Annotated in this window: 55 protein-coding genes (1 of these 55 running past the window's edge); 40 read left to right on the forward strand and 15 right to left on the reverse strand. The window is 38.6% G+C overall.

Annotated features, from left to right (window positions below; translation table 11 throughout):
• Positions 1-78: 78 nt before the first annotated feature.
• A complete protein-coding gene (locus RM549_RS07425; protein WP_311683321.1) occupies positions 79-1,092 on the reverse strand; it encodes an SPFH domain-containing protein in 1,014 nt (337 codons plus the stop codon).
• A gap of 138 nt (positions 1,093-1,230) precedes the next feature.
• Positions 1,231-2,745, reverse strand: coding sequence for a glutamate--tRNA ligase (gltX, locus tag RM549_RS07430; protein ID WP_311683323.1), 1,515 nt, complete (start codon positions 2,743-2,745; stop codon positions 1,231-1,233).
• A gap of 153 nt (positions 2,746-2,898) precedes the next feature.
• Between gltX and RM549_RS07435 the strand changes: the two genes are divergently transcribed.
• The 5 genes from RM549_RS07435 to RM549_RS07455 all read left to right on the forward strand — a co-directional run bounded on the left by RM549_RS07435 (position 2,899) and on the right by RM549_RS07455 (position 10,117).
• Positions 2,899-6,156 carry a coiled-coil domain-containing protein gene (locus tag RM549_RS07435; RefSeq protein WP_311683325.1) on the forward strand — a complete coding sequence of 1,086 codons (3,258 nt, stop codon included), beginning with the start codon at positions 2,899-2,901 and terminating at the stop codon, positions 6,154-6,156.
• Positions 6,149-6,568, forward strand: coding sequence for an rRNA maturation RNase YbeY (gene ybeY / locus RM549_RS07440; RefSeq protein WP_311683617.1), 420 nt, complete (start codon positions 6,149-6,151; stop codon positions 6,566-6,568). Before RM549_RS07435 ends, ybeY begins: the two co-directional genes overlap by 8 nt.
• A 20-nt stretch (positions 6,569-6,588) precedes the next feature.
• Positions 6,589-8,460, forward strand: coding sequence for a tRNA uridine-5-carboxymethylaminomethyl(34) synthesis enzyme MnmG (mnmG, locus tag RM549_RS07445; protein WP_311683327.1), 1,872 nt, complete (start codon positions 6,589-6,591; stop codon positions 8,458-8,460).
• Between the two features lie 60 nt (positions 8,461-8,520).
• Positions 8,521-9,360, forward strand: a complete 840-nt coding sequence (locus RM549_RS07450; protein ID WP_311683329.1) for a class I SAM-dependent methyltransferase — start codon at positions 8,521-8,523, stop codon at positions 9,358-9,360.
• 241 nt (positions 9,361-9,601) lie between these two features.
• Entirely contained in the window at positions 9,602-10,117 is a 516-nt protein-coding gene (locus RM549_RS07455; protein ID WP_311683331.1) for an OmpH/Skp family outer membrane protein, read from the forward strand.
• A 102-nt stretch (positions 10,118-10,219) separates the two neighbouring features.
• On the opposite strand, the gene RM549_RS07460 is transcribed toward RM549_RS07455, so the two are convergent.
• Positions 10,220-11,374, reverse strand: coding sequence for a DNA polymerase III subunit (locus RM549_RS07460; RefSeq protein ID WP_311683333.1), 1,155 nt, complete (start codon positions 11,372-11,374; stop codon positions 10,220-10,222).
• Positions 11,375-11,515: 141 nt separating this feature from the next.
• On the opposite strand from RM549_RS07460, the gene RM549_RS07465 reads away from it, so the two are divergent.
• From RM549_RS07465 to RM549_RS07475, 3 genes are read left to right on the forward strand one after another with little or no spacing between them, the layout of a single operon-like run.
• On the forward strand, positions 11,516-12,700 hold the full coding sequence (locus RM549_RS07465; protein WP_311683335.1) for a phosphoglycerate kinase: 1,185 nt from the start codon (positions 11,516-11,518) through the stop codon (positions 12,698-12,700).
• 40 nt (positions 12,701-12,740) lie between these two features.
• Positions 12,741-14,324: a lytic transglycosylase domain-containing protein gene (locus tag RM549_RS07470; RefSeq protein ID WP_432264706.1), complete on the forward strand. Its 1,584-nt coding sequence runs from the start codon at positions 12,741-12,743 to the stop codon at positions 14,322-14,324.
• A 23-nt stretch (positions 14,325-14,347) separates the two neighbouring features.
• Positions 14,348-15,325, forward strand: a complete 978-nt coding sequence (locus RM549_RS07475) for a DUF4837 family protein (protein WP_311683337.1) — start codon at positions 14,348-14,350, stop codon at positions 15,323-15,325.
• A 51-nt stretch (positions 15,326-15,376) separates the two neighbouring features.
• Here RM549_RS07475 and RM549_RS07480 read toward each other — a convergent pair whose 3' ends face one another.
• Positions 15,377-15,586 carry a twin-arginine translocase TatA/TatE family subunit gene (locus tag RM549_RS07480; protein ID WP_311683338.1) on the reverse strand — a complete coding sequence of 70 codons (210 nt, stop codon included), beginning with the start codon at positions 15,584-15,586 and terminating at the stop codon, positions 15,377-15,379.
• Positions 15,587-15,802: 216 nt separating this feature from the next.
• Between RM549_RS07480 and RM549_RS07485 the strand changes: the two genes are divergently transcribed.
• From RM549_RS07485 to RM549_RS07510, 6 genes are read left to right on the forward strand one after another with little or no spacing between them, the layout of a single operon-like run.
• A complete protein-coding gene (locus tag RM549_RS07485; protein WP_311683340.1) occupies positions 15,803-16,672 on the forward strand; it encodes a M23 family metallopeptidase in 870 nt (289 codons plus the stop codon).
• Positions 16,673-16,674: 2 nt separating this feature from the next.
• Complete coding sequence (locus RM549_RS07490) at positions 16,675-18,156, forward strand: GH3 auxin-responsive promoter family protein (RefSeq protein ID WP_311683341.1); 1,482 nt, start codon at positions 16,675-16,677, stop codon at positions 18,154-18,156.
• Between the two features lie 26 nt (positions 18,157-18,182).
• Positions 18,183-19,871: a DUF6909 family protein gene (locus RM549_RS07495; RefSeq protein WP_311683342.1), complete on the forward strand. Its 1,689-nt coding sequence runs from the start codon at positions 18,183-18,185 to the stop codon at positions 19,869-19,871.
• A gap of 9 nt (positions 19,872-19,880) precedes the next feature.
• Positions 19,881-20,426 (forward strand): dTDP-4-dehydrorhamnose 3,5-epimerase, encoded by a 546-nt coding sequence (gene rfbC / locus RM549_RS07500; RefSeq protein WP_311683344.1) that lies wholly within the window; start codon positions 19,881-19,883, stop codon positions 20,424-20,426.
• Positions 20,423-21,292, forward strand: a complete 870-nt coding sequence (rfbD, locus tag RM549_RS07505) for a dTDP-4-dehydrorhamnose reductase (protein WP_311683346.1) — start codon at positions 20,423-20,425, stop codon at positions 21,290-21,292. The genes rfbC and rfbD overlap by 4 nt, the downstream gene beginning before the upstream one ends.
• Positions 21,292-22,107 carry a glycosyltransferase family 2 protein gene (locus tag RM549_RS07510; RefSeq protein WP_311683348.1) on the forward strand — a complete coding sequence of 272 codons (816 nt, stop codon included), beginning with the start codon at positions 21,292-21,294 and terminating at the stop codon, positions 22,105-22,107. The genes rfbD and RM549_RS07510 overlap by 1 nt, the downstream gene beginning before the upstream one ends.
• On the opposite strand, the gene RM549_RS07515 is transcribed toward RM549_RS07510, so the two are convergent.
• Complete coding sequence (locus tag RM549_RS07515) at positions 22,100-23,410, reverse strand: phenylacetate--CoA ligase family protein (RefSeq protein WP_311683350.1); 1,311 nt, start codon at positions 23,408-23,410, stop codon at positions 22,100-22,102. The genes RM549_RS07510 and RM549_RS07515 overlap by 8 nt on opposite strands.
• Before the next feature lie 87 nt (positions 23,411-23,497).
• On the opposite strand from RM549_RS07515, the gene purD reads away from it, so the two are divergent.
• On the forward strand, positions 23,498-24,772 hold the full coding sequence (purD, locus tag RM549_RS07520) for a phosphoribosylamine--glycine ligase (RefSeq protein WP_311683352.1): 1,275 nt from the start codon (positions 23,498-23,500) through the stop codon (positions 24,770-24,772).
• Here the strand turns inward: purD and RM549_RS07525 are convergent.
• Complete coding sequence (locus RM549_RS07525; RefSeq protein WP_311683354.1) at positions 24,764-24,994, reverse strand: DUF6341 family protein; 231 nt, start codon at positions 24,992-24,994, stop codon at positions 24,764-24,766. The two genes, purD and RM549_RS07525, sit on opposite strands and share 9 nt — an antisense overlap.
• 47 nt (positions 24,995-25,041) lie before the next feature.
• Between RM549_RS07525 and RM549_RS07530 the strand changes: the two genes are divergently transcribed.
• From RM549_RS07530 to RM549_RS07540, 3 genes are all read left to right on the forward strand, one after another.
• Positions 25,042-25,965 carry a DUF6427 family protein gene (locus RM549_RS07530; protein WP_311683356.1) on the forward strand — a complete coding sequence of 308 codons (924 nt, stop codon included), beginning with the start codon at positions 25,042-25,044 and terminating at the stop codon, positions 25,963-25,965.
• A 132-nt stretch (positions 25,966-26,097) separates the two neighbouring features.
• Complete coding sequence (locus RM549_RS07535; RefSeq protein ID WP_311683358.1) at positions 26,098-26,706, forward strand: DUF4254 domain-containing protein; 609 nt, start codon at positions 26,098-26,100, stop codon at positions 26,704-26,706.
• Between the two features lie 6 nt (positions 26,707-26,712).
• The gene (locus RM549_RS07540) at positions 26,713-27,795 is read left to right on the forward strand and encodes a glycosyltransferase family 9 protein (protein WP_311683360.1); all 1,083 of its coding nucleotides are present in this window, start codon (positions 26,713-26,715) and stop codon (positions 27,793-27,795) included.
• Positions 27,796-27,867: 72 nt separating this feature from the next.
• On the opposite strand, the gene RM549_RS07545 is transcribed toward RM549_RS07540, so the two are convergent.
• Complete coding sequence (locus RM549_RS07545) at positions 27,868-28,914, reverse strand: 2Fe-2S iron-sulfur cluster-binding protein (RefSeq protein WP_311683362.1); 1,047 nt, start codon at positions 28,912-28,914, stop codon at positions 27,868-27,870.
• Between the two features lie 96 nt (positions 28,915-29,010).
• Between RM549_RS07545 and RM549_RS07550 the strand changes: the two genes are divergently transcribed.
• The 18 genes from RM549_RS07550 (at position 29,011) to RM549_RS07635 (ending at position 46,672) form a co-directional block, all read left to right on the forward strand.
• Complete coding sequence (locus tag RM549_RS07550) at positions 29,011-30,492, forward strand: DUF5687 family protein (RefSeq protein ID WP_311683364.1); 1,482 nt, start codon at positions 29,011-29,013, stop codon at positions 30,490-30,492.
• Between the two features lie 11 nt (positions 30,493-30,503).
• On the forward strand, positions 30,504-31,235 hold the full coding sequence (locus RM549_RS07555) for an ABC transporter ATP-binding protein (protein ID WP_311683366.1): 732 nt from the start codon (positions 30,504-30,506) through the stop codon (positions 31,233-31,235).
• A gap of 93 nt (positions 31,236-31,328) precedes the next feature.
• Positions 31,329-33,863 carry a type IX secretion system periplasmic lipoprotein PorW/SprE gene (porW, locus tag RM549_RS07560; protein WP_311683368.1) on the forward strand — a complete coding sequence of 845 codons (2,535 nt, stop codon included), beginning with the start codon at positions 31,329-31,331 and terminating at the stop codon, positions 33,861-33,863.
• A gap of 7 nt (positions 33,864-33,870) precedes the next feature.
• Positions 33,871-34,086 carry an AtpZ/AtpI family protein gene (locus tag RM549_RS07565; RefSeq protein WP_311683369.1) on the forward strand — a complete coding sequence of 72 codons (216 nt, stop codon included), beginning with the start codon at positions 33,871-33,873 and terminating at the stop codon, positions 34,084-34,086.
• Entirely contained in the window at positions 34,086-34,469 is a 384-nt protein-coding gene (locus RM549_RS07570; RefSeq protein ID WP_311683371.1) for a hypothetical protein, read from the forward strand. Before RM549_RS07565 ends, RM549_RS07570 begins: the two co-directional genes overlap by 1 nt.
• Positions 34,470-34,606: 137 nt before the next feature.
• Positions 34,607-35,695, forward strand: a complete 1,089-nt coding sequence (atpB, locus tag RM549_RS07575) for a F0F1 ATP synthase subunit A (RefSeq protein WP_311683373.1) — start codon at positions 34,607-34,609, stop codon at positions 35,693-35,695.
• 26 nt (positions 35,696-35,721) lie between these two features.
• Positions 35,722-35,943 carry an ATP synthase F0 subunit C gene (atpE, locus tag RM549_RS07580; protein WP_311483444.1) on the forward strand — a complete coding sequence of 74 codons (222 nt, stop codon included), beginning with the start codon at positions 35,722-35,724 and terminating at the stop codon, positions 35,941-35,943.
• An 84-nt stretch (positions 35,944-36,027) separates the two neighbouring features.
• Positions 36,028-36,522, forward strand: coding sequence for a F0F1 ATP synthase subunit B (locus RM549_RS07585; protein WP_311683375.1), 495 nt, complete (start codon positions 36,028-36,030; stop codon positions 36,520-36,522).
• 5 nt (positions 36,523-36,527) lie between these two features.
• Positions 36,528-37,082 (forward strand): ATP synthase F1 subunit delta, encoded by a 555-nt coding sequence (atpH, locus tag RM549_RS07590; RefSeq protein WP_311683376.1) that lies wholly within the window; start codon positions 36,528-36,530, stop codon positions 37,080-37,082.
• 41 nt (positions 37,083-37,123) lie between these two features.
• The gene (gene atpA / locus RM549_RS07595) at positions 37,124-38,710 is read left to right on the forward strand and encodes a F0F1 ATP synthase subunit alpha (RefSeq protein WP_311683377.1); all 1,587 of its coding nucleotides are present in this window, start codon (positions 37,124-37,126) and stop codon (positions 38,708-38,710) included.
• Positions 38,711-38,799: 89 nt separating this feature from the next.
• On the forward strand, positions 38,800-39,660 hold the full coding sequence (atpG, locus tag RM549_RS07600; RefSeq protein ID WP_311683379.1) for an ATP synthase F1 subunit gamma: 861 nt from the start codon (positions 38,800-38,802) through the stop codon (positions 39,658-39,660).
• 119 nt (positions 39,661-39,779) lie between these two features.
• Positions 39,780-40,223 carry a hypothetical protein gene (locus tag RM549_RS07605; RefSeq protein ID WP_311683381.1) on the forward strand — a complete coding sequence of 148 codons (444 nt, stop codon included), beginning with the start codon at positions 39,780-39,782 and terminating at the stop codon, positions 40,221-40,223.
• A 49-nt stretch (positions 40,224-40,272) separates the two neighbouring features.
• Complete coding sequence (locus RM549_RS07610; RefSeq protein ID WP_311683383.1) at positions 40,273-41,715, forward strand: lipopolysaccharide biosynthesis protein; 1,443 nt, start codon at positions 40,273-40,275, stop codon at positions 41,713-41,715.
• Positions 41,712-42,146 carry a dUTP diphosphatase gene (gene dut / locus RM549_RS07615; RefSeq protein WP_311683388.1) on the forward strand — a complete coding sequence of 145 codons (435 nt, stop codon included), beginning with the start codon at positions 41,712-41,714 and terminating at the stop codon, positions 42,144-42,146. The genes RM549_RS07610 and dut overlap by 4 nt, the downstream gene beginning before the upstream one ends.
• A 70-nt stretch (positions 42,147-42,216) precedes the next feature.
• Positions 42,217-43,227, forward strand: coding sequence for a sugar phosphate nucleotidyltransferase (locus RM549_RS07620; protein ID WP_311683390.1), 1,011 nt, complete (start codon positions 42,217-42,219; stop codon positions 43,225-43,227).
• A gap of 86 nt (positions 43,228-43,313) precedes the next feature.
• Positions 43,314-44,684: a tetratricopeptide repeat protein gene (locus RM549_RS07625; protein WP_311683392.1), complete on the forward strand. Its 1,371-nt coding sequence runs from the start codon at positions 43,314-43,316 to the stop codon at positions 44,682-44,684.
• The gene (gene lolB1 / locus RM549_RS07630; protein ID WP_311683393.1) at positions 44,685-45,455 is read left to right on the forward strand and encodes a lipoprotein insertase outer membrane protein LolB1; all 771 of its coding nucleotides are present in this window, start codon (positions 44,685-44,687) and stop codon (positions 45,453-45,455) included.
• Entirely contained in the window at positions 45,452-46,672 is a 1,221-nt protein-coding gene (locus tag RM549_RS07635) for a murein hydrolase activator EnvC family protein (RefSeq protein ID WP_311683394.1), read from the forward strand. The genes lolB1 and RM549_RS07635 overlap by 4 nt, the downstream gene beginning before the upstream one ends.
• Positions 46,673-46,787: 115 nt before the next feature.
• Here RM549_RS07635 and RM549_RS07640 read toward each other — a convergent pair whose 3' ends face one another.
• Both RM549_RS07640 and RM549_RS07645 read right to left on the reverse strand, forming a co-directional pair.
• The gene (locus RM549_RS07640; RefSeq protein ID WP_311683395.1) at positions 46,788-47,297 is read right to left on the reverse strand and encodes an acyl-CoA thioesterase; all 510 of its coding nucleotides are present in this window, start codon (positions 47,295-47,297) and stop codon (positions 46,788-46,790) included.
• Positions 47,298-47,361: 64 nt separating this feature from the next.
• A complete protein-coding gene (locus tag RM549_RS07645) occupies positions 47,362-48,291 on the reverse strand; it encodes an HU domain-containing protein (RefSeq protein WP_311683397.1) in 930 nt (309 codons plus the stop codon).
• Between the two features lie 96 nt (positions 48,292-48,387).
• Between RM549_RS07645 and dprA the strand changes: the two genes are divergently transcribed.
• Positions 48,388-49,488 (forward strand): DNA-processing protein DprA, encoded by a 1,101-nt coding sequence (gene dprA, locus RM549_RS07650; protein ID WP_311683399.1) that lies wholly within the window; start codon positions 48,388-48,390, stop codon positions 49,486-49,488.
• 18 nt (positions 49,489-49,506) lie between these two features.
• Here dprA and RM549_RS07655 read toward each other — a convergent pair whose 3' ends face one another.
• Both RM549_RS07655 and trpS read right to left on the reverse strand, forming a co-directional pair.
• Entirely contained in the window at positions 49,507-49,923 is a 417-nt protein-coding gene (locus RM549_RS07655) for a hypothetical protein (protein WP_311683400.1), read from the reverse strand.
• A gap of 50 nt (positions 49,924-49,973) precedes the next feature.
• Positions 49,974-50,942, reverse strand: a complete 969-nt coding sequence (trpS, locus tag RM549_RS07660; RefSeq protein WP_311683402.1) for a tryptophan--tRNA ligase — start codon at positions 50,940-50,942, stop codon at positions 49,974-49,976.
• Positions 50,943-51,017: 75 nt separating this feature from the next.
• Between trpS and RM549_RS07665 the strand changes: the two genes are divergently transcribed.
• The gene (locus RM549_RS07665) at positions 51,018-51,761 is read left to right on the forward strand and encodes a lysophospholipid acyltransferase family protein (protein WP_311683404.1); all 744 of its coding nucleotides are present in this window, start codon (positions 51,018-51,020) and stop codon (positions 51,759-51,761) included.
• Here the strand turns inward: RM549_RS07665 and RM549_RS07670 are convergent.
• The 4 genes from RM549_RS07670 to recA all read right to left on the reverse strand — a co-directional run bounded on the left by RM549_RS07670 (position 51,758) and on the right by recA (position 55,465).
• Positions 51,758-53,227, reverse strand: coding sequence for a porin family protein (locus RM549_RS07670; RefSeq protein WP_311683406.1), 1,470 nt, complete (start codon positions 53,225-53,227; stop codon positions 51,758-51,760). The genes RM549_RS07665 and RM549_RS07670 overlap by 4 nt on opposite strands.
• 31 nt (positions 53,228-53,258) lie before the next feature.
• Positions 53,259-53,801: an RNA polymerase sigma factor gene (locus RM549_RS07675; RefSeq protein WP_311683408.1), complete on the reverse strand. Its 543-nt coding sequence runs from the start codon at positions 53,799-53,801 to the stop codon at positions 53,259-53,261.
• An 11-nt stretch (positions 53,802-53,812) separates the two neighbouring features.
• Positions 53,813-54,331, reverse strand: coding sequence for a hypothetical protein (locus RM549_RS07680; RefSeq protein WP_311683410.1), 519 nt, complete (start codon positions 54,329-54,331; stop codon positions 53,813-53,815).
• A 114-nt stretch (positions 54,332-54,445) separates the two neighbouring features.
• Positions 54,446-55,465: a recombinase RecA gene (gene recA, locus RM549_RS07685; RefSeq protein WP_311683412.1), complete on the reverse strand. Its 1,020-nt coding sequence runs from the start codon at positions 55,463-55,465 to the stop codon at positions 54,446-54,448.
• A gap of 205 nt (positions 55,466-55,670) precedes the next feature.
• On the opposite strand from recA, the gene trhO reads away from it, so the two are divergent.
• Positions 55,671-56,702: an oxygen-dependent tRNA uridine(34) hydroxylase TrhO gene (gene trhO / locus RM549_RS07690; RefSeq protein ID WP_311683414.1), complete on the forward strand. Its 1,032-nt coding sequence runs from the start codon at positions 55,671-55,673 to the stop codon at positions 56,700-56,702.
• 210 nt (positions 56,703-56,912) lie between these two features.
• Positions 56,913-57,671 carry the 5' portion of a PSP1 domain-containing protein gene (locus RM549_RS07695; protein WP_311683620.1) on the forward strand. Its footprint extends 411 nt past the window's final position, so the window shows 759 of its 1,170 coding nt (coding positions 1-759); the start codon lies at positions 56,913-56,915; the stop codon falls past the right edge of the window.

The raw sequence follows: 57,671 nt of genomic DNA on the forward strand, positions 1-57,671 counted from the left end.
ATTATATATATATAAAAGCCTTTGAATTAATTTTCAAAGGTTTTTTTTATTTGATGTTGGATTCTATGTTTCAGAAAACTATGAAGTACCTTCTTCTTCGTCATTTTCTGATTCCTGGGTTGGTTTATTTCTTATATATTTCTCTTTAATTCTACCTTTGTTTTTTTCCTTAATCGCTTCATTCTTTTCTTTCATTGCCTCCCCAATCTGATTGGAGGCGGTAAAAGAAGCAACCATGTTATTCAGCATTTCACTACCGGCCTGTGGGGAATTTGGTAATAAGATCAGGTTACTGTTGGTTTCCTCTCCAATGGCCTGTAACGTATCATAATGCTGGGTTACCACGATAAGGGCAGAAGCTTCCTGGGAGTTAATTCCCACGTTATTCAGTACATCTACGCTTTCTTCCAGTCCACGTGCAATTTCACGGCGTTGGTCGGCAATTCCCTGTCCCTGCAGACGTTTACTTTCTGCTTCTGCACGGGCTTTGGCAACGATTTTTATTCTGTCTGCTTCAGCAACAAATTCCGCAGCTACTTTTTCCCTTTCCGCAGCATTTATACGATTCATTGCGGCTTTAACCTGAACATCGGGATCTATATCTGTTACCAAAGTTTTGATAATATCATAACCATAGTCCTGCATAGCCTGATTTAATTCACGGTTTACCGCTACTGCAATGTCGTCTTTGCGTTCAAAAACATCATCCAGCTTCATTTTAGGCACTTCTGCGCGCACAACGTCAAAAACATATGCTGTAATCTGGTCATGTGGACTTTCGAGCTTGTAAAAGGCGTCATATACGTTTGACTTTACTACCTGGAATTGTACAGAAATCTTCAGCTTGACGAAAACATTATCTTTTGTTTTTGTTTCAACGAGCACGTCCAGTTGTTGCACCTTCAGATTTATCCTTCCCGCTATACGGTCGATAATTGGGATTTTGAAGTGCAGACCGGAATTTCTTATGCTTAAGAACCTTCCGAAGCGTTCCAGAATTGCTGCAGATTGCTGTTTGACGGTAAAAACTCCGGAAAAGATGATTACAAGAGCAATTAGTCCAAGTAAAGGTAATAATATGTAGCCTGCCATTATTTTGTGAGAATTAAGAAATTATCTCTGAAAGATAGCAAAATAAAGGCTGATTGTGCAGCGGCAAAAAAGGTGAATAAAAAACCCGGATTATCAATCCGGGTTTAAAATAGTTGCGTCGAGCGGAGTCGGAACGCTTTATAATGTAGATATTGCTTTTTGAATTCTGATAATCGTTTCTTCTTTTCCAATAAATTCGGCGATCACGTAAAGATCAGGTCCCTGCATGGCACCCACCAAAGCGAGACGGAAAGGCTGCATAACTTTTCCAAATCCAACTTCTTTTTGTCCAATCCATTCCTTTACAGTTTCCTGAATATTTTCAGATGTCCAGTCTTCAGTATTTTCCAGTACAGGAATAAGTTCTCCCATTAAAGCACCGGTATCTTGTTTCCAGGCTTTTTTAGAATTCTTTGGATCGTAGGAAGTAGGGGAGGTAAAAAAGAAATGTCCCTGCTCCCATAAATCTTCAACAAAAACCGCGCGTTCCTTTATAAGATCCACCACATTTTTCACATAATCTTGTTCCGGAGAAAACCCTTTTTCCTTGAGTAATTTCTGAAATTTTGAAGCTAGAAAGGAATTATCTGCCTCCTGAAGATAATGTTGCTGGAACCATTTTGTCTTTTCAGGATCAAATTTTGCACCTCCTTTATGCACCCGGGAAAGCTCAAAAGCCTCCACAAGCTCATTGATCTTGAAAAATTCTCTTTCTGTACCCGGATTCCAACCTAAAAAGGCGAGCATATTGGTAACAGCTTCGGGAAAATAACCTTCTTCACGATATCCTGAAGAAATTTCTCCAGACTTAGGATCTTTCCATTCCAGTGGAAATACGGGGAATCCCATTTTATCACCATCACGTTTGCTTAGTTTTCCTTTGCCCTGTGGTTTTAAAATAAGCGGTAAATGTGCAAAAACCGGAGCCTGCCAGTCAAAAGCGCGATATAACAACACATGTAAAGCCAGGGACGGTAACCATTCTTCACCTCTAATTACATGCGTAATTTCCATTAAATGATCGTCCACAATATTTGCGAGGTGATACGTAGGCATGCCATCACTTTTATACAAAACCTTGTCATCAAGAATGCTGGTGTCAATTTCCATTGCACCACGAATCTCATCCTTTATATGCAGGGTTTCACTTGCAGGAGACTTGAAACGTACCACATAAGGTTCGTCCGCATCCAGCTTTTCCTGTACTTCTTTTTCTGAAAGAGAGATGGAATTTGACAGTTTTTCCCTGTTATGCCAGTTGTAAATAAAGGTTTTTCCTTTGGCTTCATGGTCTTTTCTATGCTCATCAAGCGCTTCAGCAGTATCAAAAGCATAATATGCATTTCCTGATGCTATTAGCTTTTCAGCATATTCTTTATAGATTTCTTTGCGCTCGCTCTGGCGGTAAGGACCAAAATCTCCTTCTTTTCCGGGACCTTCATCAAACGGAATTCCGCACCAGTTTAGAGCTTCAACAATATAATCTTCAGCACCTTCTACATAACGGTTTTGATCTGTATCTTCAATGCGAAGCAGAAAATCACCTTTATGTTTTTTGGCAAATAAATAATTAAATAAAGCCGTTCTCACCCCGCCTATATGTAGAGGTCCTGTTGGACTGGGAGCAAAACGTACACGCACTTTAGTGGCCATAGAATTAAATTTTAACAGCAAAGATACAACCTTAATTATGCAATCCTAAATCATTTGGAAGTTGAGTTTTTCTCTAAAATTCATAAGATATTCAGGTTGAATTAATTGATGGATATTTATTGTAATTTTGCTTTTTAAACAGAAGGAAGGAAGATGGATCATTTTAAGAAGATACAGGAAAAGCTGGAGGCCTTTATACGCAAGTATTATTTAAATTTATTACTGAAGGGTGCTATTCTTTTTGTTACGGTTGGTCTTCTGTATTTTCTGCTTATCCTTGGGATAGAATATTTTTTCTGGCTCAATAGCTTCGGAAGAGCACTTTTATTCTGGCTTTTTATTGCAGTTGAAATGCTGTTGCTACTGAAGTTTATCCTTATTCCGCTTTTTAAATTGCTCAAACTTTCTGAAGGTTTAAATAAAGTTGAAGCATCCAGGCTTATAGGCCGGCACTTTCCTGAAGTGAGTGATAAACTTCTGAATGTGCTTCAGCTTAAAGAAAATTCCAGCCAGTCCGATCTTCTTTTGGCGAGTATAGATCAAAAGGCTAAAGATCTTCAGCCTGTTCCGTTTACTTCGGCAGTAAATTATAGAACCAGTTTGAGGTATTCGAAATTTGCCATTTTTCCCATTGTAATTGTGCTTGCATTAATCTTTACCGGGAATTCTTCCTTTTTTTCTGAAAGCTATGCGCGGGTAAGTAATTACAATACTGCTTATGAACCGCCGGCACCATTTTTATTTCATATTCAGAATGAAAACCTGAAGGTGGAAGAGGATAAGGATTTGCGTTTGGTGGTGGAAACTACCGGGAAAATAATACCCGAAAATGTTTCCATTCATTTTAATGATCAAACCTATTTTCTGAAATCTGAAGCGCCAGGAGTTTTCGAATTTACTTTTAAGAGACTGAATGAAAATGTAAATTTTCATATTTCCAGTAATGAAGTTAAATCTCTAACCTACGAAGTTGAAGTAGTAGAAGTGCCAAAGTTGCTGAATTTTGATATGGCGATGGATTATCCTGCTTATACAGGAAAACAGGATGAAATAATTTCCGGAACCGGGAATGCTAGGATTCCGGAAGGAACAAAAGTCAGTTGGACATTTAATACCAGAAACACAAAGCTGGTTAACCTGAAATACGCAGATACGGTTGTTACTGTTTCTTCAAAGGAACCAATCTTTGATTATAATCAGCAGGTTTTTTATCAGTTTCCTTACGAGCTGAGTACTTCTAATGAAGAAATAAATGATTACCAAAAACTTCAGTATAGAATTGAAGTTATTAAAGATGAATATCCAGAAATTGAGGTTGAGCAGAAAATCGACAGCCTGGACAATACCACCCGTTATTTACGCGGAAGAATTTCTGACGATTACGGACTCTCCGGACTGGAACTTGTTTACTACAAAGAAGGAAAAGAAGAGGATGCCGAAAATTGGCAAATTTCGACCTCCTCTCAGAACTTCGAGGAGTTCCTACTCACTTTTCCGGGAGAGATAAACCTGGAAAAAGGCAATAACTACCAGTATTTCTTCAGGGTTTACGATAATGACGCAATAAATGGTGGTAAAAGCACTAAAAGCGAAGTTTTTTCCTACAGAGAACGCTCTTTAGAGGAAATTGAAGCGGAAAAACTTCAGAATCAGGGTAGATCCATAGAAAACTTATCTGAAGGACTGGAGAAAATGGAAAATTCTGAGAAAGAACTTGAAGAAATCTCGAGACTTCAGAAAGAGAGTGAAAAGCTGGATTATAATCAGCGAAAGAAAATCGAGGATTTCATCAACAGGCAAAAAAGGCAATCGGAATTAATGCAAAATTATTCCGAGAAATTAAAAAGGAGCCTGAAAAAGACAAATGATAAAAATGACAGTTTTCGGGAGGAACTGGAGCGAAGAACAGATAAAAATGAAGAACGGCTTCAGAAGAATGAGGAGCTCTTAAAAGAGCTTGAGGAAATTGCAGATAAGATTAATAGAGAAGAATTGGGACAAAAGCTGGAGCAATTATCGAAGCAAAATCAGAATCAAAAGCGAAACCTGGAGCAATTGCTTGAGCTTACCAAACAATATTATGTAGAGGAAAAGAAGCAAAAGTTGAGCATGGATTTGGAAAAACTTGCCGAAGACCAGGAAACTCTGGCAGAGAGTGAGGATAATAGTGCTGAGGCGCAGGACGAAATTTCTAAAGAGTTTGAAGAGTTCCGGGAAGAAATGGACCAATTAGAAAAGGACAATGAAGCTTTAAAATCGCCTAAAGAATTAGGAAGGGAAGAAGTGGATGAAGAAAGCATCGAAAAGGAACAGAAGGAAGCTTCTGAAGAATTAGAACAGGGAAATAAAAAAGAGGCCAGGGAAAAACAGAAGAATGCGGCTAAAAAAATGCAGAAAATGAGCCAAACAATGCAGGCGCAAAGTATGCAACAGCAAGGCGAACAACTGGATGCTGATATTAAAACTTTACGGCAGATTCTGGATAACCTGGTTACTTTTTCTTTTGAACAGGAGAACCTCCTGGAGGTTTTCAAGGACATTAATCAGGACAATCCTTTATACGCCTCCAAACTAAAAAGGCAGAGTATTCTCAGGGAACATTTTGAACATGTAGATGACAGCCTCTATACACTTGCTCTGCGAAATCCGATGATAGATGAGGAAATTACTTCCAACTTAACAGATATAGATTATGATATAGAGAAAGCTTTGGAACGCTTGTCTGATAATCAACTTCCGCAGGGAATTGCAAGTCAGCAATATGTTGTTACAAGATCCAACGACCTTGCTTATTTGCTTAGTCAGATGCTTTCTGGGATGCAGCAAATGGCCAATCCGCAAATGGGAAAAGGTAAAGGCGGTGAGGAAGTTCAGCTCATGGATATCATTAAAAAACAGGAGGAATTATCTGGTAAGATGAAGGATGGAATGAAGAAGGGAGAACAAAAAGGTGAGCAGAATGGAGAAGGGGAGAAGAGAGATGGACAAGACGGCGAGGGTATGAATGGTAAGCTTTTTGAGATTTACAAACAGCAAATGGAGTTGCGGGAAAATCTGGAAAGATTATTGGAGAAGGAAGGAAAGAACGGAAATGGAGATCAACTTAAAGAGGAAATGGAAGAGCTTGAAGAGGAACTTTTGGATAAGAAGTTCGATCCACAGAATCTTCAGAAAATGTTGGATTTGCAACACGAATTACTGAAGTTTCAGGATGCAAAACTTCAGCAGGGGGAGGACGATAAGCGAACTTCAGAAAGTAATAAGACAGAGTTCAACAATGCTCCTAAGGATCAAAATCTTAAGGCTAAAGAATATTTTAAAGCAACAGAAATTTTAAACAGACAAATATTACCTTTGCGGCAAATATATAAACAAAAAGTTAAAGAATATTTTGATGGCGGGAGTGATTAATTTCTATTCAGAAAATGAATTTATACTGAAGAATGAGGCAGCCTTTTCCAATTGGATTAAGGGCGTAATTCAATCTGAAGGAAAGAAGCTCGAAGAGATTAGTTATATATTTTGTAATGATGACTATCTGCATAAGATTAATCTTGAATATTTAGACCACGATACTTATACGGATATTATTAGCTTCGATAATACATTAGGCAATTTACTGCAGGGAGATATCTTTATTAGCACGGAGAGGGTTGCTGAAAATGCGAAGGAATTTAATGTAGATTTTGATGAGGAATTAAAAAGGGTTATCATTCATGGTATACTGCATTTAATTGGTTATAAAGATAAAACTGAAAGCGAAAGCGCTTTGATGCGACAAAAGGAAAACGAAAAAATTGAATTGTTCCACGTGGAACAATAACTGTAAAAGGAGGAAATTGAATGTTTGAAAAGGAATATGATGTTATAGTTGTTGGAGCCGGCCACGCCGGAAGTGAGGCCGCGGCTGCTGCAGCTAATATGGGTTGTACAACGCTTCTTGTGACAATGAATTTGCAAAACATTGCGCAGATGAGTTGTAATCCTGCTATGGGAGGAATTGCGAAGGGTCAGATTCTGCGTGAGATTGATGCTCTTGGCGGGTATAGCGGTTTGGTAAGCGACACCAGCGCAATTCAGTTCAAAATGCTTAATAAATCCAAAGGACCCGCTATGTGGAGTCCGAGGGTACAAAGCGACAGAATGCGTTTTGCAGAAGACTGGCGGATACGATTGGAGCAAACTACTAATCTGGATTTCTATCAGGAAATGGCTTCCGGTTTAATAATTGAAAACGGAAGAGTGAGGGGAATCAGAACTTCACTAGGTCTTGAAATAAGATCAAAATCTGTCGTTTGTACTAACGGAACTTTTTTAAACGGACTCATACATATTGGTGATAAAAACTTTGGTGGTGGAAGAGCAGGGGAAAGAGCAGCTACCGGCATAACAAAAGATCTTATTGAAGCTGGTTTCGAAGCCGGTAGAATGAAAACCGGTACACCTCCACGAGTAGATGGAAGGTCTCTGGATTATTCAAAAATGGTCGAGCAACCCGGAGATGATATTCCCGGGAAATTTTCTTATTCTGATGAAACAAAACCGCTAACTAAGCAACGTTCCTGTTACATGACCTACACTTCTAACGAGGTACATGAAATCCTGAAAGAGGGTTTTGACAGGTCGCCTATGTTTAATGGTAGAATTAAAAGTATTGGGCCAAGATATTGTCCTTCTATTGAAGATAAAATAAATCGTTTTTCAGATAAAGACCGGCATCAGCTTTTTGTAGAACCTGAAGGCTGGAATACGGTGGAAGTTTATGTAAATGGATTTTCTACTTCTTTACCAGAGGATGTTCAGTTTAAAGCATTAAAATCTGTAGCAGGATTTGAAAATGTAAAATTCTTTCGTCCGGGCTATGCAATCGAATACGATTATTTTCCGCCTACACAATTAAAACATACTTTGGAAACGAAATTGGTAGACGGTTTATATTTTGCCGGACAGATTAATGGCACAACAGGATACGAAGAAGCAGCTTGCCAGGGATTAATGGCGGGTATAAATGCTGCGTTAAAAGTTCAGGAAAGAGACGAGTTTATTCTTCAGAGAAATGAGGCATACATTGGTGTTTTAATAGACGATTTAATTACCAAGGGAACAGAGGAGCCTTACAGGATGTTTACTTCAAGAGCAGAGTATCGTACTTTATTAAGACAGGATAACGCAGATTTCCGTTTAACTGAACGATCTTATAATCTCGGTTTGGCTTCTGAAAAAAGAATGCGCAGGATGGAGGAGAAGAAGAAGAAATCTTTGGATTTCGTTCAGTTTTTAAAAGATCATAGTGTCACACCAGAGTATTCCAATCCGGTTTTAGATAATAATAGTTCTGCCTTAATGAAGCAGAGCGATAAAATATTTAAGATCTTTTCCAGGCCTAATATTGCCATGGCGGATATTAGAAACTTTCCGGGAGTGGAAGAGTATATTCAGGAGCATGAACTTGATGAAGAGGAACTCGAGCAAACAGAGATTCAGGTAAAATATTCGGGATACATAGAGAAGGAAAAGAACAATGCTGATAAACTTAACCGATTAGAGGATATGAAAATTCCGCAGAATTTTGATTATTCGAAGATAAAATCAATGTCTTTTGAAGCCCGTGAAAAATTGAATAAAGTTCAGCCAACTTCAGTTTCTCAGGCATCAAGAATTAGTGGAGTTAGTCCAAATGATGTTTCGGTTTTATTGGTATATATGGGTAGGTAATCCTAATTGTTCCACGTGGAACTATGACATCTAATTCTATTAACTGAACATTTCCCTTTGATGGCAAAGCAAAAATATTTTATTTCTTGTAAAGATTACCTGGTTTCGGGAGAAGAGTTTGATCTTTTCTGGAATGATAAATATGAAATTCTCGAGACAAAACCTATTCCATTAAAATTACCGTTTTATTATTCCAGTGACCATTATATTTCCCATACAGATTCTAAATCTACCTTAACTGAAAAATTATACCAGCGGGTAAAAAACTTCATGCTGAACAAAAAGCTTGACTGGATATATAATTATAAAACCACCGGAAAATTATTGGATGTTGGTGCAGGTACTGGTGATTTTTTAATTGAGGCCAAGAATCGATCTTTTGATGTTTATGGAGTAGAACCCAATGAAAAGGCAAGGGGAGTAGCACTTCATAAAGATGTAATTTTAGAAAAGGAATTTAAAGATCTTAAAGAATTAAAATTTGATGTTATAACTTTGTGGCATGTACTTGAGCATATTCCAGATCAGGAAGAAGAACTAAAAGCACTATACAATTTATTGGCTGATGATGGGATACTGGTTGTTGCAGTTCCCAATTTTAAAAGCTATGATGCCAATTACTATAAAGATTATTGGGCAGCATACGATGTGCCTAGACATCTTTATCATTATTCCCAAAAAGGAATAACAGATTTCTTCTACGATCATAATTTTGAACTGGTGGAGAAACGTCCGCTTATTTTTGATTCCTATTATGTGAGTCTCCTTTCTGAAAAACATAAAACAGGCTCTTCAAATTATCTGAAGGCTTTTTATACGGGATTAAAATCAAATATTAAAGCACGCTCCTCTTCTGAGTATTCTTCCCTGGTGTATTTCTTTAAAAAAGAAAAAATTTAACTTTAAACGCCTCAATTTTGAGTTTTGGCATCAAGAACATAGATTATGTCTCTTTTTTTTAGAACCTGCTTTAAATCGCTTCTATTGCAGTCATTTATTATAGAGTAATTTTATCTAATTTTTTTAACTATAATATGGTTCTATAGTCGTTAAAAATGATTTTCTTCTGTAAAAACTTCCGTTGAATTATTTATTTACTTTCTTACATTTGCCACAAATTAAAATTTAAGAAAACAAAGACATGAAGAAAATTTTAGCAATTCTGGTTTTAGGAATGATTATGACTTCCTGCGATCAGGAAAAAACTGCATATGTTGATACTTCTAAATTAATTCAGGAGTATAGAGAAATGGAAGATATGGAAGCAGAATTTACTACCAAGTCAGATTCTGTAAGACAGCAACTGGACGCAGCTGCAAGTGAATTTCAGCAGGAAGTTGAAGAATACCAGGCTAACATGAATACTATGAGCCAAAGTGATCGCCAGGAGAAGGAGCAGGAATTAATGAGAAAGCAGCAAATGCTTCAACAGCAGCAACAGGCTCAGGGTGGTCAATTACGTGCTCAAAGTGATGCTGCCGTAGATTCTATTGTAAAGAAAGTTAAGAATTATGTACAGGAGTACGGGGAAGAAAATGGTTACACTTATATCTTCGGATCTAACGATTCGGCAAACAGCATTATGTTTGCAAAGGATGGTAAAGATTTAACCCAGGAAATATTAGAGAAGCTTAATGCCGAATACGACGCAAACTAAGTATTACGCCATTTACTAATTTAAAGCCTCAGTTTAACTGGGGCTTTTTTATTTTTCAGAATACTTTATACTGTGTATAAAACACGAAAATTGCCATTTTTACTATGCCGCTTTTCTATGCAGGAACCGCGTTAGTTTAATAGAAAGATCTGTGAAGATAATTTTTGCATTTCCGTTTCTCTCGATATGGTAAGCCGCTTCCTCCAAGGCGTGGGTGATCTCCAATATATTACCACCATGAATAAATGGCGCAAATTTTTTTAATTTAAAACCTGAAGTCTGCGGAGAGAGGTAAACCAAATCTTCGGCTTTATAATTCATCATCAAAGCCTGACGGAAGAAATCTATACAGTATTCAATAAAACTTTTTTGTGTTTCCCTGCCCAGGGCAGCAATTTCTTCACTCCAGCTAATTAATTCCAGAACAGTTGCTTTGTTTCCTTTAGCTTTAAAAGCTGTTCTCACCCATTCTATAAACCAGGTTTCAAATTGCTCATCGCCAGATCGCTTCTCATAAATGTGAATGGCATTTGTATAGCTTCCATTTGCCTGATGTGCAGTTTTTAATGCTTCACTTTTACCACAATTATACTTCTCCACCAAAGCTTCTGCTATGTCAGTTTCAGCTAAAGGAGGAAAATGAAGGGTTTGACAGCGCGAACGTATCGTCTGGATGATTTGCTCCTCATCTTCGGTAATAAGGATAAAAAGTGTCTTATTAGGAGGCTCTTCAATTAGCTTGAGTAGCTTATTTGCGGCTGCAGTATTAATTTTTTCGGCCATCCAAATAAGCATAACTTTAAATCCTCCTTCATAAGATTTTAAAGAAAGAGCTTTTACAATATCCTGTGCTTCATCTACGCCAATCTGCCCCTGTTTTTTTTCAATTCCTATCTCCTGATACCAATCCAATAAACTAGCAAAAGGATTAGAAGAAACAAACTTTCTCCATTCCGTAAGAAAATTGGAAGAAACAGGGTGACTCTTAATTTTATCATTGGTCGCAACCGGAAAAGCAAAATGAAGATCGGGATGCGAGAGGTTTTTAAATTTCAGGTTGCAGGAAGAATTTCCTGTCGTGTTTTCCCCTTGTGAATTTTGGCACAAAATATATTGTGCATAAGCAATAGCCATGGGAAGTGTGCCGCTGCCATTTTTTCCTACAAACAACTGGGCATGTGGAATCCTACTCCTGTCTGCAGTAGTGGTAAGATGTTTCTTTATGTGCGGTAAACCTATTATATTGGAGAAAAGCATAAGCAAATATATAATTTATATGCTCTTTTATATCTTCGGAAAAAATTATATTTGTAATAAGACCGCCCGAAAAAAGGTGATTTTGAAATAATGCTATTCAGCAATGCTAAATGATTAGCCTAATACCAAAATAAAAATCAGATGAAAACTTTAGACGATTACAACTTCAAAGATAAACAGGCGTTAATAAGGGTAGATTTTAATGTGCCTTTAAACGAAGATTTGGAAGTTACAGATAACAACCGTATTGAAGCCGCAAAACCTACAATATTAAAAATCCTTGAGGATGGAGGCAGCGTGGTACTTATGTCTCACCTGGGAAGACCTAAAGGGAGGGAAGAAAAATATTCGCTACGTAATGTTGTAGAGGAAGTTTCAAAAGTTGTTGGTGTAAAACCAAAATTTGTTGAGGATTGTATTGGAGAGGACGTAAAAAAAGCGGCATCTGATCTTAAACCTGGTGAAATACTACTTCTTGAAAACCTGCGTTTTCATGATGAAGAGACAAAAGGAGATAAAGATTTTGCAAAGCAACTTTCTGAACTTGGGGATATTTATGTAAATGATGCATTTGGTACGGCTCACCGTGCACATGCTTCAACAACTATTGTAGCCCAGTTCTTCGAGAAAAAATGCTTCGGTTATTTGTTAGCTAAAGAAATAAAAAGCCTTGATAAGGTGTTAAATAGTAAAGAAAAACCTGTAACTGCTGTTTTAGGTGGGGCAAAAGTGTCTTCAAAAATTACAGTTATTGAAAATATTCTTGATAAAATCGATCATCTTATTATTGGAGGTGGGATGACCTATACTTTCATTAAAGCCCGGGGAGGTAAAATTGGTACATCTCTTGTGGAAGATGATAAACAGGAACTGGCTTTAGAAATACTAAAAAAAGCAAAGGAAAAAGGAGTTCAGGTACATCTGCCGGTAGACTCAATTATAGCTGATAGTTTTTCTGAACAAGCCAGTACGCAGACAGAACGTGTAGATGAGATTCCTGATGGCTGGATGGGACTTGATGTGGGACCAGAAACTTTAAGAAATTTCTCTAAAGTAATTTCTGATTCTAAGATTATCCTTTGGAATGGGCCACTGGGGGTGTTTGAAATGGATGCCTTTGCAAAAGGAACAATAGAGTTGGGTAAAGCCATAGCAGAAGCTACCGAAAAAGGTGCTTTTTCTCTTGTAGGCGGTGGAGATTCTGTAGCGGCAGTTAAGAAATTTGGTTTGGAAGACCGCGTAAGTTATGTGTCTACCGGAGGTGGAGCGATGCTTGAAATGCTGGAAGGAAAATCTTTACCCGGAATAGAAGCAATTAGTAAATAAATAATATGTGTAGACCACGGTTTGTACGGAATAACTAAAAATGATGATAAGAAGGGGAATGTTGCTCATCTTCTCGCTTATAGCGCTTAGTACTTATGCGCAAAATGAGAAGAAAAAACAGGTGGAGAAAACCAATTTCAGAGTTCAGATTTTCCAAAAATCTGTTGATACTGAAATTGAACTGGCCGAGCCTGACCCCGAATTTAAAGATAGAATCCCGATCTCGGCTGTAGTTCGGGATTCTTCAACTGTGGCACTAAAAGATCTGCCGCGTGCACGTTCAATAGATTCTATCTGGAAACTCGAGCTTACAAATTCCGATCTTTTTGAAACAATGCACAAGAGTGTGCTTGAACAGGATTATTCCGAAGTTGTTTTACAGGAACTTCCTACCGATACATTAAAGGCAAGACTTAAAAACTTGAACGCCAGGACTCCTTTCAACATAGAATATAATCCCAGCCTGGAAAGTGTAATAAAATCTTACCTAAAGCGCAACAAGCACGCTATGGAGCGTTTAATGGCCTTAAGTGATTATTACTTTCCGCTTTTTGAGCAGGAGCTGGATCGTTATAATATTCCGTTAGAAATAAAATATCTTGCTATTGTAGAATCTGCACTTAATCCCCGGGCGCGATCACGGGTTGGGGCTACAGGCTTGTGGCAATTTATGTTTCCTACGGGTAAAATGCACGGTCTTGACGTTAGTTCCTATGTTGACGAACGTATGGACCCTGTAAAGTCTACCGAGGCAGCTGCCAGGTATCTGGCCAGCCTGTATAAAACTTTTGGGGATTGGGACCTTGTCCTTGCCTCCTATAACTCCGGGCCGGGAAATGTTTCCAAAGCTATACGAAGGAGTGGTGGATCTGTAGATTACTGGGATTTAAGAAGGTTTTTACCACGTGAAACAGCGGGTTACGTACCTGCATTCCTGGCAACGCTGTATATATTTGAATATGCAGAAGAACATAACTTTCAGCCAAACCGTCCTGCAGTTGCTTATTTTGAAACTGATACCGTGCGCGTAAAAGAGATGTTGAGCTTCGATCATGTTTCGAAAATTACCGGGGTAGATAAAGAAATGCTGCAGTTTCTGAACCCGAGTTATAAACTCGATATAATTCCTTTTATTAAAGATGAACATTACACTTTGAGACTTCCCAGAACTTCAACTGGAGTATTTGTTTCTAACGAAGCTGCCATTTATCAATATGTTGGGAGTGATATTGATGAAATTAAAGAAACACTTCCAGCCTATGTAGAGGAGGAGGACCGTATTAGATATCGTGTGAGAAGCGGAGATTTTCTTGGTAGAATTTCAGAAAAATATGGCGTTGGTGTAAGTGATATAAAGAAATGGAATAATCTGAGGAGTAATAATTTAAGAATTGGTCAATACCTTACTATATACCCGAGAAAATCTGCTGTAACTCAAAGTTCAGAAAAACCTAAAAAGGGCAAAAACAGCGATTTAAAAGTATACACAGTCAAAAATGGAGACTCTCTTTGGAGTATATCAAAGAAGTTCCCGGGAGTTACGGTACAGAATTTGAGGAGTTGGAATGATATGAACACTAACACTCTTAAGCCTGGTATGAAATTAAAAATTTCTAAAGGCTAAAATTCTAATCCAAATTCTTAAAAATGAAAAAACATTTCCTTCTTCTCGTAAGTATATTTTTACTGGCTTCCTGTAAAAATGAATCCAAAGAAAACGTGCGTATCCTTGCAGACTCTTCCGGAAATATCAACCAGCTTACGGTGGTTATGGAAAACGATTTGTGGGAGGGAGAAGTAGGTGAAGTAGTAAGAAGTCATCTTGCTGCCCCGGTTGACGGTTTACCGCAGGAAGAGCCAATGTTTTCTTTAAGCCAGATACCCCCACAGGCATTTTCTGGATTTGTAAGAAAAAGTCGTTTGTTTCTGCATGTAGAGAAAGGCGCAGATCGTGCTTTTGGGATAATCAGGGAAGAATATGCAAAACCCCAAACCGGAGTTATAATTAAGGGACAGAACAATGAGGAATTAATTAATGTAATTAGCAAGAATTCTGATAGCATCGTAGAAATCCTGAAGGGGACAGAATTAAAAGAGAAACAACGTAGGATAGGGAAGTCTTTAAAAGATGATGAAATCCTAAAGGAAAAGCTGGGAGTTTCTATGAAGGTTCCAACGGCTTATCGTTATGCAATGAATGAAGAGGATTTTTTATGGATTAGAAAGGAAATTCCTAAAGGTCTTATGGAAATTCTGGTTTATGAGGTACCGCTAAGTACTATAGAAAATGATACCAACGTAATAGGCAGTATCATCAAAATGCGTGATTCCATAGGTGAGAAGTATATTCCCGGGCCTGTAGAAGGAACTTATATGCAAACCGAAGAAGCCTATGCGCCTTACTTGTTCGAATCCAGTATAGACGGACATTTTGCTTATGAAACAAGAGGAACCTGGGATGTTAAAAATGCTTTTATGGCTGGTCCTTTTATAAATTATGCGGTAAGGGACGAAGAGAATGACAGGTATATTATACTTGAAGGATTTGTTTTTTCACCCTCCATGGCAAAGAGGGACAACATATTTGAATTGGATGCGATTCTAAGATCAGCTAAAATAGATTAAAATAAAAAAGCCCAACCGGCAAGGTTGGGCTATTATAAAATTTCTTATTAATTATTTCCTGTCTTCTGGAACATGTTTAGGATCCTGGTTTGTATTTGGATCCTCGTCGTCTTTAGAAGCATCTTTAAACTCTTTAATTCCGCTACCCAGACCTCTCATCAATTCCGGTATTTTACGTCCTCCAAAAAGAAGAAGTATAACAACTACAATTAGGATAATTTGCGGCGCTCCTATTACTAATGGTAATATTAATGCGTTCATATTTATAAGATTTATTATTGCAAACTTAGCAAGAATTCACTAATATAAACGTTAAGAGGTGACAAAATGTATAAATTTAACTTAGGTTTTGGTGCTTTTTGGGAAGCAAATGCAATTAGGAATCCTTACTAATGCGCGTATACTGGAATAATTCCCAGAAGTTGTTCCTCTTAAGCCTTCTTTTTTTACTATATCTTTGTATCGTATTTTATATAAATGGCAGATAAAACAACAAATAAAAGAAAATTTGCGAAGAAACTTTTGCATAAATATAGGCTGGTCATCCTTAATGAAGATACCTTCGAAGAGCGGCTTTCTTTTAAACTTACAAGATTAAATGTTTTTGTCACAGTCACTTTAAGTGCAATAATACTTATTGCAGCAACAACTTATATTATTGCTTTCACTCCACTAAAGGAGTATATCCCCGGCTACTCATCGGCTCAACTTAAAGAGAGGGCTATCAACCTTGCATATACTACAGATTCCCTGCAAGGAGTGATTAAAATGAATAACCAGTATCTTGGATCTATTAAGAGTGTCCTTACCGGAGACCTGGAAGCTTATGCTTTAAACAGGGATTCTGTTCTCACAGGTTCAGAATATAACGAGGATATGGAGGTTGTTACACCTTCACGGGCAGATTCCCTCCTTAGAGAACAAGTTGCGCAGGAGGATAAGTATAATATTTTACCAGGTGCAACAGAAAATATTAATTTCTCTCTTATTGCGCCCGTAAAGGGCTCAATTTCTGCAGAATTTGATGCAGAAGAAAAGCATTTTGCTGTTGATATTGTAGTAGCCAGGAATTCGCCTATCAAGTCTGTTGCAGACGGGCGGGTGATTTTTTCTGAATGGACTACAGAAACAGGTTATGTTATCATTGTAAAGCATGGTTACGACCTGCTTTCGGTGTATAAGCACAATGCTTCCCTTACCAAAGCGCAGGGAGATGTCGTGCGAGCGGGAGAAGTAATTGCTACGGCAGGTTCTACAGGAGAATTTACCACAGGACCGCATCTGCACTTCGAATTATGGAATGAAGGAACCCCTGTGGATCCTACAGAATATATAGATTTCAACTAACTATGTCTTTAAAATCTTTTGGGGCAAAATTATTTGCCAAACAAATTCAGAATAACATCAAAAAATGGTCTTCAAATCCTGAAGATATTCAGATGAAGGTTTTCCAGCAGATCATTGCAAAAGGAAAATTTACCGCCTTTGGGAAAGATCATAATTTTAAGCAAATAAAGACTTATAAGGACTTTGCGGGAAATGTTCCGGTAAGGGATTATGAGGAATTAAAACCTTATGTAGACCGTATGGTAGCTGGGGAAGAAAGTGTACTTTGGCCGGGTAAGCCACTGTATTATGCTAAAACTTCAGGAACTACCAGTGGTGCAAAATATATTCCGCTTACCAAAGATTCCATGCCCACCCACATCAATGCAGCCCGTAACGCCATTCTTTGTTATATAGCTGAAACCGGGAATTCTTCTTTTGTAGATGGTAAAATGATCTTTTTGCAGGGAAGTCCCGAAATGCAGGAAAAAAACGGAGTAAAACTTGGAAGGCTATCAGGAATTGTCGCTCATTACGTTCCGGCATACCTTCAAAAGAATAGGCTTCCAAGTTGGGAAACGAATTCTATTGATGATTGGGAAACAAAAGTAGATGCGATCGTAGAAGAAACCCGCAATGAAAATATGACCGTAATTAGTGGAATTCCGTCGTGGGTTCAAATGTATTTCGAACGCCTGCAGAAGAAAACCGGTAAAAAAGTGGGTGATCTTTTTCCAAACTTTAATTTGTTTATTTACGGTGGAGTCAATTTTGAACCCTATCGTTCAAAATTTGAAAATCTTATTGGGAGGAAGGTAGATAGTATTGAACTTTACCCCGCTTCCGAAGGATTTTTTGCTTTTCAGGATAAGCAGGACGAAAAAGGAATGTTACTTCAGCTGGATTCCGGGATGTTCTATGAATTTATAAAAGCTGAAGAATTCTACAGCAAAAACCCGCAAAGGCTTAGCATTGGAGAGGTCGAAATTGGGCAAAATTACGTTATGATTGTGTCCACTACCGCAGGATTGTGGGCCTATAATGTGGGCGACACGGTCCAGTTTACCTCTACAAAACCATACAGGGTTATCGTTTCTGGCAGGATCAAACATTTTATCTCAGCTTTTGGCGAGCATGTAATAGCAAAAGAAGTGGAGGAAGCCATGCAAAAAGCAACGTCTGAAACAGATGCCAGGATAAGTGAATTTACAGTGGCGCCGCAAATTACACCGGCAGGGGAGGAGCTGCCTTACCATGAGTGGTTTATAGAATTTGAAAAGGAACCGGAAGATTTAAAGAAATTCAATGATATTCTGGATAAATCTATGCAGAAGCAAAATTCTTATTATTTTGATTTGATTGAAGGAAAAATTCTTCAACCTTTGAAAATTACCAAAGTGCAACGTGACGGATTTCAGAAATACATGAAATCAATTGGAAAACTGGGTGGGCAAAATAAACTTCCGCGGTTATCCAACGATAGAAATATTGCTGATAAACTGTAAATAATTTAGAGAAACTAAAAGAATATATGTCGAATTTGAAAATCGAGGGTCGCACCCGTGCTCAGGAAAGTTCCAGTGCTATAGAGCGAATGTATATTACTATGCGCCACCTTTTTAACAGGGGGTTTTATAAACCTATGGGTGTTTCAGGAGAAACGCTTAGAGAGGCTTTATTAACACTTAGACCAGAAATTTATGGATCTGTGGCGGGAGATAAAGCAGAATTACACGGACTTCTATACGTTATAGATAGGCTTCCAAAAGGGATTGAAGAATGTCGTTATATCAACCTTACCAGCGATGAGGGTTATGGGAATTCCCATTTTAAACCAATTATCCCTCCAAAAAGACGCCGGAACTGTTACCGTATAGACGATGAACAGATGAATATCGAAATTACCCGTGGTCGTTCAGAAATATATGATATTCTCACTCACCTCACATTTTTGTTTATAGAGTCTCATAAAATTATGCGCCGTGTGGTGATAGATGAGGAGGGAAGTGTAACCCGCGACTGGCAAAAACTGGAAAAAGCTGTTTTACAAACCGAAGATCTTACTCAGGCAGAGCGGGAAGTAGCGTTAACACATACTGCAAATATTCTTGGAAGGACATTTAATGAAGTTACTACCATATATCCTAAATTTTCCCTTCCCGAGAATCAGGAGCGCTTTTTAAATATTATTTACTGGTTGGGGAAACTCGCAATTTCAGAAATAGTAGAGAACAACAAGCGGCTTATCACTTTTAGCCAGGTACTGCGGGAGCGTTTGGGACAACATATACATGGCGAAATTTGGGCAGATAAAATCAAGCAATATTTACTTGCCGAAAATCTTACACATCGTCCAATACACATTATCAGTGCCAATATGCACAGCGTAATGAATACACTATTTACTCCTGTTGCTCTTAAAGCCGAATTAAAAAAGAAGAAGCCATTGGGCGTCTACGAAGATTTAAGTGATAGCGGGAACGGGCCTTTGCGTAATAAAGTGGCCAAGGCAGCGCTCAGTAATGGAATGAAGTTCATTGAAGATGATAGCGGTACCAATATAGATGTGCAGGTTTTTGACACCGCAAAACTTGAAGATGGTTTTAAAGTTAAAGGTTTTGCTGAAAAACCCGAAGAAGAGAAGCCGGTAATAATTGTAATGGATTATGCCTTTGGAGAACAGGCCTACGAAACAATGGATGAGCTTTTAAAACCCTATTCTTTTGAGGATGATGAAATCCATATGAATGTAAAATCCATTTCGATTATGGGTAAAGCAGGAATACTTGAAGGTGCAAAAGGGGATATTATGGTTCCTACGGCACATTTATTTGAAGGAACTGCAGATAATTATCCTTTTAAAAATGAACTTTCAAAAGAAGATCTGGAAGGTCATGATATTCATGTGGTAGACGGTAGTATGATTACGGTTTTGGGAACTTCCCTTCAAAATAAGGACATTTTAAGGTTTTTTCACGATTCCACCTGGAATGTGAGCGGACTTGAAATGGAAGGGGCGCATTACCAAAAAGCCATACAGGCAGCGGCAAAGTTACGCGGCAATATAGATGGCGATGTAAAGGTACGCTATGCTTATTATGCATCAGATAATCCGCTGGAAACAGGAAGTACGTTGGCTTCGGGAGGTTTAGGAACTACGGGTGTAAAACCAACTTATCTTATTACCGAAAAAATTCTCGAGCAAATATTCAATTCTTAAAATAAAATTATGCAGGCAGAACAGACACCTCTAAAAGACTGTTTTTTAATAAAACCTTCCATATTTACAGACAAGCGCGGGATATTTCTGGAAAGTTATAATCGTAAAAAATTTGCAGAAATAACGGGAATAGAAGATGAGTTTGTTCAGGATAACCAGTCTGTGTCGAAATTTGGGGTTTTAAGGGGCATCCATTTTCAAACCGGAGAATTTGCACAGGCAAAAATAGTACGGGTGATTCACGGGAAAGTACTGGATGTTGTGGTAGATTTGCGACCAGGTTCACAAACATTTCAAAAGACGTACAGTGTGGTGCTCGATGATCAGAATTTACACCAGTTATATGTTCCAAAGGGATTTGGACACGGGTTCCTTACCTTATCTGAAACCTCTGTTTTTGCCTATAAATGTGATAAATATTATACACCGGGAGCAGAATCTGGAATTATTTATAATGACCCGAACCTCAATATTCAATGGAATTTTCCTGAAGAAAAAATGATTATTTCAGATAAAGATATGCAGCAGCCAACTTTTAAGGAGCAATTTAAATGAAATCTATTCTAGTTACAGGAGCTTCAGGGCAATTAGGCAGGTGTTTTGAGAAGCTGTCTTCGCAGTATAGTCAGTTTGATTTTGTGTTTATGAGTTCTTCAGAATTGGATATTACCAATAAATGCGATCTCACCCATTTATTTGCTGCAAAAGATTTTGATTACTGCATAAATTGTGCAGCTTATACAAATGTCGAAAAAGCAGAATCTGAAAAGGAGAAAGCTTTTAAAGTGAATGCCGAAGCACCTAAAATACTGGCCGATATTTGCCATTTTTCGAACACCACTTTATTTCATTTTTCTACAGATTATGTCTTCAACGGAAATTCAAAAATGCCTTATGCTGAAGATGATAAAACCGACCCCATTAATGTTTACGGCGCTTCCAAGCTAAAAGGAGAGGAAAATATACGGAAATCTGCAGATAAATACTTTATTTTCAGGACTTCCTGGCTTTATTCGGAATTTAATCATAATTTTTTCAATACAATCCTTAGAAAAGCTGAAGAAAAAGCAACTTTAAACATTACCACTGCTCAAAAAGGAACCCCCACCAATGCAAATGACCTTGCGCAGCTGGTAATGCAAATTATCGTCTCGGAAAATGCCAATTATGGAGTTTATCATTTTAGCAACGATGGGGAAGCCACCTGGTACGACTTTGCGGAAGCTATTTTAGAAATTTCGGGAAATACTGAAGTTTTAGAGCTTAATAAGGACAATTCTTATAAAACTGTAGCTAAACGACCCGAATATAGCGTGTTGAGCAAAAAAGAAGTACAGCAAAATTTCAATATTCCATTAATCCACTGGCGGGAAAGCCTGGAACAATTGTATAATTCTGCAATTTCAAAGAAAAGTTCCTGATGCCAGCTTCGGTTTTGGAAAATTTAAAAGGCATAAGGACGGATCATTCAACTTTGGTTTCCATAATAATGCCTGCCTACAATTCCGCCGAATTTATTACTGAAGCTATTCTTTCTGTTCAAAAACAAACATATTCCAACTGGGAACTTCTGGTTATTGATGATGCTTCTAAAGATTTTACGCTCTCAAAAGTCCGGACTCATGCAAAAGAAGATCCACGCATCAAACTTTTTGAAAACAAGAAGAACAAAGGCACAGGTTATAGCCGCAATAAGGGAATTAAAGCCGCTAAGGGCGATTTTATTGCTTTTCTGGATGCAGATGACCTCTGGAAGGTGAACAAGCTGGAAATGCAGCTGGAGTTCATGAAGAGCAACGAGCTCTCTGTTTCCTATTCCAGCTACGAACGTATTACCGAAAATGGGCAAAAACGGAACGAGATTATAGAAGCGCTTCCGTATTTAACCTATGAAAAATTACTTAAAGCCAATTACATTGGAAACCTTACCGGCATGTACGATGTGGTGCAACTTGGAAAAATTTATGCTCCCGAGGTGAGGAAACGGCAGGACTGGGCTTTATGGCTGGAGGCAATAAAAAAAGGAGGAACAGCCAAGGGATTAAAGGAGCCGCTGGCACTCTATCGCTTGAGGAGAAATTCTGTTTCAGGAAATAAACTGGAAATGCTTGGGCACAACTTCAATATCTATTATCGTGTGCTGGGTTTCAGTTTCTTTAAAAGCCTGAAATATATGGGTATATTTTTAAAAGAGCAGTTAGTGGTAAAAACGCGGCAGTTAAAACCGATTAAATAAGGGAGGTGAATTGTTTAAGTTTTCCGCTTTTGCTCCGTTGGAGCGTGTCTTTTCTTTCAAATTCTACTTTTAAATCTTTACCCACATATCTTTGAATGGCTGAAGTAATCTTCTGAATTTGATTTTCAGAAAAATCATTCTCACTAACGTACTCAATTTTAAACGAATCTAGCGCCGTTTGAGTGATTACAAACTCTTTAATACTTCCGGTATCGGTAATTATGGTTTTTGTAACGTAGTAAAATGTAAGTCCCGGTACCACTTTACCATTTGCTAAATGGGCGATATCATTGGTGCGGCCAATAAGTTTTTGAAGTTTGGGATGTTTAAAAGTACTCGTTTCAGATAAAATGCCGGTGTCGCCAATATCATAACGAATCATGGGATGTGCCTTATTGTACAGCGAAGTAATCACCACCCGTCCTTCTGCTCCCAAAGGCAGGATATTATTTTTTTCATCGAGAATCTCCACATAAAGATCTTCAGAATTTACGATCCAATCTTTTTCAGGATTTTCAAAAGCGATCAGCCCAACTTCACTGGCGCCATATTCATTTAAAACCGGAACACCCAACGTTTCTTCCATCAGGATTTTGTCGTTTTCAAAAAGACGTTCAGAAGTAACAATGCAAACCTTTAGGCTGGGACAAATTTCCTTCAGAATAATATTTTCATTCTTAAGAAATTTTGCGAACAGTAGAATTGCACTGGTATAACCATTTATATATTCAAATTTGGTTCTTTTGAAGCGTTGCAGAAACTTCTGCATTTTCGCATCACTTAAATTGAAAATATTAAACCTCCGTCGCAGGCTGATACGATCTTTTACGCGCTCCTGTATATTTCCGTAGAAATCCAACGGAATCCCATAAAACCTGGCCTGTAAAGACTTGTTGAGGTCTATCCCGTGCCAGTGATAGCGATTATTAAAACCGGCCCAACTTAGAGCATGGGAAAAACGGTCTTTGGCAAAAATAAACGGCTGCCCGCTGCTGCCTGAAGTTTTTCCCACATAAGTAGTTTTGCGGCTGCTATAGCCCTTGCTTAGACGATTTTGTAAAGGCTGCTGAAGATCAGTCTTTTTCATTACAGGAACATCTGCCCAGTTTTTGCAATTCTTTTTAGGACAGAACTGTCTGTAAAATGTATTATTTTCGATGTGGAATTTTAGAATAGAGTTACGCTGTTCCTCAAGATATTCCTGATATTTCTGCTCCGGAATTTCCTGGATTTGTTGCAACAATTTTTCTGCCCGGTTAATTGGGAAATTGTTAAGCTGTAAAGAAAGCCTGAACCACTCCAAATGCTTTAATTTCGTTTTTTGTAAAAAATAATTGGTGCTTCAATTTACAAACAATTATTTTTGGCGCAACAACTAAAACAGTTCCAGATGAAAATATTAATTCTTGGCGCCGGTGGCCGTGAACATACCTTTGCATATATGATCTCTCAAAGCGAGCGATGTACTGAACTTTTTGTGGCTCCGGGCAATGCGGGAACTTCAGAAATTGCTGAAAATGTAGATTTAAAAGTCACAGATTTTGAAGCAATTAAAAGTTTCGTGCTGGAAAAAGGAATTGAAATGCTCGTTGTAGGGCCCGAAGATCCCCTGGTGGAAGGAATAGCCGATTTCTTTTCTCAAAATGAGCAGCTTAGGAATGTGAAATTAATTGGCCCGTCCAAGAGAGGAGCTTTGCTGGAAGGAAGCAAGGAGCGTGCTAAGGAATTTATGTTGATACATAAAATCCCTACCGCAGCTTATGAAAGTTTTACAGAAGAAAGCCTCGAAGCAGGAAAATCTTTCCTTGAAACGCTGGATGCACCTTATGTACTTAAAGCCGATGGTCTTGCTGCGGGAAAAGGTGTGCTAATACTGGATGATCTCGAAGAAGCGAAAGCAGAACTCGAGCGCATGTTGGCTGGTAAAAAATTTGGCGCAGCCAGTGCTAAAGTCGTAATCGAAGAATTCCTGGATGGAATAGAGCTGAGTGTGTTTGTTTTAACCGATGGAAAGAATTACAAAATCCTCCCAACAGCCAAAGATTACAAGCGAATTGGCGAGGGCGATACCGGACTAAATACTGGCGGAATGGGTGCGATTTCCCCGGTTCCTTTTGCAGATAAGGAGTTTATGCAGAAAATTGAGGAGCGTATCGTAAAGCCTACGGTTGATGGATTAAATGAAGAAGATATAAGCTATAAAGGCTTTATTTTTATCGGACTCATAAAAGTAAATGATAATCCTTACGTTATTGAATATAATGTGAGAATGGGTGACCCAGAAACTGAAGTTGTGTTACCAAGAATAAAATCTGATTTGGTGGAGGTTCTGGAAAAAACCTTCGACTCAAAATTGGATGAAGTTAATCTTGAAATAGACGAACGTGCAGCGGCTACAGTGATGATGGTTTCTGGGGGATATCCCGAAGCTTATGAAAAAGGAAAGGAAATTACGGGATTAGATAAAGTAGAAGATTCAATTGTTTTCCATGCAGGAACAAAAATGGAAGATGGAAAAGTAGTAACAAGTGGTGGCCGCGTTATAGCCATTACATCCCTGGATAAGGATTACAAAAAGGCGCTAAAAAAATCTTACCAAAATGCAGAAAAACTACATTTCGATAAGATGTATTATAGAAAGGATTTAGGTTTTGACCTATCCTAAAAAGGAATGTGCTTTGGGATCCCTGTTTTCTTCGTTGTTGTCGTTAAAACCTTTTAACTGCTTCATCCAGTAAAGGAAAGCGACAAAACCAATAATTACAAAGAAGAAATTAAGTGCATTAGCCAGGAACCAGGATTCAAGCTCCAGTTCACGTATCCAATCCAGCGGAGCAAACAGGACGTTTACAAATAGATCCTCAATTCCTTCAAATAAATCTTTCATGGTATAACTTTGTTATATTAATTGTTACAAAAATATAAAAAACGGCAATGCTAACAAGCTTTTTTGGCAAATCAACTCCTGTTAATATTATTGCAGTAGTGATTTTTATGGCTGCTTTCTTTGTTTTCGCCAACTTCGATCCCTTAATTGCCGATTTTAATTTGCTGCCATTTTTAGAAAAACTGGCGGTTCTGGTCATTTTTCTTCTAAGTGTGCTGGTGCTTAATTTTATAGCGCAGAAGAATGAACTTACTAAAAGAAGTGCCTATAAAATCCTGCTTTTTGCTGTTTTTGCAACTTCTTTTCCGGCGCTGCTAAAGAATGACCAGGCGATAATTGCCAATTTCTTCATTCTGCTTTCTTTCCGAAGAATTATTAGTTTAAAATCGCGAAAAGTAGTCCAAAAGAAGATTTTTGATGCTACTTTTTGGATTTGTATCGCCTCTTTATACTATTTCTGGTCGATTTTATTCTTGATTGTGGTCTTTGCAGGTATAGTTTTCTACGCGGCCTATATCAAGAATTTCCTTATCCCGATAATTGCCTTTTTGGCGGTTGCTTTAGTAACCGAGTGCGCTTATCTTCTGGTTTACGAAAGTTTCTACCATTTTTCAGATTGGTTCCAGCCCATGAATTTTCAGTTTGAAAATTATCAGGATCTGGCGCTTTTAGTTCCGTTAAGTATTATTCTTGCGGTTTTAATCTGGACCATGTTTTTTTACTTTTCGGTTATTCAAAAGGCGAGTATTACCCGGCGGCCAGTCCTTAATCTGGTGATGTTAAGTCTGGGAACGGCAATTTGTATAGCAATGCTTTCCCACAACAAGAACGGCAGTGAATTTATATTTTTCTTTGTGCCGCTAAGCATTATCGCCTCCAATTATTTTGGCAATAAAAAAGACAGGATTTTCAAAGAAATACTGCTGCTTCTACTTATCCTTATGCCGCTTTGTATTCCGTTTATCTTTTAAACTGAAGAGAATTTTTCAGTGGAAAATTAGCCCTTCAGAAAAGTTATTTCAGATTTGCCACACTTCAAAACTATTGTAAATTATAATACCTTTGCACTAAGCTGAAGTTAAACCACAGGAAAAAGATATACCATGTTTTCAGATAAAGCCAATCACATTTTTCAGGAAGTAATCGAGAAGTACCACGAGACTGATAGTGTAGACCAGAATTTTGAAAATCCTTATGACCAAAAGGAGGATTTAATTGGTCACCTTTTTTACAGGAAATGCTGGATTGATACCGTACAATGGCATTATGAAGACATTATTCGGGATAAAAATATAGATCCTGAAGCTGCTTTACAGCTAAAACGAAAAATAGATGCTTCCAATCAGGACCGTACAGATACGGTAGAATATATCGACAGTTTTTTTCTGGAAAATTTTAAAGAAGTAAAACCCAAAGACGACGCTACAATTAATTCAGAAAGTCCGGCCTGGGCGATAGATCGTTTATCGATCCTGGCGCTCAAAATTTATCATATGGGTGAAGAAGCCAATAGAAATGATGCTTCACAGGAGCATCAAATGGCTTGTAAGGCAAAACTGGATGTTTTACTGGAACAGCGTGTAGATCTTTCTACGGCAATTAATCAATTACTGGAAGATATCGCCAACGGGGATAAATATATGAAGGTTTACAAGCAAATGAAAATGTATAACGACGAAGAACTTAATCCTGTTCTTCGTGATAAAAAATAATTTGTAATGAAAAATGAACCTTCTAATATTTCCTCCGGCAGCGATCGCGCTGTGGAAAAGAAGGTTCATATCCTGGTGATTCGCTTATCTGCCATGGGTGATGTGGCGATGACTGTGCCGGTTATCCGAACGTTAGTAAATACGTATCCGCAGTTAAAAATTACGGTTTTAACCCGCGGATTTTTTGCGCCAATGTTTAAAGATCTTCCGAATGTTTCTGTTTACGAAGCAGATGTATATGGCGTACACAGTGGTGTAATTGGACTTGGACGACTGGCGAAAGAGCTGCGGGATGAGGAAATAGATATGGTTGCCGATCTTCATGATGTGCTTCGCAGTAATGTACTGAATTCTGTTTTTTATCTCTTCGGAATCCCGGTAAAGCAAATTGATAAAGGCAGAAGTGAAAAGAAAGCCCTTACCCGCGCTGAAGACAAAGTTTTTAAGCAACTGAAATCCACACATCAGCGCTACGCCAATGTTTTTGAAGAGTTAGGCTATCCAATTGCACTGAAGGATCACGAGTTCAACACCAAATTTGCCCTTTCTGAAGAAGTAAAAGCGATTACCGGCGCTCACGACAAAAAATGGCTCGGAATTGCGCCTTTTGCACAACATTCTTCCAAATCATATCCTTCAGATTTAATGGAAAAAGTGCTGAATGAGCTTCAGCAGGAAGAAAATGTGAAAATTTTCCTGTTCGGTGGTGGCGCTGAAGAACTTCCGAAGTTAAAGGAGTGGGAAAAACAATTTTCAGAAGTAAAATGTGTGTCAGGAAAAATCTCTTTTGAAGAGGAGCTGGCGTTAATTGCCAATTTAGATGCCATGCTTTCTATGGATAGCGGCAATGGGCATTTAGCGGCTATGTATAATGTGCCGGTAATCACAATTTGGGGCCTGACACATCCTTATGCAGGCTTTGTTCCTTTTAATCAGCCTCCTAAGCACTCATTTTTGCCCAATTTGGATAAATTTCCTCTAATTCCCACTTCAATTTACGGAAAAAAGATTCCTGAGGGTTATGAAAATGCAATGCGAAGCATTCCGCCGGAAGCCATTGTCGAAAAAGTGCTTAATATCCTTAAATAATTAGAAGTCCTTTAAGCCCGCTCAAAGCGAGGGTCGAAAATTGCCAATTTTCGACCTGTATTAAATTCAGCATTAGACATCGTCATAATCCACCTTCAAAGTAGGTGTGGTAGGCTGTGCCTGGCATGTTAAAATTAGTCCTTCTTCCAGCTCATCATCAGTAAGAATCTGGTTCTTTCTCATTTCTGCCTTTCCTTCAGTAATTCTGGCAATACAGCTGCTGCAGATTCCGCCCTGGCAGGAGTAAGGAACATCAAGATCGTGCTCCAGCGCCGCCTCCAGCACTGTTTCCTTCATATCCATCGTCATAGTCGTCTCTTCATCGTCTACAAGGATCGTTAATTCGGTCTGCCCTTCAACATCTGCCTTTACTTCTCCAGTATCTTCACTGGAAAATAATTCAAATAAGATTTTATCTTCAGGTATACCGTTTTCCTGTAAAATTCCGGTAACAAAATTGATCATTTGTTCGGGTCCGCACAAGTAGAACGCCTTAATAGACTGATCTTTAAATTTATTTTTGACAACAAAATTGACAGTGCTTTTTTCTATACGTCCAAAATGGGCGTTTTCTTCACGTGACCGGCTATAAACAAATTCTATAAATAATCTATCTGGAAATTTTGTCTGAAGATCCAGAAGTTCTTTAAAAAAGATGGTTTCTTCTGGGGATTTATTTCCGTAGGTAAGGATAAACCTGCTTTTAGGCTCTTCAAACAGCACTGTTTTTATGATAGAAAGAACGGGAGTAATACCGCTACCGGCAGCAAAGGCTGCGTAATTATTAACATCATCGGCGGGAGTCAAGACAAATTTCCCTTCGGGCGGATGTACTTCCAATATATCTCCTGCCTTAAGTTTGTTATTGGCAATAACCGAAAATTTACCTCCTTCAACCTCCTTTACCGTAACCTTAAAATCTTCGCTTTCAGGAGCTGAACAAATGGAATAAGCTCTTCTCACTTCTTCCTCTCCAACAGCAGTTTTTATCGTGATGTACTGGCCTGCTTTAAAGTTAAACTCCCCTTTTAAATCCTGCGGAATCTCAAAAGATAAGCTTACAGCCTGAGGAGTTTCACGAATTACTTCTTTAATTTTTAGCGGATAAAATTGACTCATCAAAAAAAATTTATTTGCAAAAATACAAAGTATAGCTGTTTTTAAAGTGTAACAAATCGCTAAAATTCTATACTTGTAATAAAAGACCAGCAAATTATGTTTAAACTGTTTTTCTCCCTGGAATGGAAGGCCTTTTTCAGGTCGGCCAGTTTTGGAAAAAGTATAGGACTTAAAATTTTCCTTCTTTTTATGGCGCTTTACTTTGCCGGATCATTTTTGGTGCTGGGAATAGGGCTATATCCAATGCTTAAGGAATTTTATCCAGATCAGGATCCTCTGGAGGTGGTCAACCGGTATGTATTGCTATGGCTTTTAGGTGAACTAATTTTCCGGTTTTTATTACAGACTTTGCCGGTGATAGATATAAAGCCTTTGCTAAACCAGCCAATTCCAAAAAGGAAAGTGGTAAATTTTGTACTCGCTAAATCACTTTATTCTTTCTACAATATACTTCCGCTTTTTGTTATAATCCCGTTTGGAATCTTTTGTATGGTGGAAAGCGATTACGCAACTATTGAAATTCTTGCGTGGATGCTTGCTGCGTATTCGCTTAGCTTGTGTGTGAATTTCACCAATTTCATCCTTAAAAAACGCTTTACAGACGATCTGAAGGCGCTTATACCTTTTATAATTGTTGTGGCCGTTCTTGCGGCGCTGGATTATTTTGGAATTTTTCAAATCACGGTATTATTTGGAGAAGCTTTAAACTTTGTGGTGGCTCACCCATACCTCGCTTTTGTTCCTGTAATCCTTCTGGTTCTACTTTATAAATGGAATCAGTTAAACCTGGAAAAGAAGTTTTACCTGGATGCAAACCTGAAGCAGAAAGCGAAAGCTGCAGATACCAGCGATTTTGTCTGGACCCGGAAATTCGGCAGCATTGCCCCTTTTCTTCAGCAGGATTTAAAGCTGATCTGGCGAAATAAGAGACCGAAAACCACCGTCTATCTGGCTCTTTTCTTTGTTTTCTATGGGCTAATATTCTATAAGGTCGAAGAGCAGGAAATGTCTGCATTCATTGTTATGATTGGAATTCTAATTACCGGCATGTTTATGATGAATTTTGGCCAATTTATTCCCGGTTGGGATTCTTCATATTATTCCATGATCATGGCCCAGAATATCCCTTTAAAGCAATATCTTGCATCAAAGGCCGGGTTAATTACCTTTAGCGTAGTGGTACTGGCAATTTTATCTACCCCTTACGTTTATTTTGGCTGGAATATTTTATTGCTGAATATGGTTTGTGCGGTCTATAACATTGGGGTAAACGTTCCGCTATTACTTTATGCCGGCTCTTTTAACAAAAAGAGGATTGATTTGGATAAAAGTCCGTTTATGAATTATCAGGGTACCGGCGCCGCCCAATGGCTGGTAGCCCTTCCTTTAATGATAATCCCGATGCTTATCTTCTGGGTCACCAATAAATTCCTGAATTTTAATGCAGCTCTAGGTATTTTAGCATTCCTGGGACTTATTGGCTTGTTTTTAAGGTCTAAGCTGCTGGATTTTCTTGCAGGTGCTTACAAAAAGAGGAAATACGCAATGATTCAAGGCTTTAAACAAAGCGGCGAATAAAAAATAATATTATGATAACAGCAACAAATCTTTCCAAGGCTTACGGCGGAACAAAAGTTCTGGATATTGAGCATCTGGAAATTCCTTCAGGCCAAAATTTTGGTCTTGTAGGAAATAACGGAGCCGGAAAAACCACATTTTTCAGCCTTCTTCTGGATTTGATCCAGCCCAGTACGGGTAATATTTTTAATAATGATATTACGGTAAGCCAGAGCGAAGATTGGAAACCTTTTACTTCTTCTTTTATAGATGAAAGTTTCCTGATTGGATACCTTACTCCGGAAGAATACTTCTACTTTGTAGGGGAGCTAAGGAATAGAAACCGTGCAGACATTGATTCCTTTGTTGCGCAGTTTGAAGATTTTTTTAATGGCGAAATCATTGGCAGAAGTAAGTATCTTCGGGATCTTTCCAAGGGAAATCAGAAAAAAGTAGGGATAATCGCCGCGCTTATTGGTAACCCCGAAGTCGTCATTCTGGATGAACCTTTTGCAAATCTGGATCCCACTACACAATTCCGTTTAAAGAAAATCCTGAAGGATTTATCTGAAGTTTCAGGAACTACCGTATTAATTTCCAGCCATGATCTAATTCACGTGACCGAAGTTTGTGAACGGATTGTGGTTTTGGATAAAGGAATAATTGTAAAAGATATTCAGACTTCAGAAGCAACACTAAAAGAACTCGAAACATATTTTGCCGGGGAGCAGGTTGAGGCAGAGGAGCCAAAAGAGGGAATCTAAGTTGCTGCACTTTGTGTTTGTAAAAAGAAGCGTATTTTTGCACACTAAAGTACCTGTTTTTGAGTTATGCATGGTACTAAGAAATCGCTGATTTTGAACAGATTTACCCGAATTCCTTTTCTTATTTTAATCGTGAGCATCATATTTAGCTGTTCCCGAAGAAAGGATACTTTCCTTAGCCGCAACTGGCACGCTGTAACTACAGAATATAATACGCTTTACAACGGGAGTCTTGCGCTGCAACAGGGTCGTGAAGAATTAAACCAGAATTATGCCGATAATTACTGGGACATTCTGCCTGTTGAAAGAATGCAGATCGATCAAAATATCACGCTTCCGGACAGTATTAGAAACCAAAATTTTGGAAGGGCAGAGGAGAAGGCGGTAAAAGCAATCCAGCGTCACTCGATGTTGATTGATGGTAAGGAACGTAATCCGCAGATAGATGAAGCTTACCTGTTGCTGGGAAAAGCCCGTTATTTCGATCAGCGTTTTGTTCCTGCCCTGGAAGCCTTTAATTATATTCTTCACAAGTATCCTGCAAGCGATAATATAAATTACGCACAAATCTGGCGGGAGAAGACCAACATGCGTCTTGAAAATGAGAGGCTGGCAATTAAAAATTTAAAGCGGATTATCAATAACTATAACCTCGAAGAGCAGGATTTGGCAGATGCCAATGCCACTCTAGCCCAGGCCTATATTAATCTGGAACACCAGGATAGCGCAATTGCTCCGTTACAGACTGCTGCTGAATACACCAAAAAGAATGAAGAAAAAGGAAGGTATTATTTTATTCTGGGACAGCTTCACAATTTCCTGGATCAGCCAGAGCAGGCAAATATTGCTTTTGATGAAGTAATTGATCTTAACAGAAGGTCTCCAAGGATTTATATGATAAATGCCCAGGTACAGAAGGTGCGCAACTTCGACTATGATTCAGGAGATATTCAGGAGTTACGGGAATTACTCACAGACCTGGAAGAAGACAGGGAAAACCGGCCTTTCCTGGATAAAATTTACTTTCAGATTGGGGAATATTATAACAGACTCGACTCTACAGATCTTGCCATTGAATATTACAATAAATCCCTTCGCTCACCCCGCAGTGATGCTTACCTAAAATCCATCAACTACGAAATTTTGGCAAATATCAACTTTGATAACAGGGAATACCGGGAGGCAAGTTTGTATTTTGACAGTACATTGGCAACAATGTCCCCTCAACTGAGGGAATTCAGGACTATTAAGAAGAAAAGAAATAACCTGGAGGACATTATTCAGTATGAAGAAATTGCTGAAAAAAATGATAGTATTCTAAGAATAGCCAACCTTTCAGAAGAAGAACAGATTGCCTATTTCACAACCTACACTACCGACCTAAAAGCTACGTATACTGAAGAGGTACTTGCCGGAAGAAATGATCTGGCATTATCACAAAACACTTTTGGCCCTGCAGTTCCAATGGCTGGAAATACTTCAGGCCCTGTGAGTAATTTCTATTTTTACAATGAATCCCTTGTAAACAATGGTGCGCGTGAATTCCTGCGAACCTGGGGTAGAAGAGAACTTTCAGATAACTGGCGATGGGGAGATAATAATATTTCTGCCGGTACAGAGCAGGTACAAAATGACTTTTTGGAGATTGATATAGCAACAGATCCTCGTTTTGATGCCATGTCTTACGTGAGTCAAATTCCGGATGATCCTTATATTTTGGATAGTTTAACAAGGGAACGGGATTTTGCCTATTATCAACTGGGGATTATCTACAACGAGAAGTATGGGGAGTTCGATCTGGCTTCAGCAAGACTGGAGGTGCTTCTGGAAAATTTACCGGAAGAACGTCTGGTACTACCGGCAAAATATAATTTGTATAAAGCTTATCAGGCATCTGACAGATTTCAGGAAATGGAAATTATGAAGGAGGATATACTTCAAAATCATCCGGATTCCCGTTACGCTGCTTATATTGAAAATCCGCAGAGCCTTGCTGAAAATGGCAATTCTCCCGATGCTGCTTATGATGACATCTATAGAAAGTTTGAAGCAGAAGAATATGCTGAAGTCATTGCAGAAACTACTGCTTTGGCAACTCAATATACGGGTGATGAAATTGTTCCAAAACTGGAACTGCTAAAAGCTATGGCAATTGGGAGGCTGCATGGTTTGGCAGATTACAAAAAAGCATTAAATCAGCTCGCACTAACATATCCTCAAACCGAAGAAGGAAAAAAGGCGCAGGATATTTATAACCGGACGATTCCCCAGTTGGAAAGTCTTACTTTTGCTGAAGAAAATGAGCAAAGCAGCTTTAAACTTTTATATGCTTTTGGTGTGAATGAAGAAGAGGAAATGTTTAAACTGAAGGAGAAAATCGACCAGGCGCTGGTGGATTTAAATTACGATCAACTTTCGGTTTCAATAGATGTTTATGATCCTGATATAAATTTTGTAGCGGTGCATGGGCTTAAGCGCAGAGAGACTTCTCTTGGTTTTGCTGAATTGCTTCAGATAAATAAAGATTACAGGGTGGAGCGGGAACCAGTTGTTATTTCGAATGAAAACTATAGAATAGTTCAGATTCAGAAGAATCTTGAAGCGTATCTGGATAGATTTAATGAATAAATTTTAAGTGAAGGACGATCAGCGAAAATACCTGCATCTTATAAATATTGCTTTCCAGATGGGAATTATTATTGCTGCTGGAGTTTTCTTTGGCATTTGGCTGGATGAAAAGTTTCCGAATAAATACTCAGCTTTTACGATAGGTGTTTCCCTGCTGGGTGTTTTTATAGCTTTATACCAGGTTTATCGTGGAATTAGTGACATGAATAAAGACGAGAAATAATGAAAGGAAAATTACTTGCATTTTTAAAGATTCTGATTCCTTTTGCCCTTATTTTAAGTTTTTTTCAATTTCTAATCATTCATTATATAGTTGAGGTAGAATTGTATTATAGTATATTCTCCATTTATACTTTTCATTTTCTGGTTACTTTTCTAATATTTTTTGCGCTGGTTTTTATCCATGGGAAGTTTGAAGATAAAACGGGTCTTGCTTTTATGGGTCTAAGCCTTTTTAAGATGCTTGCAGCAATTATTTTTCTATTACCCATGATGCTAGCTGAGGTTGAAGCTATTTTCGGCAGTTTAATTTCATTTTTTCTTCCTTATTTTTTCTTTTTGATCCTCGAAACAATTTATGTTGTAAAACTTATCAATTCAAAATAATTAACTGACAATCAATAATATCACGAAAAGGTTGATTTGGGTTAAAAAATTGAGGGGCGGACTTTCAGATAAAAATTAAAAGTATACCTTTGCACGGAAATTTAGAGCCCACAATTTTTTTAAGTAGAACAGGTAACATGACAGCACACAAATCTTTTATGATTAAAGTGTACTTTACACTAGCTTTTGCCGTACTTCCTTTAATTTCATTTGCACAGGAGCACGAAACTGTTGAAGAAGTAGAAGAAAAATTTAATCCGACGGACATGATTATGCACCATATTGGAGATTCCCATGGGTGGCATTTTTTTGGAGAGGGAGAGGATGCTTTTACAATTCCACTTCCTATCATCCTGTTTACAGATAATGGACTTGTAACTTTTATGTCCAGTGAATTTCATCATGATACTGAAGGGCAATATGTTGTCGAGAAGGACGGGATGCGTTTTGTGAATTACCATGAAAAGATTTACCGTCTGGAAGATGGGGATCAAACCCTGGAATTAGATGAGGAGCATCATCCTGTAAATGCCAGTAAGCCCTGGGATTTTTCTATAACCAAGAACGTGGCAGCAATGTTAATTACCGTTGTTTTAATGATTATCTTGTTCCGTAGCCTGGCCAGCCATCACACCAAGAATAAGCATGCTCCAAAAGGATTGAATAATGCACTTGAGGCACTTGTTCTTTTTGTTAGGGATGAGATAGCAAGGCCGCAGATAGGTGAGAAAAAATATATGAAGTTCATGCCTTTTTTATTAACGGTATTTTTCTTTATCTGGATTACCAATCTTTTAGGTTTATTGCCCGGAGCGGCGAATGTAACAGGAAATATTGCAGTAACGGTTTCTCTTGGACTTTTTACTCTTGCGTTAATAATATTTAACGGAAGTAAAGATTACTGGAAACACATCTTTTGGATGCCAGGGATCCCTACTTTTGTGAAACCAATTTTGGCAGTGGTAGAAATAATGGGAGTTATTATCAAGCCACTCGCACTTATGATTCGTTTATTTGCGAACATTACTGCAGGACATATTATTATCCTGAGTTTAATTGGGTTGATATTTTTATTGGAAAACGCAGGGGTTGCAGGAATATCTGTTCCTTTTGCATTATTTATAACAGTACTGGAATTGCTGGTAGCATTCCTTCAAGCGTTTATTTTTACGATTCTGTCAGCCCTGTTTATCGGGATGGCGGTTGAGGAACATGAACATCATTAATTTTTAATTATTTAAATTTTTCAACTATGGAATTATTGTATGTAGGTCTTGCAGCTTTAGGTGCTGGTTTGGCAGTTGTGGGAGCAGCTATTGGAGTTGGTAGAATCGGTGGCTCTGCCATGGATGCTATTGCCCGTCAGCCGGAAGCTTCTGGTAAAATCCAGACAGCTATGATTATCGCTGCTGCACTTGTAGAAGGTGTTGCTCTTTTTGGAGTGGTTGCCGCTTTACTAGGTGTATTAAGATAATTAAATTACTAAAGTCCCTTCGCAACGGTTGGTTGCGAAGAGGCTTTATTTAAAATGATGTTTTAACTATTTTCTAAATAAACTATGGATTTAATTACTCCTGAATATGGCTTGTTTTTTTGGCAAACCATTGTTTTTTTGATATTGATATTTTTAATGGCCAGGTTCGCCTGGAAACCCGTTTTAAATGGTCTTAGACAAAGAGAAGAAACTATTAATGACTCGCTGGCCTCTGCAGAGAATGCAAGAAAGGAAATGCAAAATCTTAAGGCCGATAATGAAAAGCTTATGCAGGAAGCCCGGGCAGAGAGAGATGCTGTTTTAAGGGAAGCGAGGGAGTTAAAAGAAAAAATAGTGGCAGATGCTGCTGAAGAAGCCCAGGAAAAAGCCGATAGTATTGTAGCTCAGGCTAAAGCAAGTATAGAAATGGAAAAACGTGCAGCAATGGCTGATATTAAAAATCAGGTTGCAAGCCTTTCTATAGAAATTGCAGAAAAAGTGATTCGTAAAGAATTATCAAGTAAAGAAAAGCAGCACCAGATGATCGATGATATGCTTGGTGATGTGACTTTAAATTAGTTGCTATGAAGGGAACAAGGGCAGCACAACGATATGCAAAGGCAATAATTTCTTTGGCAGGTGACAACAATGTCACTAAAGATGTTAAGAATGATATGGACACTATAGTTCAAACTATAGCCGGAAGTAGCGATCTGAAGAATATGCTAAAGAGCCCCGTCATTAAAGATAGTGTTAAAAGAAGTGCTTTAAAGGAAATCTTTAAGGATGCCAACGGAGTTACACTTGGAGCTTTTGATATACTTATCGAAAATGGACGGATTAACAACCTTGATGCTGTAGCAAAGCAATATCTTAAACTTTACCATAACACAAGTGGACTACAGGAGGCTATTGTTACTACTGCCGTTCCTTATAGTGTAGAGCTCAGCGGTAAAATTCAGGATAAGATAAAGGAATTAACAGGTGCCGGTGCTATTGTCAAAAATGTGATTGACGAGAGCATGATTGGTGGGTTTATATTAAGAATTGGAGATTTGCAATATGATGCAAGTATTGCCAGAAATCTTGATAACCTGAAAAGAAAGTTTAAAGACAATTCATACGTTTCAAAAATTTAAAAATTTACGCAATTAAACGTGTTATTATATAACAAATAATTATGGCAGAAGTAAATCCTGCTGAAGTATCAGCAATATTAAAAAGACAATTATCAGGTTTTGAAGCAGAGGCTTCATTAGACGAAGTTGGAACTGTCCTAACCGTTGGTGATGGTATCGCCAATGTCTATGGCCTTGCCAATGTACAATACGGGGAATTGGTCCAATTTGAAGGTGGCCTTGAAGGTATTGTACTAAACCTTGAAGAAGATAATGTTGGGGTTGTGCTCCTTGGACCTTACAGGCAGGTTAAAGAAGGTTCTGTAGTGAAGAGAACACAACGTATTGCATCTATTAAAGTTGGTGAAGGTATTGTTGGCCGTGTGGTTGATACCTTAGGTAACCCCATAGACGGTAAGGGAGCTATAGAAGGTGAAACTTTTGAAATGCCGCTTGAGCGAAAAGCTCCTGGTGTTATTTATCGTGAGCCGGTAACCGAGCCTTTGCAAACAGGAATTAAATCTATTGATGCCATGGTTCCTGTAGGTAGAGGACAACGGGAGCTTGTAATTGGTGACCGTCAGACAGGTAAAACCACTGTTTGTATTGATACTATATTAAATCAGAAGGAATTTTATGATGCCGGGGAACCGGTTTATTGTATATATGTTGCTATTGGCCAGAAAGCTTCTACAGTTGCAGGTATTGCGAAAGTGTTGGAAGACAAAGGTGCTTTAGCTTATACTACTATTGTTGCTGCAAACGCATCAGACCCTGCTCCAATGCAGGTTTATGCTCCGTTCGCCGGTGCTGCAATAGGTGAATTTTTTAGAGATACAGGTCGTCCTGCACTAATCGTATTTGATGATTTATCCAAGCAGGCGGTTGCTTATCGTGAAGTATCACTTTTACTTCGTCGTCCACCGGGTCGTGAAGCATATCCCGGGGATGTATTCTTTCTTCACTCAAGATTACTTGAACGTGCGGCTAAGATTATTGATAACGATGATATTGCGAAGGAAATGAACGACCTTCCGGATGTTTTAAAGGATAAGGTAAAAGGTGGCGGTTCTTTAACAGCACTTCCGCTAATTGAAACACAGGCAGGAGATGTTTCGGCATATATTCCAACCAACGTGATTTCGATTACGGATGGACAGATATTTCTGACTTCAGATTTATTTAACTCTGGTGTTCGTCCGGCGATTAACGTAGGTATTTCTGTATCACGTGTTGGTGGTAACGCACAGATTAAATCTATGAAAAAAGTTGCAGGTACTTTAAAACTGGACCAAGCCCAGTTCCGTGAATTGGAAGCTTTTGCTAAGTTTGGTTCAGATCTTGACCCTGCGACACTAAGTGTGATCGAAAAAGGTAAGAGAAACGTGGAGATCCTTAAACAAGGGCAAAACGATCCCTATCCGGTAGAAAATCAGATAGCGATTATCTATGCAGGTTCCAAGAACCTTCTAAGAGATGTACCAGTAGAAAAGGTAAGGGAGTTCGAAAAAGATTATCTTGAGTATCTTGATGCTAAGCACAGAGATACTTTAGACACTTTGAAAGCAGGTAAACTCACAGATGAGGTTACAGATACCTTAACTTCTGTGGCAAAAGAGCTTTCTTCAAAATATAAAAATAAAGGCTAAGTAAATTCCCCTCCCATCCTCCCCGAGGGGGAGGGGTTATTTATGAACTAAATTAATTTTCTCCCCTTTGGGGAGATTAAGTGGGGATTATGGCAAACTTAAAAGATTTACGTAACAGGATAACTTCGGTATCTTCAACGATGCAGATCACCAGCGCCATGAAAATGGTTTCTGCTGCAAAATTGAGTAAGGCGCAGGATGCCATCACCGCAATGCGTCCTTATTCTGAAAAGCTAACTCAGTTACTACAGGATTTAAGTGCAACCCTGGATGATGATGCGAGCAGCAAGTTTTCTGAAGAAAGGGAAGTTGAAAATGTACTGGTTGTTGCCATATCTTCTAACAGAGGTTTGGCAGGTGCTTTTAATACTAATATTATTAAAGCAGTAAGGAACAAAGCGAAGGCTGATTATCCTGGAAAGAACGTCGAAATCTACACTATTGGTAAAAAGGCAAACGATATTTTATCCAGAAATTTCAGTATTTACAAGAACAATAATGAAATTTATGATGAGCTGACTTTTGATAATGTTGCTGAAATAGCTGAAGAATTGATGCAGTTATTCCTGGACGAGCGATATGATAAGATCAAAATCGTCTATAACCAGTTTAAGAATGCCGCAACACAAATAGTAACAGAAGAGCAGTTTCTTCCTATTGAGCAATTTGATACCGAAGAAACAAAGCAACTGGATTATATTTTTGAACCTTCAAAAATAGAAATTGTAAAAGAGCTTATTCCGAAATCTCTGAAAATGCAGCTTTATAAAGCGTTACGTGATTCTTTTGCTTCAGAACATGGCGCACGTATGACGGCGATGCACAAAGCAACTGAAAATGCGACAGAGCTTAGGGACGATCTTAAACTATCTTATAACAAAGCACGTCAGGCTTCTATTACTAACGAGATTTTAGAAATTGTCGGTGGTGCTGAGGCTTTGAATAATTAAAATCCTAGTTAAAAGCCGAGGGGTTAAGACTAAAATGAAACTATATCGACCCGTAGCAAATAGCTACGGGTTTTTCTTTGGCATCTATTTTGAATCATTATCTTTAATAAACATCCATTATGAAACATATATACCTTCTTTTCAATACTATTTTAGTTTTTAGTCTTTTCACAAACTGTGGCAGTAACAAAGGTCTGCAGGAGGGCGCACCCGCGCAGTTCCAGGATGTTTATACCACTACTGCAAGTTCTGGATTGAAATTGCACATTCCTGTGGCAGTAATTCAGGATAATCAGATTTCTCTTGACAGTGTTTACTTCCGCGGAATGAAATCTCCACTTGTACAAAATGAGGAATTGTCCAATGAGTATGTTGCGCAATTCAACACTAAAGATTCAGAAGTGGTAATGAGCAGTGATCCCAGGGAGGAATATGGAAATAAAGCTCCTCAAAGAGCAGAAAAGAGTCCATTTGACATAGAACGTGACGAAGCTATCCTGGTGTTTAGTCAGAATAACAAAACAAAATACTTTAAACTTACCGGTATAACAGACGGGAAATAGGCATTTAAGTTCTTATTTATTAGGATATTTGTAAAAACTAACTTGCCTGTTGAGTACGTTAAAACGCTTTTTTCAAGACACCATAATTTACGGTTTTGCTACGGTTTTGCCACGGCTCATGAATTTTATTCTTGTACCGCTGCACACAGAATATCTCGGGCCGGCAGGATATTCTATTAATACCACATTTTATGTTTGGGCTACATTTTTTAATGTGGTTCTTACTTATGGTATGGAAACCGCTTTTTTCAGGTTTTTTAGCCATTCCAAAGAGAAGGATAAAGTCTTTTCTACTTCCTTTATTACCCTGACTGTTACTACTGTTATTTTCTTTATCCTGGTTTTTATTTTCCGGGGTTGGATCACTACCCTTGTAGATCTTCAGCCAGAATATTTTAACTATCTGCTTGGAATCCTGGCCCTGGACACCTTGGTGGTCATTCCTTTTGCTTATTTACGCGCCACTAATCGGCCTGTAAAGTTTGCATTAGTGAAAGTTTTGAATATTTCGGTTGTAGTACTTCTCAACTTCTATTTTTTCTGGTTTGTTTCAGAATATTCACAATTTTCTCCAGATCTCGTCCTGTCACACTATTCAGAGTCAGATAAAGTTGGATATATTTTCATTGCAAACCTTGCGGCGAGTGCTGTGACATTTTTCATTTTGCTTCCTTACTTTTTTAAAACAAAAGTCAACTTCAGTTTTAGTATTTTAAAGCAAATGTGGAAATACGGCTGGCCGGTTATGGTGGCGGGACTGGCCTTTTTCATCAATGAAAATCTGGATAAACTACTGCTTAAAGAAATGATTTCAGACGAAGTTATGGGAGCCTATGCAGGTTGTTATAAACTTGCTGTTTTTATGATGATCTTTATTCAGGCGTTTAGAATGGGGGCAGAGCCTTTTTTCTTTAATCATTCCAGGCAGGAGAACGCCAGGCAGACTTACGCCACGATCCTTGAGTATTTTGTCATAGCGGGAAGTCTTATCCTGGTTGTACTGGTGGTCTATATAGATTTCTTTAAAAAACTTCTTATAAGGGACGAGGAATATTGGTTCACGCTCGCTATTGTTCCGGTTGTTCTGTTGGCAAATCTTTTTCTGGGAATTTACCACAACCTTGCAGTTTGGTATAAATTAACAGATAAAACCAGGATGGGAATGTACATCTCAATTTTTGGTGCTGTGGTTACTGTTCTTTTTAATGTTCTTCTAATCCCTGTTATAGGTTTTATGGCTGCGGCCTGGGCCACGTTAGCGGCTTATGGAAGTATGATGCTCATTTCATATTTTCTAGGCAGGAAATATTACCCTGTACCCTATAACCTTAAAAAAATAGGGATGTATTTACTTATATCAATACTACTTTCTTTAATTTCCTTTAAATTTTTCCGGGAAAACTACCTGGCAGGATCGTCTTTTGTAATTTTGTTCCTGCTCATTACTTTTTTCAATGAACGCAAAGATTTAAAACAAATATTGGATCAATGACAATCAAAATAATAAACAAGTCTGAACACAAATTACCGCATTATGAAACTGAAGCTTCGGCAGGAATGGACCTGCGGGCCAGCATTTCAGAAAAAGTATTACTAAAACCTTTAGAAAGGGCTGTTATTAAGACGGGACTTTTTATAGAACTACCGGAAGGCTATGAAGCCCAGGTGCGGCCAAGAAGCGGCCTTGCTGCAAAAAAGGGAATTACAGTTCTTAATGCTCCCGGAACCATAGATGCAGATTATCGCGGAGAGATCGGTGTGATTCTTGTGAATCTTTCCAATGAAGATTTTACTGTAGAAAACGGGGAGAGAATTGCACAAATGGTAATTGCTAAGCACGAACATATTTCCTGGGAAGAAGTAGACATTCTTGGAGAAACTTCACGGGGTGTTGGAGGCTTTGGAAGTACTGGAAATAACTAAAAATAAATTTGAATTATTAATTCTTCTAAGCTCCTTCTTTTGAAGGGCTAAAGAGACAAACAACTTTAAAATGAAGATTATTGTACCAATGGCAGGTCGTGGATCAAGATTACGACCTCATACTTTAACTGTGCCAAAACCTTTAATACCTATTGCAGGAAAACCTATAGTACACCGTTTGGTGGAAGATATTGCCAAGGTCCTGGATGAGAAGATTGATGAAGTAGCTTTTATCATTGGGGAAGATTTTGGTGAAAAAGTGGAGACAGATCTTAAGAGGATTGCAGAAAGCCTGGGTGCTGCATGTAGTATCTATTATCAGGATAAGCCTTTGGGAACAGGCCATGCCATTATGTGTGCAAAAGAATCCCTGAGTGGCCCGGCAGTTATCGCTTATGCCGATACACTTTTTAAAGCAGATTTTACGTTAGATAAAGATGCCGACAGTGTGATTTGGGTGAAACAGGTCGACAATCCGAGTGCTTATGGTGTGGTTCAGCTTAATGACAAACGGGAAATTACAGACCTTGTAGAGAAGCCTGAAGATTATGTCTCAGATTTGGCAATTATCGGCATTTATTATTTTAAAGATGTCGCTGTGTTGAAGAAGGAGTTGCAGGGAGTACTTGATAACAACATCATCAGGGGCGGTGAATATCAAATTAATGACGGTATTGAAGCTATGAAGCAAAACGGATTACGATTCGTGCCCGGAAAGGTAGATGAGTGGATGGACTGCGGAAATAAAAATGTTACTGTAGAAACTAATGGTAGAATGCTTAATTTTTTACATCAGGAAGGGGAAAAGCTGATTTCTGATTCTGTTAAAATAAAAGATTCTGAAATAACCGAGCCTTGTTACATTGGTGAAAATGTAGAATTGACCAATGCAAAAATAGGCCCCAATGTTTCTATTGGAGATGGTACTAAAATCACCAATTCCACAATAAAAAACAGTTTAATTCAGACTTTTGCTGAAGTAAAAAATGCAAAACTGGATAATGCCATGATAGGAAACTTCGCAAGGTTCGATGGGGATTTTACCGAAATTAGTATTGGGGATTATTCTGTTTTAGAATAATATAAATATAGATCTCACAGGTTTTCCTTCACGGGATCTGTGAGATTTTTAAGGAAATACCTGCAACAGGTTTGAAATTGCTATAGATGAGAAGAACGATCCTGATATTTGCCATTTTTGGTACTGCACTCTTTCAGGGGGCATTTGCCCAGGAAGAGCAGCCTATAATTCAGGAGGTGAACAAGGATGATTTGGGTAATGTTTCAGATCAGTTTCAGGAAAATTTCTTCGAGGCACTTAAGCAAAAGGGCATAGAAAACTACGAAAAAGCTATAACTGCACTGGAAGTCTGTAAGGAGCTGCAACCAGAAAATGCAGTCATTTTCTTCGAAATTGGAAAGAATTACCGGGCGATGGAGAAGTATGAAAAGGCCGTGGAAAATTTTAATATAGCACACGATCTTGAGCCTGGAAGAGAAGCAATCCTGGCAGAGCTATATAGCACACATATGGAAGTTCAGGATTATGCCGCTGCAATTTCAGTGATCAAGAGGCTTGTTGAAATAGACAAATATTATATTGAAGATCTTGTTAATGTTTATATGCTCAATCAGGAATACGACGAGGCTTTAAGCGTTCTTGATGAGCTTGACCAAAGACTTGGAAACAGTAGTTACCGGGAAAGAATGCGCAGGCAGATATATGCGCTCACAAATAATACCGTCGCACAAATAGATAATCTTGAAGAAGGAATTGCTGCCGATCCTGAAAATGAGCAAAATTATCTGAATCTTATTTATGTTTATAGTCAGGATGGTAATGATGAGGAAGCTTACAGGGCTGCTCAGGAACTTCTTGAAATCAACCCGGGTTCCACATTGGTTCACCTGGCATTGTATAAGTTTTATCTCAACAGGGGAGAGCCTAAAGAGGCTGTTAATTCGATGAAAATCGTATTTAAAAGCGAAGAAGTTGATGCTGATTCTAAATACAAGGTGCTGAATGATTTTTTACTTTTTGCACAAGAAAATCCTGAATTTAAAGAGGAGCTGATGGACGTAGCAGAATTGCTTTCTGAACTTGAGGGAAAACCGGAACTGTATCAGGAACTTGGGCAATATTTTCTAATGAACAACAGGAAGAAAGAAGCACTGGAATATTTTCAGAAGGGGCTGAAGCAGGATTCGAATAACTTTAATCTTACCAAGAATGCTCTTTTGCTTCAACTTGAATTTCGGGAAATGGAAGCAGCAAATAAATTGAGTGAAAGTGCACTGGAAATTTTCCCTGCACAGCCAGTGTTCTATCTGCTTCGTGGCTTAACTTTAAATGCTCTGGAGGAATACCGGGAAGCAGAAGAAATTCTTACATTTGGTCTGGATTATGTAATTGAAGACAGGCGAATGGAAGCAGACATTTATGCTCAGCTTGCAATAGCCAATGCCGGATTAGACAAGGTAGAAAAGGCAGAAGAATTCAGCCGAAAAGCCGAAATGTTAATGAAAGAAATAAATTAAATGTATAAGAGAATAGCAGTATTATTAGTGTTAGCCGTAGTACTTGTTTCCTGTGGAGGTGGACGTGGGGCTAAAAAAATAGTAACCAAAGATGCCGAAGCAGTCAATATTATAGCCAGGCACTACGATAATGAAATTCAGTACAACACCGTATCGGGAAAATTAAAAGCAGTTTATCAGGATGAGGAGAAAACGCAGTCAGTAAACCTGAGCTTTAGGATGGAAAAAGATAAAGCGATCTGGATGAGCGCCACTGTTCTGGGATTTCCAATAGCGAAAGTTTACATTACCCCAAATTCTGTAAGTTATTATGAGAAAATCAGCAAAAGCTATTTTGATGGTGACTTCAGTTTAATTAGTGAATGGTTGGGAACTCCTCTAGATTTTAATAAGCTTCAGAATTTATTAATTGGCCAGGCGATTTATGACCTTAGGGAAGATGCTTACGAAATGGTGCAGAGCCCAAGAGGTTACCAGTTTTTACCTGAAGAAATGGGGCGTATCAAGAAAATGTTTCTACTTGATCCCTCGCACTTAAAAGCATCTGCACAGCAACTTGCACAGGAATCTGAAAGCAGAAGTGTGACAGTGACTTATTCTAATTATCAGACGATAAATGGAAAGGTATTTCCGGAGAATATCAAGATAATTGCTAATGAAGGTGGGCAGCCTACCAATATTGAAATTACTTATCGTTCTGTAGTTTTTGATGAAGAAGTGAGCTTTCCATTTGACATTCCTTCGGGATATGATGAAATAAGTGTAAAATGAAGCTGAAGAAGATCCTAAATATTACTTTGTTTCTGGTTGTGATATGTGCAGGTTTTACCAGTCATGCTCAGACCAACCGGGAAACACTGGAGAAAAAGCGACTGGAACTTAGCAATGAAATAAAAAGGATTAATAATTTAAGATCTACTAATAAGCAGAAAGAAAAATCTGTTTTGACGCAAGTTGAAGATTTGAGTCAGCAAATAAAGAGTACAGAAAATCTCATAAAGGTAACAAACCAACAGGCGAACCTGCTCACGCAGGAAATTAATACAAATACGAGAAAGATCTCTACCCTGCGTAAAGAATTGGAAAAGCTGAAGGAGGATTACGCAAGAATGGTTGAGAGATCGTATAAAAGTAAATCCCAACAGAGCAGGGTGATGTTCCTTTTATCTTCAGAAAGCTTTTTACAGGCATATAAGCGCCTTCAGTATATGAAACAATATACGAACTACAGGAAACAGCAGGGAGAGCAAATAAAGTCGCGTGCTGAAGATTTACAGCGTTTAAATTCTACATTGGCCAGCCAGAAAGAAGATAAAGAAAAATTAATCGCTGAAAACCGGAAAACACGGCAGCAACTTGAAGAAAACCGAAAATCGCAACAGGCTTTAATGGCCACAATTAATCAAAAAGAGGGACAATTTGCAGCTCAAATCAAACAGCGGCAACGGGAAATTAATAAAATTGACCAGCAGATTGATGAAATGATTAGGGCATCTATTGCAAAAGCAAATGAGGAAAGTGGTTCTACGTCCCGTGACGTATTTAAGCTAACTCCCGCGGCAAAAGCCCTGGCTGCAGATTTTGCCAGGAATAAAGGCCAATTACCATGGCCGGTAAAAACGGGAGTGGTAACTATGCAGTTTGGTGAACATCCGCACCCTATCGTTAAGACAGCCAGGATTAATAACAATGGTGTAAATATCGATACGGATACAGGAGGAAAGGCTAGGGCAGTTTTTAACGGAACCGTGAGTGAGGTACAGGTACTAAAAGGCGCAAATAAAGCAGTAATGGTGAGGCACGGAGATTATATTACAATATATGACAATCTGGATAAGGTCTATGTGAAAAAAGGGGATGTGGTGAGCACAGAGCAGGAAATAGGAGAAGTTGCCACTAACCGGAGTACAGGAAAAACCACCCTACACTTTCTCATTTTTAAAAACACCCAAAAAATGAATCCGGCAGACTGGGTTTATCAAATGTAGGTCCCATGCCTTTTATTAATCTTCTTTAGAGGCTTTTCTTCAGGCAACTTATCGATAATTGCCGTTTTTGAGGCATCACTTCAAAATCAATTAAAGAGTAAAAGAAAATAGGTTTTTAATCAAATAAAGCTTTTAACTCTGTAGCTTCATTTGGTTTTAATTTTCCAGCGAGAACCAGACTTAGTTGTTTGCGCCTAAGGGCGGCAGCAAAACGTTCTTTTTCAAGATCTGTTTCAGGTTCAAGTGGCGGAACTTTTATGGGAGCACCCGTCTCATCTACCGCCACAAACGTGTAAATTGCTTCATTGGCTTTAGAGCGTTGGCCGCTTTCCCTGTCCTCAACCCATACATCTATAAAAATTTCCATAGAAGATTTAAAAGCACGGGAAACAGCAGCTTCTACAGTCACAACACTCCCGAGTGGAACTGCTTTATTAAATGCTACATGATTTACAGAAGCAGTTACCACAATCCTGCGGCTATGCCTGCGGGCAGCAATACTTGCAGCACGATCCATACGCGCCAGCAATTCTCCCCCAAACAAGTTGTTTAGTGGATTAGTTTCGCTGGGAAGTACGAGATCTGTTAAAATGGTTCTTGACTCTGCAGGTGTTTTTGCGTCCATTATCAAATATTGCAATTTTCAGCAAAAATAAGGCGTAGAAGACGATTTAAGCCCTAAAGAAGTATTAAAGTTCCTGAATGAGCAACCAGGCAGATTCGTTTGATTTTTTTACTTCCCGAAGCATGTTTATTGCATCTCTTCTGGTTTGGTGGCTCGAATACACAACCTGGTGAAGCCCGTATTTATTGGCTCCTATTAAGCGGGCCTTATGCCCTTCAGCACGAAGTTCGTCTACTTTTTTTGCTGCATTTTCTTCAATCCTGAAAGCTCCGGCTACTATATGGTAATTTCCGGATTGCTTATCAACATTAAATGTTATTGCCGGCAAAGGGTTATCAATTATAAAAGTTGCCTGCTGAATTTGTTGCTGAAGCTGTCCTTCGGCTTCCTGCTGTTCTGCAATATTATGTTTGGAAACCTGATCGCTGTAAATATTTAATCCTGCAAGACCGGATAGACCAAGTGCTATAATTCCTACTGCTGCATACTTTAAATAAGAAGATTTGCGTCTTTCCGGAGTAAAAAGGAAAGGAGTTTTCTCTTCAATTTCTTCAACCTGTTTCTTGTAGACCTCTCTATTTACCACTCCTGCCTGGAAAGAATCCAGTCCAAAAGAATCTGTAAAATAATTAACCTTATCGTAAGGTTCAAAGGCGAGGGTACCTTCTGAAGACAAGATAAACTTGCCGATATTTGCCAAATCTGCCTGCTTATCTTCCTCTAAGCTTTTTTCGAGTGAAGCTGCAAACTCACTAATTGCGTAAACAGAATTACTATAAGAAACTTTTTCAGCCTCTGCTATGTAATTAGCAAGAAGCCCATCGTTTTTCTGTAATTGCCGGTTAAAGGAAACGGTCTTTTTTGGCGGATGAAAAGATTGTGTGTCTTCATCTATATGAGCGGATTGCTTTTGGGAAAGGAAAGCTCCAAAGCCCGGAAGTATCACGCATTCGTAACGATAGAGTAAATCCTGAATATGCTTAGCTATGTTCATCGGTACAAAAATAAGAGTTCCAGCAGAAGGATAAAGTTACCTAAAGAAATTTTATTAACAAATGTTTTTTTCTGTATTTTTAGCCAAATTCCATTAATGGATTCCTCTGAACTTATTAATATCCTTGCTCTGCAGCATATCCCCAATCTGGGGGATAGTACAGCAAAAAAGCTCATCAGGCACTTCGGTTCTGCGGAAGCGATCTTTAAAGAAAAGAAACAGAATTTACTAAAGATAAACGGAATTGGAGAATCAAGGATTCAGGATCTTCACAAAACCGATCATTTTAAAGCTGCAGAAAATGAACTGAAATTTATAGAAAAGAACAACATTGGATACTCATATTTTCAGGACAAAGATTATCCCGATAAATTAAAACACTGCTTTGACGGTCCAATCCTGCTTTTTAAAAAAGGTAATATCGATTTGCATCAAAAGAAGATTATAAGTATTGTTGGCACCAGAAGGATTAGTAGTCACGGCACGGCTTTTTGTGAAGAATTAATCGAGGAGCTTAGTCCGCTTGATCCCGTGATTATTTCGGGTTTTGCTTATGGTGTGGATATTACAGCACAAAAAGCTGCGGTTAAGCACGGGCTGCAAACTGTTGGTTGCCTTGCACACGGTCTCAACCAGATTTACCCAAAGGTTCATAAACGCTATATGTCCCAGGTGGAGGAGAATGGTGGTTTTTTCACTGATTTCTGGAGTACAGATGACTTTGATCGTAATAATTTCCTGAAGCGGAACAGGATAATTGCGGGGTTAAGCGAAGCCACCATAGTTATTGAAAGTGCCGAAAAGGGAGGTTCTTTAGTTACGGCAGATATTGCCAACTCATATAACCGGGAAGTGTTTGCAGTGCCTGGACGTCCTGGAGATCTTCACAGCAAAGGCTGTAATAATCTAATTAAATCACAAAATGCCCATGTGCTCACTTCTGCTGCAGACCTTGTCTATATCTTAAATTGGGAAATCCAAAAGAAAAATGCTGCCGTTCAAAAGCAGTTATTTGTAGAATTGGAGCCAGAGGAGGAGACGATCGTTGAATATCTTCGGAACTCTGGTAAAGCACAACTTGATATTATTGCTTTAAACTGTAATTTTCCTACTTATAAAGCCGCTTCCCTTTTGTTAAATCTTGAGTTAAAAGGAGTTGTAAGGCCACTGCCGGGAAAGTTGTTTGAAGCTGTTTAATAAGAGGATTGTAGACAATTAGATGACTTCAAAACCGTCTCCGTAAGCTTCATCTTCAGTTAAAAAAACTCCTTCAATTATTTCTACAGTCGTGGTAACTTCATTTAAATAAAAACAGAAATTTTTAAGTCCGTCTTTTTCTGCAGTAATTTCGCTGGTGTCGTGAAGCAGCTCCCCTGAAACAGCGTAATCCTTCTGGTGATCTGCAGTTATAACTCTTACAATAAAAACATTCTTTATTTCCTTCTGAAGCTGGGTTCCATCTTCTAATTCTGCATTGAGCAAAAATATTTCGTCTTCTAATATTTGTACTTCCTCTACATCGTCAATTCCGTAGGATTTTGTCCAGTGGTATTTCTGTCCGTTTTGATCCTCATCAGCCTGATCAGTAGAAAAACCAACGTTAACAGATTTATATTCTATTTGAAGCTTCATATTATTTACAAGAAAGAATCTACTTTGGCGGCCTTTCAACCTTAAACATTTCAATATCCTACTTTCTCTCTCACGCGTTTTAAAACGTCATTGGCTACTGCTGAAGCTTTTTCAGCACCAAGACTTAAAGCTTTATCCAGCTCCGGAAGGTTATTCATATAATATTCATATTTCTCCCTTGGCTCCTTAAATCTTTCCTTGAGAACTTCAAAAAGCGCCTGTTTTGCATGGCCATAGCCGAAATTCCCACCTTCATAATTTCCTCTCATTTCTGCGACTTGTGCCTCTGTCGCAACAAGTTCGTATAAGGCAAATACGTGACAGGTGTCAGGATTTTTTGGTTCTTCCAGCGGAGTACTGTCCGTTTGGATTCCCATAACCTGTTTTCTTAATTTTTTATCCGTTTGAAAAAGGTTGATCGTATTCCCTTTAGATTTACTCATTTTTTCACCATCGGTCCCCGGCACATACATCGTTTCTTTTTCAACTTTTGCTTCAGGGAGAACAAAAACCTCTCCAATTTTTGCATGAAATCTGGATGCGACATCCCGTGTTATTTCCAGGTGCTGCAACTGGTCTTTTCCCACCGGCACCACTTCAGCATCATAAAGAAGAATGTCTGCAGCCATAAGCATAGGGTAATTGAAAAGCCCGGCATTTACATCCTCAAGCCTGTCTGACTTATCTTTAAAAGAATGGGCCAGCGTTAGACGTTGAAAAGGAAAAAAACAGCTAAGATACCAAGAAAGTTCTGTTACCTGCGGGATATCGCTTTGCCTGTAAAAAACACTTTTTTCTATGTCCAGACCACAGGCGAGCCAGGTAGCTGCTACAGAATAGGTATTGTTTCTAAGAGTTTCTGCATCTTTTATCTGGGTTAGCGAATGCATATCTGCAATGAAAATAAAGGAATCGTTTCCCGGCTGATTAGCCATTTTAATGGCCGGCATAATTGCGCCCAATAAATTCCCTAAATGTGGTGTTCCTGTACTTTGTACTCCTGTAAGTATTCTGGACATCGGTCTTTTTCAATTTTTTACAAAGTTATCTTTTTTAGCGAAATCAGTCGACTCATTTTAGTACTTTTGGTTCCTATGGGGGTACTTAAAAAGTTCGCATTATCTTTATGGCGTCTCTGGTTTTATATTTTGCTGGGACTGCCTATCATAATAATGTTACCGGTTTTACTGGTAGTGGCCTCTTCAGAAAAATTTTATCCGCAGTATTTTGTTTGCGCCAGGATTTGGGCAAAATGCATTTTGTATGGGATGGGTTTATTTCCAAAAGTAAGGCACGAGCAATACATGGAGAGGGATAAAGGCTATATGCTCGTTGCCAATCACACTTCTATGGTGGATATTATGCTGATGCTGGCCGTAAATAAGCATCCGTTTATATTTGTGGGTAAGAAAGAATTAGTTAAAATTCCGCTTTTTGGATATTTTTACCGGCAAACCTGTATTCTGGTGGATAGAAAGAGCCAGCGCAGCAGGCAGGAAGCTTTTAATGAGGCGCAGCGAAGGCTAAGGCAGGGTAATAGTATTTGCATTTTTCCTGAAGGTGGTGTTCCCGGTCATGAAACCGTTTTGCTGGATGAATTTAAAGATGGGCCTTTTCGTCTGGCAATAGAACACCAGATCCCAGTTGTTACTATTACTTTTCACGATACGAAAAAGCGCTTTTCGTATGACTTCTTTTCTGGTGGACCGGGAAAGCTTCGGGCAAAAGTGCACCGCTTTATTCCAACTACAGGCATGACAGTGGCAGATAAAAAGGCTCTTAAAGATAAAACCAGGGAGGTAATTCTTCAGGAGCTTAGGAACCCTTCTTTCGATTAAAATTTAAAGCTGAAACCGGAATAAATTCCAAAGAAGAACGGTTGCACATTTTCAGTATTTTTAAATGTATTAAGCTGGTACTTAAAAATAGGTTCAAAATTAACTTCAAAATTTTGAATAATTTCATAGCCCAATCCCACACCAATGTTAGTACTAAAACTAACATTATTAATATTATTGGCTTCCCCCAGTTCTGTTTTCTGATTATTGGAAACAAGGCTCACGCTGTTTTCATCCAGGAAAAGGCTACTACCACCTCCAATAATACTTAAACCAAATTTCTTATCAATTAAAGCATATTCCACCTCAACAGGAACTTCTATAAATCCAAATTGCTGATTTATTTCTCCTGGAATTACACCAGTACCTGCTACAGAACCAAATTCATTATTGGACAGGTCGAAATTTGGAAGACCTGTTGGAGCGTCACTAATTTCAACCACATTTAAATTGCTGCGGTAATTAATGCTGGAAATATTTTGAGCAAAGGCTGTAGTGGTATAGGAAATTTCTTTCGTATCGTGGCTCAGGTTTACCTTGCTTACGCCTGTACGTATTTTAATTTTATCAGATAAGGTGTAGGCAACATTCACCCCATAGGCCATGGTCACCTGGGAATTGGTTTCATTATTGCTAAAATTTGGGGATATAGCACTGCCACTGCCCATATTGTCATAAAAAATGGGTGCTGCAAAGGTGCTAAACCTTATTTTGCCTTTTTCGGCCTCTGCTATTTCAACAGTTGGTTTATTTTTTTCTTCGGCAAGCGCTGCAAGGGCATTTTTTTCTTCATCAACGCCTTCTTCATTGCTATTTTGAACAATTTCTTCGGAATTTTCTTCGCTGAACTGATTTTCAGAGGAATTTTCTTCATTTTTTGGTTCAAACTGGCTTTCTGCGAGTTCAGAATCTTCATTTTGGTTAGCTAATGCTTCTGAATTTCTGTTTTCTTCAGAAGAAGAATCTTCTTCATCTGAAGCATTTTGAGCGAGTGCCTGATTTTGCCAATTATCGGCCTTATATTTTTCAGTTGGTGTATTTTCTTTTTCCTTTTCTGAAGGATTTGTGCTGCTTTCTTCAGTATATTCAGAATTTGCCAACCCGGAATTTGAAGAATTGCGGGCATCGCCCGACATTATAGTATTTAGCAATTCTGAGGCATCTTCAATAGTTTCGTTGTTCTCTGGAATTTCGATCTCGGGACGATAAATATCTTCATCTTCCACCACGAATTGCGTCCCAGCTGCTTCCTGTCCAGTGTTTATGAAATAAGCCAGTCCCAGGATAATGGCAATAGTGGCAGCGATCCCGCCCACTTTGTACCATAGCGGAATAATAAGGGGCCTCTTGCGCTGCTTTTCTTCCAGCCGGGAGGCAATATTTTTCCAAACCTCTTCCCTTGGAGTAGCTTCAAAATCTTTGAAACCCTCCTGGTAAAGCCGGTCTATGTTTTTTCTTTCTTTCATCTTCATCAATTTTGAGGCTAAACAACTTCAGTTATAATGACTGTGCCTGACTGTCGTTTTGATGGCTCACAATTTTATCCTTCAAAATGTTCCTGGCCCTTGCAAGGTTTGATTTTGAAGTTCCTACAGAAATCCCAAGTAGTTCCGAAATTTCCTGGTGGGAATGCCCGTCCAGTGCATAGAGGTTAAAAACCTGCCTGTACCTGTCTGGCAGTTCCTGAACAGTCTTTAGCAGAAAATCTGCACGAATATCATCTTCTTCAACTTCAACTTCGGGTTCTTCCATGCGGTCTTCGTTTATAATTTCGTAGAACCTGTGTTTTCTGTGTTTCTGAAGAGCGGTGTTAATGACGATACGCTTCATCCAGCCTTCAAAGGAACCCTGATCTTTGTACTGGGAGATTTTTTCAAAAATGGTAAGGAAGCCGTCCTGAAGATTATCTTCGGCTTCATGATAACCGGAAGAATATTTAAGGCACAGGCCAAAGAGCTTATCAGCATATAGCCTGTAAAGCTCTTCCTGTGCCTTAATATCCTGTTTCTTACAGTTTTTTATGAGCTTCTTTAGACTCACCAAAATTAGATTTAGTTGCTTGCTTCGTCACCAGTATCATCACCAGCATCGTCGTCTTCACTATCAGTGTCATCGCCAGCATCATCTGGAGCGCCAACCGGTATTTCTACTTCAGTATATTCTGCGTCTCCGTCTTCATCTGCACCGGTTAGGATGAAGAATGTGTAAATATCACCATCATCTGCTGTGGTTGGAATTTTGATGTCCTGGATTGTTTTTACCCTGGTAAGATCTTCTGATTCTACATCACATTCCACAAGATTAGGATCGTAAGAAGTAAGCGCTCCTACATAAACATCCCTGCCATCTGTTCCCTGGCCTGGTTTCCAGTCAATCCCAACGTAAGAATGGCACGCAGAGGGAAGTTCAAAAGTAACTTCGAAGTCATACTCTTCTCCTGCTTCAAAATATTCCGGAAAGTCGTACTCTGTAATTGCTGCATACTCATAAGCAATGTTAAGACCATCATCCTCTGTATCACAGCTTACAAAGGTCAATACCGAAATCAGTAATAATGCAAACTTTTTCATTTCATTTTTAATTAGGGTTTATATTTATTTTCTTACCCTATAGATGCATAAATGTTGTAAAGGTTGCGTCGTGATCAAAAAAAATCCCTTCGAAAAGGGATTTTTAAATTTTTGTTATTCGTTAGCGACTTTTATCGCTTGTTTGATCTTGGTTTCCAACTCATCCATGAGATCGGGATTATCTTTAAGAATGGTTTTTACTGCATCCCTCCCCTGTCCAAGCTTAGTATCTTCGTAGCTGAACCACGATCCGCTCTTCTTTATTATTTCATAATCAACACCAATATCGATAATCTCACCAATCTTGGATACACCTTCGCCGTACATAATATCAAATTCCGCAGTTTTAAAAGGCGGTGCAACTTTGTTTTTCACCACTTTTACACGGGTCTTGTTACCCATTATGTTGCTGTTGCTGTCTTTTATCTGCGTAGACCTTCTAATATCCAGTCTTACGGAAGCGTAAAATTTAAGTGCATTACCACCGGTAGTAGTTTCGGGATTACCGAACATTACCCCGATTTTCTCCCTTAGCTGGTTAATAAACATCACCGTACAGTTGGTTTTACTAATGGAAGCAGTAAGCTTTCTAAGTGCCTGGGACATTAAACGGGCATGAAGTCCCATTTTGGAATCTCCCATTTCCCCTTCAATCTCACTTTTTGGAGTTAAAGCGGCAACAGAGTCAATTACAATTATGTCTATCGCTCCGGAACGGATTAAGTTATCGGTAATTTCAAGAGCCTGTTCGCCGTTATCCGGCTGGGAAATAATCAGGTTTTCTATGTCTACGCCAAGTTTTTCAGCATAAAACCGGTCAAAAGCATGTTCTGCATCAATAAAAGCAGCAATACCTCCTGCTTTTTGAGCTTCAGCAATAGCATGAAGCGTTAAGGTTGTTTTACCAGAAGATTCCGGTCCGTAAATTTCTATTACCCTTCCGCGCGGATATCCTCCCACACCCAAAGCCAAATCAAGTCCCAGGGAACCGGTAGGAATGGCGTCAACATCCACAATGGCCTGATCGCTCATTTTCATCACGGTGCCCTTTCCATAGGTTTTATCCATTTTATCCAGGGTGAGCTTCAGGGCCTTTAATTTTGCATCTTTTTCTTTTTCTTTATCGTTGCTCATGATTTTTTGCTGTTTTAAGAGCTGCTAAATTAACACAAGTTTTGCTGCATCACAATTTAAATACAGTCATTCTCGATCTTGTTATTTTTTAATGTAACTGGTTAAAGATAAACTTATTTGGAGCTTCTAAAACAAATTTCTGCTTTTTCATTTTAAGCCTTATCTTTGCGCAAATTTTTTCTTTAACTCTTATAATTGGTATAGCATGCAACTGTACAATAAATTAAGCGCTAAAGAAAGAGCAGCATTAATTGAAGAAGCCGGGGAAGACCGGTTGACGCTCTCTTTCTATGCCTACGCGAAAATTGGAAATCCCGAATTATTCAGAAATTATTTATTTATAGCCTGGGACCAGATGGGTGTTCTTGGGAGGATTTATGTGGCCCACGAGGGTATAAATGCGCAACTTTCTGTCCCCGCCCAAAATTTTGACACCTTCAAAAAATTTCTTGATGAGATTTATTTTCTTGAGAATGTAAGGTTAAATATTGCTATTGAGCACGATGCAAAGGCTTTTTTGAAGCTGAAGGTAAAAGTGCGCAAGAAAATTGTTTCTGATGGTCTTAATGATGCAAGCTTCGATGTTACCAACCGCGGAATTCACGTAGATGCTGAAAAGTTTAATGCGCTATTGGAAGATCCCGATACGGTACTTGTGGATATGAGGAACCACTATGAGAGCGAAATTGGGCATTTTAGAGGTGCCATTACGCCAGATGTGGACACCTTCAGGGATTCGCTTCCTATTATTGAAGAAGATCTAAAAGATTACAAAGAAGATAAAAATCTGGTAATGTATTGCACCGGCGGAATAAGGTGCGAAAAAGCCAGTGCTTATTATAAGCATAAGGGCTTCAAAAAAGTTTTTCAGTTGGAAGGGGGAATCATTGAATACGCCCGCCAGGTAGAAAAGCAAAAACTGGAAAATAAATTCATCGGAAAGAACTTTGTGTTCGATCATCGTCGGTCCGAAAGAATTTCAGAGGATGTTATTGCACATTGCCACCAGTGTGGAAAACCTTGTGATACTCATGTTAACTGTGCTAATGAAGCTTGTCACCTGTTGTTTATTCAGTGTGAAGATTGTGCGATGGAAATGAATAATTGTTGTTCTGAAGATTGTATGAAAACTAATTCTTTGCCTTACGAAGCGCAGAAAGAACTGCGTAAAGGAAAGGGCAACAGCAATAAAATCTTTAAAAAGGGACGATCAAAGTTTTTAAAATATAAAAGCTAAGTTGGCGTTCCATAAATGGTAGTGCCAATAAATATTGGTATCTTTACTGTTAATATTTTTTACTAATCTAAAGGTGGTGCTGAAAGATTTGCATCAGGTTGTGCCGATATAGGTTTACTTTGAGGCTTTCCGGGTATGCAGAGTGTAGAATTTTAGAGCATATCAAAATTGCAGATTGAGAAGGCAGCTACCTACAATATATATAATTTTATGGCTTGCACCAGTTGCTCGACCGGTAAAGACGGTCAGCCAAAAGGATGTAAAAATAACGGAACCTGCGGAACAGACGGATGTAATAAACTTACCGTCTTTGACTGGCTTTCCAATATGTCTCTTCCAGACGGCACCGAACCTTTTAATTTTGTTGAGGTCCGTTTTAAAAACGGAAGAAAACATTTTTTCCGAAATTCTGAGAACCTTAGCCTGAGTATGGGCGATGTCGTGGCTACAGAAGCTTCGCCCGGGCATGATGTAGGCCTTGTTAGCCTTGCCGGGGAACTCGTAAGGGTTCAAATGAAGAAGAAGAAAGTTGCGCCAGATAGTGATGAGGTGTTAAAGGTTTATCGCAAAGCTTCACAGCGGGATATCGATGTTTGGCAGGAAGCCCGGGACAGGGAAGATAAAATGAAGGTTCGGGCGAGGGAAATTGCTATCCGTCTTAATCTTCAGATGAAAATTAGCGATATCGAGTTCCAGGGAGATGCTTCAAAAGCAACTTTTTATTATACTGCAGACGATCGTGTAGATTTCCGGCAGTTGATTAAGGAATTCGCAAGAGAGTTTAATACCCGAATTGAAATGAGGCAGATAGGTTTGCGCCAGGAAGCTTCAAGATTAGGAGGTATTGGATCCTGCGGAAGGGAATTGTGCTGTTCAACATGGTTAACAGATTTTAGATCTGTTAGTACTTCTGCAGCGCGATATCAGCAGCTTTCACTTAATCCGCAAAAGCTTGCGGGACAGTGTGGT

This window comes from Autumnicola patrickiae, assembly GCF_031846525.1.
Taxonomy (GTDB): domain Bacteria; phylum Bacteroidota; class Bacteroidia; order Flavobacteriales; family Flavobacteriaceae; genus Autumnicola; species Autumnicola patrickiae.

Bases quoted from the DNA above. Each gene is read 5' to 3' on its own strand.
- RM549_RS07425 (WP_311683321.1), bottom strand. From the start codon at position 1,092: ATGGCAGGCTACATATTATTACCTTTACTTGGACTAATTGCTCTTGTA.
- gltX (WP_311683323.1), bottom strand. From the start codon at position 2,745: ATGGCCACTAAAGTGCGTGTACGTTTTGCTCCCAGTCCAACAGGACCT.
- RM549_RS07435 (WP_311683325.1), top strand. From the start codon at position 2,899: ATGGATCATTTTAAGAAGATACAGGAAAAGCTGGAGGCCTTTATACGC.
- mnmG (WP_311683327.1), top strand. From the start codon at position 6,589: ATGTTTGAAAAGGAATATGATGTTATAGTTGTTGGAGCCGGCCACGCC.
- RM549_RS07450 (WP_311683329.1), top strand. From the start codon at position 8,521: ATGGCAAAGCAAAAATATTTTATTTCTTGTAAAGATTACCTGGTTTCG.
- RM549_RS07455 (WP_311683331.1), top strand. From the start codon at position 9,602: ATGAAGAAAATTTTAGCAATTCTGGTTTTAGGAATGATTATGACTTCC.
- RM549_RS07460 (WP_311683333.1), bottom strand. From the start codon at position 11,374: ATGCTTTTCTCCAATATAATAGGTTTACCGCACATAAAGAAACATCTT.
- RM549_RS07465 (WP_311683335.1), top strand. From the start codon at position 11,516: ATGAAAACTTTAGACGATTACAACTTCAAAGATAAACAGGCGTTAATA.
- RM549_RS07470 (WP_432264706.1), top strand. From the start codon at position 12,741: ATGATGATAAGAAGGGGAATGTTGCTCATCTTCTCGCTTATAGCGCTT.
- RM549_RS07475 (WP_311683337.1), top strand. From the start codon at position 14,348: ATGAAAAAACATTTCCTTCTTCTCGTAAGTATATTTTTACTGGCTTCC.
- RM549_RS07480 (WP_311683338.1), bottom strand. From the start codon at position 15,586: ATGAACGCATTAATATTACCATTAGTAATAGGAGCGCCGCAAATTATC.
- RM549_RS07485 (WP_311683340.1), top strand. From the start codon at position 15,803: ATGGCAGATAAAACAACAAATAAAAGAAAATTTGCGAAGAAACTTTTG.
- RM549_RS07490 (WP_311683341.1), top strand. From the start codon at position 16,675: ATGTCTTTAAAATCTTTTGGGGCAAAATTATTTGCCAAACAAATTCAG.
- RM549_RS07495 (WP_311683342.1), top strand. From the start codon at position 18,183: ATGTCGAATTTGAAAATCGAGGGTCGCACCCGTGCTCAGGAAAGTTCC.
- rfbC (WP_311683344.1), top strand. From the start codon at position 19,881: ATGCAGGCAGAACAGACACCTCTAAAAGACTGTTTTTTAATAAAACCT.
- rfbD (WP_311683346.1), top strand. From the start codon at position 20,423: ATGAAATCTATTCTAGTTACAGGAGCTTCAGGGCAATTAGGCAGGTGT.
- RM549_RS07510 (WP_311683348.1), top strand. From the start codon at position 21,292: ATGCCAGCTTCGGTTTTGGAAAATTTAAAAGGCATAAGGACGGATCAT.
- purD (WP_311683352.1), top strand. From the start codon at position 23,498: ATGAAAATATTAATTCTTGGCGCCGGTGGCCGTGAACATACCTTTGCA.
- RM549_RS07525 (WP_311683354.1), bottom strand. From the start codon at position 24,994: ATGAAAGATTTATTTGAAGGAATTGAGGATCTATTTGTAAACGTCCTG.
- RM549_RS07530 (WP_311683356.1), top strand. From the start codon at position 25,042: ATGCTAACAAGCTTTTTTGGCAAATCAACTCCTGTTAATATTATTGCA.
- RM549_RS07535 (WP_311683358.1), top strand. From the start codon at position 26,098: ATGTTTTCAGATAAAGCCAATCACATTTTTCAGGAAGTAATCGAGAAG.
- RM549_RS07540 (WP_311683360.1), top strand. From the start codon at position 26,713: ATGAAAAATGAACCTTCTAATATTTCCTCCGGCAGCGATCGCGCTGTG.
- RM549_RS07545 (WP_311683362.1), bottom strand. From the start codon at position 28,914: ATGAGTCAATTTTATCCGCTAAAAATTAAAGAAGTAATTCGTGAAACT.
- RM549_RS07550 (WP_311683364.1), top strand. From the start codon at position 29,011: ATGTTTAAACTGTTTTTCTCCCTGGAATGGAAGGCCTTTTTCAGGTCG.
- RM549_RS07555 (WP_311683366.1), top strand. From the start codon at position 30,504: ATGATAACAGCAACAAATCTTTCCAAGGCTTACGGCGGAACAAAAGTT.
- RM549_RS07570 (WP_311683371.1), top strand. From the start codon at position 34,086: ATGAAAGGAAAATTACTTGCATTTTTAAAGATTCTGATTCCTTTTGCC.
- atpB (WP_311683373.1), top strand. From the start codon at position 34,607: ATGACAGCACACAAATCTTTTATGATTAAAGTGTACTTTACACTAGCT.
- atpE (WP_311483444.1), top strand. From the start codon at position 35,722: ATGGAATTATTGTATGTAGGTCTTGCAGCTTTAGGTGCTGGTTTGGCA.
- RM549_RS07585 (WP_311683375.1), top strand. From the start codon at position 36,028: ATGGATTTAATTACTCCTGAATATGGCTTGTTTTTTTGGCAAACCATT.
- atpH (WP_311683376.1), top strand. From the start codon at position 36,528: ATGAAGGGAACAAGGGCAGCACAACGATATGCAAAGGCAATAATTTCT.
- atpA (WP_311683377.1), top strand. From the start codon at position 37,124: ATGGCAGAAGTAAATCCTGCTGAAGTATCAGCAATATTAAAAAGACAA.
- atpG (WP_311683379.1), top strand. From the start codon at position 38,800: ATGGCAAACTTAAAAGATTTACGTAACAGGATAACTTCGGTATCTTCA.
- RM549_RS07605 (WP_311683381.1), top strand. From the start codon at position 39,780: ATGAAACATATATACCTTCTTTTCAATACTATTTTAGTTTTTAGTCTT.
- dut (WP_311683388.1), top strand. From the start codon at position 41,712: ATGACAATCAAAATAATAAACAAGTCTGAACACAAATTACCGCATTAT.
- RM549_RS07620 (WP_311683390.1), top strand. From the start codon at position 42,217: ATGAAGATTATTGTACCAATGGCAGGTCGTGGATCAAGATTACGACCT.
- RM549_RS07625 (WP_311683392.1), top strand. From the start codon at position 43,314: ATGAGAAGAACGATCCTGATATTTGCCATTTTTGGTACTGCACTCTTT.
- lolB1 (WP_311683393.1), top strand. From the start codon at position 44,685: ATGTATAAGAGAATAGCAGTATTATTAGTGTTAGCCGTAGTACTTGTT.
- RM549_RS07635 (WP_311683394.1), top strand. From the start codon at position 45,452: ATGAAGCTGAAGAAGATCCTAAATATTACTTTGTTTCTGGTTGTGATA.
- RM549_RS07640 (WP_311683395.1), bottom strand. From the start codon at position 47,297: ATGGACGCAAAAACACCTGCAGAGTCAAGAACCATTTTAACAGATCTC.
- RM549_RS07645 (WP_311683397.1), bottom strand. From the start codon at position 48,291: ATGAACATAGCTAAGCATATTCAGGATTTACTCTATCGTTACGAATGC.
- dprA (WP_311683399.1), top strand. From the start codon at position 48,388: ATGGATTCCTCTGAACTTATTAATATCCTTGCTCTGCAGCATATCCCC.
- RM549_RS07655 (WP_311683400.1), bottom strand. From the start codon at position 49,923: ATGAAGCTTCAAATAGAATATAAATCTGTTAACGTTGGTTTTTCTACT.
- trpS (WP_311683402.1), bottom strand. From the start codon at position 50,942: ATGTCCAGAATACTTACAGGAGTACAAAGTACAGGAACACCACATTTA.
- RM549_RS07665 (WP_311683404.1), top strand. From the start codon at position 51,018: ATGGGGGTACTTAAAAAGTTCGCATTATCTTTATGGCGTCTCTGGTTT.
- RM549_RS07670 (WP_311683406.1), bottom strand. From the start codon at position 53,227: ATGAAAGAAAGAAAAAACATAGACCGGCTTTACCAGGAGGGTTTCAAA.
- RM549_RS07680 (WP_311683410.1), bottom strand. From the start codon at position 54,331: ATGAAAAAGTTTGCATTATTACTGATTTCGGTATTGACCTTTGTAAGC.
- recA (WP_311683412.1), bottom strand. From the start codon at position 55,465: ATGAGCAACGATAAAGAAAAAGAAAAAGATGCAAAATTAAAGGCCCTG.
- trhO (WP_311683414.1), top strand. From the start codon at position 55,671: ATGCAACTGTACAATAAATTAAGCGCTAAAGAAAGAGCAGCATTAATT.